The organism is uncultured Thiohalocapsa sp. (assembly GCF_913062725.1).
Lineage (GTDB): Bacteria > Pseudomonadota > Gammaproteobacteria > Chromatiales > Chromatiaceae > Thiohalocapsa.
Genome location: NZ_CAJXWY010000032.1, coordinates 1 through 46,930, shown reverse-complemented (window position 1 = coordinate 46,930; position 46,930 = coordinate 1). Strand labels below are relative to the sequence as shown.

At 68.9% G+C, this 46,930-nt stretch carries 41 protein-coding genes; 13 read left to right on the top strand and 28 right to left on the bottom strand.

Features of this window, described 5'->3' with window-relative positions; translation table 11 throughout:
- Both QZ588_RS10430 and QZ588_RS10425 read left to right on the top strand, forming a co-directional pair.
- Nucleotides 1-446, top strand: a 446-nt coding sequence (locus QZ588_RS10430; RefSeq protein WP_295542433.1) for a hypothetical protein, incomplete at its 5' end; no start/stop codon positions are given.
- Between the two features lie 67 nt (nt 447-513).
- Complete coding sequence (locus tag QZ588_RS10425) at nt 514-1,746, top strand: S1 RNA-binding domain-containing protein (protein WP_295542431.1); 1,233 nt, start codon at nt 514-516, stop codon at nt 1,744-1,746.
- Nucleotides 1,747-1,906: 160 nt separating this feature from the next.
- On the opposite strand, the gene QZ588_RS10420 is transcribed toward QZ588_RS10425, so the two are convergent.
- Nucleotides 1,907-2,971, bottom strand: coding sequence for a DUF2333 family protein (locus QZ588_RS10420; RefSeq protein ID WP_295542429.1), 1,065 nt, complete (start codon nt 2,969-2,971; stop codon nt 1,907-1,909).
- 556 nt (nt 2,972-3,527) lie between these two features.
- Here QZ588_RS10420 and QZ588_RS10415 point away from each other — a divergent pair.
- Nucleotides 3,528-4,481 (top strand): SLAC1 anion channel family protein, encoded by a 954-nt coding sequence (locus tag QZ588_RS10415; RefSeq protein WP_295542441.1) that lies wholly within the window; start codon nt 3,528-3,530, stop codon nt 4,479-4,481.
- Between the two features lie 97 nt (nt 4,482-4,578).
- A complete protein-coding gene (locus QZ588_RS10410) occupies nt 4,579-5,643 on the top strand; it encodes an OmpA family protein (protein ID WP_295542427.1) in 1,065 nt (354 codons plus the stop codon).
- Between the two features lie 65 nt (nt 5,644-5,708).
- On the opposite strand, the gene QZ588_RS10405 is transcribed toward QZ588_RS10410, so the two are convergent.
- From QZ588_RS10405 to QZ588_RS10370, 8 genes are all read right to left on the bottom strand, one after another.
- A complete protein-coding gene (locus QZ588_RS10405) occupies nt 5,709-6,491 on the bottom strand; it encodes an alpha/beta hydrolase (protein WP_295542425.1) in 783 nt (260 codons plus the stop codon).
- Between the two features lie 86 nt (nt 6,492-6,577).
- Nucleotides 6,578-7,993, bottom strand: a complete 1,416-nt coding sequence (locus QZ588_RS10400; RefSeq protein WP_295542423.1) for a DEAD/DEAH box helicase — start codon at nt 7,991-7,993, stop codon at nt 6,578-6,580.
- A 79-nt stretch (nt 7,994-8,072) separates the two neighbouring features.
- On the bottom strand, nt 8,073-8,300 hold the full coding sequence (locus QZ588_RS10395; protein WP_295542421.1) for a zinc-finger domain-containing protein: 228 nt from the start codon (nt 8,298-8,300) through the stop codon (nt 8,073-8,075).
- Between the two features lie 124 nt (nt 8,301-8,424).
- The gene (locus QZ588_RS10390; protein ID WP_295542419.1) at nt 8,425-9,345 is read right to left on the bottom strand and encodes a branched-chain amino acid transaminase; all 921 of its coding nucleotides are present in this window, start codon (nt 9,343-9,345) and stop codon (nt 8,425-8,427) included.
- A 136-nt stretch (nt 9,346-9,481) separates the two neighbouring features.
- Complete coding sequence (gene glnE / locus QZ588_RS10385) at nt 9,482-12,361, bottom strand: bifunctional [glutamate--ammonia ligase]-adenylyl-L-tyrosine phosphorylase/[glutamate--ammonia-ligase] adenylyltransferase (protein WP_295542417.1); 2,880 nt, start codon at nt 12,359-12,361, stop codon at nt 9,482-9,484.
- Complete coding sequence (locus QZ588_RS10380) at nt 12,354-13,292, bottom strand: D-hexose-6-phosphate mutarotase (RefSeq protein ID WP_295542416.1); 939 nt, start codon at nt 13,290-13,292, stop codon at nt 12,354-12,356. Before QZ588_RS10380 ends, glnE begins: the two co-directional genes overlap by 8 nt.
- A 79-nt stretch (nt 13,293-13,371) precedes the next feature.
- Nucleotides 13,372-13,638, bottom strand: a complete 267-nt coding sequence (locus tag QZ588_RS10375) for a hypothetical protein (RefSeq protein WP_295542414.1) — start codon at nt 13,636-13,638, stop codon at nt 13,372-13,374.
- Nucleotides 13,639-13,849: 211 nt separating this feature from the next.
- Complete coding sequence (locus QZ588_RS10370) at nt 13,850-15,040, bottom strand: TraB/GumN family protein (RefSeq protein ID WP_295542439.1); 1,191 nt, start codon at nt 15,038-15,040, stop codon at nt 13,850-13,852.
- A gap of 202 nt (nt 15,041-15,242) precedes the next feature.
- Here QZ588_RS10370 and QZ588_RS10365 point away from each other — a divergent pair, with 202 nt between their 5' ends.
- Together QZ588_RS10365 and QZ588_RS10360 are read left to right on the top strand one after the other, a co-directional pair.
- The gene (locus QZ588_RS10365; protein ID WP_295542412.1) at nt 15,243-16,364 is read left to right on the top strand and encodes an AI-2E family transporter; all 1,122 of its coding nucleotides are present in this window, start codon (nt 15,243-15,245) and stop codon (nt 16,362-16,364) included.
- Between the two features lie 39 nt (nt 16,365-16,403).
- The gene (locus tag QZ588_RS10360) at nt 16,404-16,772 is read left to right on the top strand and encodes a DUF3301 domain-containing protein (protein ID WP_295542410.1); all 369 of its coding nucleotides are present in this window, start codon (nt 16,404-16,406) and stop codon (nt 16,770-16,772) included.
- Between the two features lie 15 nt (nt 16,773-16,787).
- Here the strand turns inward: QZ588_RS10360 and QZ588_RS10355 are convergent, their stop codons facing one another.
- The 6 genes from QZ588_RS10355 to QZ588_RS10330 form a co-directional block, all read right to left on the bottom strand.
- Nucleotides 16,788-17,228, bottom strand: coding sequence for a ClpXP protease specificity-enhancing factor (locus tag QZ588_RS10355; RefSeq protein WP_295542408.1), 441 nt, complete (start codon nt 17,226-17,228; stop codon nt 16,788-16,790).
- A 61-nt stretch (nt 17,229-17,289) separates the two neighbouring features.
- A complete protein-coding gene (locus tag QZ588_RS10350) occupies nt 17,290-17,895 on the bottom strand; it encodes a glutathione S-transferase N-terminal domain-containing protein (RefSeq protein WP_295542437.1) in 606 nt (201 codons plus the stop codon).
- Nucleotides 17,896-18,421: 526 nt separating this feature from the next.
- Nucleotides 18,422-19,156, bottom strand: a complete 735-nt coding sequence (locus QZ588_RS10345; protein ID WP_295542407.1) for a cytochrome c1 — start codon at nt 19,154-19,156, stop codon at nt 18,422-18,424.
- The gene (locus QZ588_RS10340) at nt 19,153-20,424 is read right to left on the bottom strand and encodes a cytochrome b N-terminal domain-containing protein (protein WP_295542405.1); all 1,272 of its coding nucleotides are present in this window, start codon (nt 20,422-20,424) and stop codon (nt 19,153-19,155) included. The genes QZ588_RS10345 and QZ588_RS10340 overlap by 4 nt, the downstream gene beginning before the upstream one ends.
- Nucleotides 20,424-21,020, bottom strand: coding sequence for a ubiquinol-cytochrome c reductase iron-sulfur subunit (petA, locus tag QZ588_RS10335; protein WP_295542435.1), 597 nt, complete (start codon nt 21,018-21,020; stop codon nt 20,424-20,426). Before petA ends, QZ588_RS10340 begins: the two co-directional genes overlap by 1 nt.
- 336 nt (nt 21,021-21,356) lie before the next feature.
- Nucleotides 21,357-22,106: a Nif3-like dinuclear metal center hexameric protein gene (locus QZ588_RS10330; protein WP_295542403.1), complete on the bottom strand. Its 750-nt coding sequence runs from the start codon at nt 22,104-22,106 to the stop codon at nt 21,357-21,359.
- 102 nt (nt 22,107-22,208) lie between these two features.
- Between QZ588_RS10330 and QZ588_RS10325 the strand changes: the two genes are divergently transcribed.
- A complete protein-coding gene (locus tag QZ588_RS10325) occupies nt 22,209-23,348 on the top strand; it encodes a trypsin-like peptidase domain-containing protein (protein WP_295542402.1) in 1,140 nt (379 codons plus the stop codon).
- Between the two features lie 93 nt (nt 23,349-23,441).
- On the opposite strand, the gene QZ588_RS10320 is transcribed toward QZ588_RS10325, so the two are convergent.
- The 6 genes from QZ588_RS10320 to QZ588_RS10295 form a co-directional block, all read right to left on the bottom strand.
- Complete coding sequence (locus QZ588_RS10320; protein ID WP_295542400.1) at nt 23,442-25,334, bottom strand: BatD family protein; 1,893 nt, start codon at nt 25,332-25,334, stop codon at nt 23,442-23,444.
- 72 nt (nt 25,335-25,406) lie between these two features.
- Nucleotides 25,407-27,530, bottom strand: coding sequence for a VWA domain-containing protein (locus tag QZ588_RS10315; RefSeq protein ID WP_295542399.1), 2,124 nt, complete (start codon nt 27,528-27,530; stop codon nt 25,407-25,409).
- 66 nt (nt 27,531-27,596) lie between these two features.
- On the bottom strand, nt 27,597-28,574 hold the full coding sequence (locus tag QZ588_RS10310) for a VWA domain-containing protein (RefSeq protein ID WP_295542398.1): 978 nt from the start codon (nt 28,572-28,574) through the stop codon (nt 27,597-27,599).
- A gap of 48 nt (nt 28,575-28,622) precedes the next feature.
- Nucleotides 28,623-29,156, bottom strand: coding sequence for a DUF4381 domain-containing protein (locus QZ588_RS10305; RefSeq protein WP_295542396.1), 534 nt, complete (start codon nt 29,154-29,156; stop codon nt 28,623-28,625).
- A complete protein-coding gene (locus QZ588_RS10300) occupies nt 29,153-30,151 on the bottom strand; it encodes a DUF58 domain-containing protein (protein ID WP_295542394.1) in 999 nt (332 codons plus the stop codon). The genes QZ588_RS10305 and QZ588_RS10300 overlap by 4 nt, the downstream gene beginning before the upstream one ends.
- 121 nt (nt 30,152-30,272) lie before the next feature.
- Entirely contained in the window at nt 30,273-31,310 is a 1,038-nt protein-coding gene (locus QZ588_RS10295; protein WP_295542392.1) for an AAA family ATPase, read from the bottom strand.
- Nucleotides 31,311-32,044: 734 nt separating this feature from the next.
- Here QZ588_RS10295 and QZ588_RS10290 point away from each other — a divergent pair.
- The 4 genes from QZ588_RS10290 (at nt 32,045) to QZ588_RS10275 (ending at nt 37,281) form a co-directional block, all read left to right on the top strand.
- Nucleotides 32,045-32,911, top strand: coding sequence for a biliverdin-producing heme oxygenase (locus QZ588_RS10290; RefSeq protein WP_295542390.1), 867 nt, complete (start codon nt 32,045-32,047; stop codon nt 32,909-32,911).
- A gap of 40 nt (nt 32,912-32,951) precedes the next feature.
- Nucleotides 32,952-34,535: a GAF domain-containing protein gene (locus tag QZ588_RS10285; RefSeq protein ID WP_295542388.1), complete on the top strand. Its 1,584-nt coding sequence runs from the start codon at nt 32,952-32,954 to the stop codon at nt 34,533-34,535.
- 96 nt (nt 34,536-34,631) lie between these two features.
- A complete protein-coding gene (mtgA, locus tag QZ588_RS10280) occupies nt 34,632-35,438 on the top strand; it encodes a monofunctional biosynthetic peptidoglycan transglycosylase (RefSeq protein WP_295542387.1) in 807 nt (268 codons plus the stop codon).
- 358 nt (nt 35,439-35,796) lie between these two features.
- Nucleotides 35,797-37,281 carry an MFS transporter gene (locus tag QZ588_RS10275; protein WP_295542385.1) on the top strand — a complete coding sequence of 495 codons (1,485 nt, stop codon included), beginning with the start codon at nt 35,797-35,799 and terminating at the stop codon, nt 37,279-37,281.
- A 47-nt stretch (nt 37,282-37,328) separates the two neighbouring features.
- On the opposite strand, the gene recG is transcribed toward QZ588_RS10275, so the two are convergent.
- Nucleotides 37,329-39,443 carry an ATP-dependent DNA helicase RecG gene (gene recG / locus QZ588_RS10270; RefSeq protein WP_295542383.1) on the bottom strand — a complete coding sequence of 705 codons (2,115 nt, stop codon included), beginning with the start codon at nt 39,441-39,443 and terminating at the stop codon, nt 37,329-37,331.
- Between the two features lie 67 nt (nt 39,444-39,510).
- On the opposite strand from recG, the gene QZ588_RS10265 reads away from it, so the two are divergent.
- Nucleotides 39,511-39,933 (top strand): secondary thiamine-phosphate synthase enzyme YjbQ, encoded by a 423-nt coding sequence (locus QZ588_RS10265; RefSeq protein ID WP_295542381.1) that lies wholly within the window; start codon nt 39,511-39,513, stop codon nt 39,931-39,933.
- Nucleotides 39,934-39,984: 51 nt separating this feature from the next.
- Here QZ588_RS10265 and mltB read toward each other — a convergent pair whose 3' ends face one another.
- Entirely contained in the window at nt 39,985-41,094 is a 1,110-nt protein-coding gene (gene mltB, locus QZ588_RS10260; RefSeq protein ID WP_295542379.1) for a lytic murein transglycosylase B, read from the bottom strand.
- A gap of 261 nt (nt 41,095-41,355) precedes the next feature.
- On the opposite strand from mltB, the gene QZ588_RS10255 reads away from it, so the two are divergent.
- A complete protein-coding gene (locus QZ588_RS10255) occupies nt 41,356-42,177 on the top strand; it encodes a ComF family protein (protein WP_295542377.1) in 822 nt (273 codons plus the stop codon).
- Between the two features lie 472 nt (nt 42,178-42,649).
- Here the strand turns inward: QZ588_RS10255 and QZ588_RS10250 are convergent, their stop codons facing one another.
- From QZ588_RS10250 to rnhA, 5 genes are all read right to left on the bottom strand, one after another.
- Entirely contained in the window at nt 42,650-43,147 is a 498-nt protein-coding gene (locus QZ588_RS10250) for a hypothetical protein (protein ID WP_295542375.1), read from the bottom strand.
- A gap of 291 nt (nt 43,148-43,438) precedes the next feature.
- Nucleotides 43,439-44,347: a dTDP-4-dehydrorhamnose reductase gene (gene rfbD / locus QZ588_RS10245; RefSeq protein ID WP_295542372.1), complete on the bottom strand. Its 909-nt coding sequence runs from the start codon at nt 44,345-44,347 to the stop codon at nt 43,439-43,441.
- Between the two features lie 57 nt (nt 44,348-44,404).
- Entirely contained in the window at nt 44,405-44,878 is a 474-nt protein-coding gene (locus QZ588_RS10240) for a single-stranded DNA-binding protein (RefSeq protein WP_295542369.1), read from the bottom strand.
- A gap of 77 nt (nt 44,879-44,955) precedes the next feature.
- Nucleotides 44,956-46,350 (bottom strand): MFS transporter, encoded by a 1,395-nt coding sequence (locus tag QZ588_RS10235; RefSeq protein ID WP_295542367.1) that lies wholly within the window; start codon nt 46,348-46,350, stop codon nt 44,956-44,958.
- A gap of 151 nt (nt 46,351-46,501) precedes the next feature.
- Nucleotides 46,502-46,930: ribonuclease HI (gene rnhA, locus QZ588_RS10230; RefSeq protein ID WP_295542365.1), on the bottom strand; the 429-nt coding region annotated here is incomplete at its 5' end.

Below are 46,930 nucleotides of genomic sequence, written 5' to 3'. Positions count from 1 at the left end.
CCGAGCGCCGGCCCCGCCGTCTGACAGCGCAAGCCCCCATGTCCATCCCCCACGTCAGCGCTCCACCCAAGCCGGGTTCGGCGCAGCGTCGGCTCGTCACCGCCTGGGTGGCCGAGCAGACCGAGCGACTCCAACCCGCAGAAGCCCGCGCCCTGGACGCCGAGCGGCCCGACTGGCGCGCACAGGCGGCACAGCTCATCGCCGAGGGGCTACTGGCCTATGTGGTGCTGGAGATGGTGGCACCGGATATCGCCATCGCCCGGCGCAGCGGGGGCCACGCCGATGACACGGCGCTCGAGGCGGGCCCGCACACCGACGACGCCACCCTCGCCGAGCGCCTCGTCGCCCACCTCCAGGATTTCATCGACTACCGCGATGAGCTCACCGAGCGCGGCGGCCTGACCACGACCGATCCGTGTGCAAAAATCTTTGACCATCAACACTAGCGCCACCGCCGACCATCGACCGGCGCGCCATAGCGACCAGCCCGGCCCCCGAGACAGGCCAAGAGAGATGACAGACGAGAGCGAGTTCGAGGCCCTGTTACGGGAACTGGAAAAGACTGAGCAGGCGGTGGCCGAGCGCCCCAAGCCCGGCGAACGGGTCAAAGGCCAGGTCCTCGCCATCGACGAGGCACAGGTGTTCGTGGATCTCGGCGGCAAGGCCGAAGGCGTCATGGACATCGGCAACCTGAAAAACCAGGACGGTAGCATCAAGGTCGCCATCGGCGACGAACTGGAGGCCGTGGTCGCCGGCGTCGACGCCGAGACCGGTGCCATCACCCTCGGCGGCAAGCACGGCAAGCAGGCGCATGGCGCCGAGGAACTGGAGGCCGCCTATCAACAGGGTCTACCCGTCGAAGGCAGCGTCACCGGCACCACCAAAGGCGGCCTGGAGGTGCGCATCGCCGGACACCGTGCCTTCTGCCCGGCGTCCCAGGCGGACATCCGCTTCGTCGAAGACCTCTCGAGCATGGTGGGGCAGCAGCATGCGTTCCGCATCACCAAGCTCGAGAAGGGCAAACGCCTGAATCTGGTGGTCTCGCGACGCGCGCTGCTGGAGGCCGAGCGCGCCGCCCAGGCAGAAGCCCTGAAGGAGCAGCTGCAGGAGGGGGCCGTGCTCAACGGGACGGTGGTCGGCATCAAGGAGTTCGGCGCCTTCGTCGACTTGGGCGGCGCCGAGGGCATGGTTCACATCAGCGAAATGTCGCTCACGCGCATCCGCCACCCGGAAGACCTGCTGAGCCTCGGTCAGGAGGTGGAGGTGCAGGTCTTGCGCATCGAGAACACCGGCAACCCCAAGCGGCCGCAAAAGATCGCGCTGTCCATCCGCGCGCTGGCGAAAGACCCCTGGTCCGACGTCGCCGTCCGCTACGCGCCGGGCAGCCGGGTCGACGGCCGTGTCACCCGCACCCAGCCCTTCGGCGCCTTCGTGGAGCTGGAGCCCGGGCTCGAAGGCATGATCCACATCTCCGAGCTCGGCGCCGGGCGCCGCCTGAATCATCCGGACGAGGTGCTGAGCACGGGCCAGCCGGTGACGGCCACCGTGCTCAAGGTGGAGCCTGAGCGCAAGCGCATCGGTCTGTCGCTCGCCGCAGATGGCGGCGCACCGGACGATGAGCCCCCGCCCGAGCGCAGCGGCAGAGGCGGTGGCCGCCGCGGACGCCGCGACGATATCGCTGATCCGGACGACCGCTTGGGTACGTTCGGCGACCTGCTGAAGAAGCAGATGGGCCGGGACGACTGAGAGCGCAGCCCGAAACTCGGAAAACGTCCCGGCGCCGCCTCAGCACCGGGCATCGCTGCGTTCACCGGGTCTCCCCCGGAAGGCTCGTGTCGAGGATATCGGCCTTTTGGAGGGGCACCGCCTTCGGGGCAATCGTCGGCGTCGACACCGACGCATCCCATCAACCTTGCTCCAGCAGCAAACGCAGATCGATCACCGCCGCATTCACCCGCGCCACATAGGAGGCCGCCACCATGGAATGGTTGGCGAGCAGGCCGAACCCGCCCCCGTTCAGCACCACCGGGCTACGCATGGGCTTGATGGCCCCCTCCAGGTCGTGCACGATCCGCCACAGCTGCCTGCCGGCATTCTTGTCCGCCAGTACACTTGCGAAGTCCTGGTCGATACCGCGCATTACGTGCAGAAGCGCCCAGCTGTAACCGCGGGCACAGAAGAACACATCATCGATCCGGGCGGGGTCCGCGCTCGCACTTCCGGCCGGCACCAGCGCCGCGGTGGACGTCGGCGGCGAATCCTTTGTGATCCCGCTCATCGCAGGGTCCACCTGCGGGGTCGTGCCGGCGGCCGCTCCCAGACGCACCCCGAAGTTACCGAGGCGCTTCTCCACCAGCCCCAGGTAGTCGGCGAGGTTGTCTGCCCGCGGATAGAAGTGCGCCTGCCCCGTTGCCAACTCGTCGAAATACGTCCGGAGTGCGGCGATGCCCTCACCATAGGCATCCTCCGCCGCCGGCAGCACCCAAGCCTTGGGATCCATCGCGAGCTTCATGTCCGCACGCTTCACCGCCAGGTTTTCGACGGATTGGGTCTGGGCGCGGGAGAAGTCGTCCCGCAGTGCCTGCACGGCATCGCGCAGCGCCATTACGACGCCGCACTCCCAGCTCGGTACATTGTCCATGACGGCGCCCGGGGGCAGGCGATCGTTGTGGAGAAAGCCGCCGGGCTTGTGCAGCAGTGTGTCGCCGATACCGATGATGGCAGCCGTCGTCATCACCCCAGGCAGCATCTCGCCGCCGCCGGCCGTGGACAATTCCGCCTGTGCACGCGCGACGACGTCGAACATCGGCGGCTGCCGACCCCAATGGAGCATCAGTGCCACCAGCAACAGCAACACCGCCAGGGATGCCCCCAACGCCCAACGCCAGGCCCGAGACACGCCAGCCCGGCGCCGCTCACCGTGCACCGCGACACGCGGGATGGCCGGCGGCGGTGTCGAGAGATCGTTCATACTTGCCTCCAGATGGATGAGCCGGCGGCGCACGGATATGCGCGACCATCGCAGCGCCGGTTGCGACCCGTTAGGGCAAGTACATTAGCGTTTTCTAAATCTCATAGAATTGCGCATCGGCAATACCATGCTCAGCACATGGATAACGCCCGATCTCCTCCCGCGCAGCCACGACTGGCCGCTCGCAGGTATCGGCGCACACCACTGTTTGATCGCCCGCTTTAAGGCTGCGGAATGACGGCTGGCAGGGGTCTCGACGGCAGGGGTGCCGCCGGAAAACCGACGGAGTCGTCACCACGGCGTACGGCGCCGAGCATCGCTACTCAGCCGGCAAAAACCGAAAACGCTGCCGCGATTGGTATAACCTACGCCTTTGCTCCGAGATTTATCAATGCGATGTCGCCGGTACGCCGCCTAGACTGCTGCACATCCCCTGGCGCCGTTGGCAACCCGACTGCACAGACGGCGCCACGCCGACCTGATCATCGGAGATCGCATGTCAACGAACGCCACCAGCCCGGCGCCGGCCGCCGGCGCCGCACCCCCAAGCCTGGCGATGCCCGGCAGCCGCCTGGAGCACTTCCCCGCGGCCTTCTTCGCCATAATCATGGGTCTCGCCGGACTCACCATCGGCTGGGAGAAGGCGCAGTCGGTGCTGGGCCAGCAATTCCCCTTCGTGCCCTGGCTCATCGGCGTCGTGAGCCTGCTCTTCGCCGGCCTGGCCGCGGTCTACATCACAAAGACGCTGCGCCATCCAGCCGCCGTTCGCGCTGAGCTGCGCCATCCGGTGCGCATCAACTTCATGCCTACCATGGCCATCAGCTTGCTGCTGCTGGCCATCGTCTACCTGGAGGTCGCGCCCGCGGCGAGCCGCTGGTTGTGGATCATCGGCACCGCACTGCAGCTTGGCTTCACGCTGTTTGTGGTCAATGCCTGGATGCATCACGAGCACTTCCAGGTGCAGCACATGAACCCCGCCTGGTTCATCCCGGCGGTGGGCAATGTGCTGGTGCCGGTGGCGGGGGTGCCGCTCGGCTACGAGCCGATATCCTGGTTCTTTTTCAGCATCGGCATCCTGCTCTGGCCCGTGCTGCTGACCATCGTTTTCTACCGCGTGCTCTTCCATCAGCCCCTGCCGGAGCGGCTCATGCCTACCCTGTTCATCCTGGTGGCGCCACCGGCGGTGGGGTTCATTGCCTATGTTCGCCTGACCGGCGGCTTGGACGTGTTCGCGCAGATCCTCTATTTTTCGGCGCTCTTCTTCACCCTGCTGTTGGCCACACAGGTGATACGCTTCCTGCGCATCCGCTTCTATCTATCGTGGTGGGCCTACTCCTTCCCGCTGGCGGCCATCGCCATCGCCAGCATGCTGATGGCCGAGCAGACAGGCCAGCTCGGCTTCCTGTATCTCGGCTTCGGCCTGCTGACCATGCTGTCGGGCATCGTCGTGCTGCTGCTGGTACAGACCGCGCGCGCTGTCCACCAACGCGGCATCTGCCTGCCGGAGTGACGCGCACGCCGGCGGACTCGACGGTTGAGCCCGCGGACCCACCAACCGCGTCAGGTCAGTCAACGGCCAGCATCATGCAGCATCGAGACAGACAGCCATGAACCATCCGAGCCCGACGGGGCCCGTCATCAAGCCGAGCCAGGCGGTGCTCAGAAACAGCATCGCGCTCGGCGTGCTCGCCGCGCTTTTCGCCGGCGGCCTGTTCCTGCTCTACAGCCTCATCGGCGGCGACAGGGTGCCGCTGGCGCAGCAGCGCGCCTCCGTGGAGCGCAGCCCCTTGCAGCCCCAGCCCCAGCCCCAGCCCCAGTCCGAGCCCGAGCCCGAGCCCAAGTCCGAGCCCAAGTCCGAGATCGAGTCTGAGATCGAGTCTGAGCCCGCCACCGCATCGGCGCAAGCGGCGGCGCAGACAGATGCCGGTGCGCAGCCAACGACCGGGACGCCCGACGCACCGGCGCAGCAAGCAGCGGCCCCGGCGTCCGAGCCCGCCCCGACGAGACCGCCGGCACCAGCCGCCGACCTCGCACGCACAGCGGATGTGCAGGCGCTCCAAGCGCGTGTGGATAGCCTGACAGCCGAGCTTACGACGGCCCGCGGGCGCCTCGATGCCCTCACCGAGCGCGCCGCCGCATTTGCCGACACCGCTGCCCGTATCGAGACCCTCGAAGCGGACATCGCCGCGGCGCGAGCAGCGGCGGATGCCGCCGCCGCGCAGGCCGCCGAGGCCACCGAGGCCGCCCAACGCTTCGGTAGCCTGACGACGGACTACGCCCGGCTCGGCGCCCGCTTCACACCCGCGGGCGTGCTCGTCCGCCTGGACGAAACGGCACTCGCCTTCGCCCCCGGCACCGCCGAGCTGCCGGCGTCGGCGACGGCCGAGCTCGCGGCAATCGCGGCCTTCCTCAGGCGACATCCAACACAGCAGGGCCTGCTGCGCGGCCATACCGACGCCACCGGTGGCGCCGCCGCAAACCAGGCGCTATCCGAGGCTCGGGCGGCGGCGGTACGCGATGCCCTGGTGGACTTGGGCATCAGCGCCGAGCGCCTGCGCATCGAAGGCGTCGGCGCCGCCGAGCCCATCGCCGACAACGCCAGCGCCGAGGGCCGCCGGCGCAACCGGCGGGTGGATATCCTGCTCCAGGCACCGGTGGACAGCGCGGGCTGAACGGCTGCGGCCCGCGAACAACCAAAATCCCGGATGCGGCGGGTATCTCCCGGCGCCGTGACTCGCTATTGTGGGTAGAGCCAGGCGCGCAGGCCATCACGGCTGAAGGGCTGCCAGGCGTCGGCGGGCTGGGCCAGGCGATCGGCGATGGCGTAGAGGGTGAGCGGGTTGACCCCGAGGCCGAGATGGCTCGACTCCACCACAATGTTCTCGGCGAGGGGACCCGACGGGATGACGCTGTGCTGCCAGGGCACGATGCCGTCACTGCGGCTGTAGAGGCTGGTGGTGGGCACCGGCAACGGACCGTGCAGGTCATCGAGCCCGGGCGGCAGCCCCATGGCATCGCCGGTGAAGCGCTCGTAGCCGCGCCAAAGGTCGGCGGCGCGCGGCTCACCGGAGATCGGCGTCCCCAGAGTCAGCACCTGGCGCACTGCGCCGGGTAGCGCCAGCGACAATGCCCGCGCATAGAGGCCGCCCAGGCTCCAGCCCACCAGGCTCACCGGCCGGCCGTAACCGTCCGCCAGCTCGGTGAGGCGCCGGCGGCAGGCATCGAAGACCCCGGCGCGCGGACCCAGATTCACGCCCTGCCCCCAGGCGGAGACCGCATAGCCCCGGCCCGCCAAAAAACCGCGCAGCGGCAGCGTATTGAGATCACTGCCGAACATGAGCGGCAGCACCAGCACCGGATGGCCATCGCCCTTGGGGGCCGTGGCCAGCAACGGCTGCGCGGCCACATTGGCGCCGAGCTCCCAGGGTGCACGGGCCTCCAGTGCGAGGCGTATCGGTGCCGTGAGCTGCTGCAGCAGTTTCTCGGCCACGTGGTTGTTCGAGTCGAAGCTATGGGCCATGGGACAGCGTCCATTGATGTTGCATGCATGAGTCGACGACCGCGCGCTGCTCCGCGGCGCGTTGCCGCCGGGCGTGTGCAGCTGCCTCAGCGTTGGCGCTTCGGCGGCCCGAAGCCGGCCTCGACACCCTCCCCGGATGTGGCCGAAGGCTGGCGGCGCTTGCCGATGTTCTTGCGCTCGCGCAGGCGATCCTTGGGCTTTGCGGCGGACTTGCGCTGGTCCGGTCCGCGGCCGGGACGCTGACCGGCGCCCTTGCCCGCGGCACGCGCCCCCGGCGCCTTGGCCGCCGTCTTCCTGGATGGCTTGTTGGATGACTTGCGCCGCTTCGGTGCACCCTTGAAGCTCGCCTCCAGCCCGTCGAGCACGCGTTCCTCCACGGCGAGCCCCAGATAGCGCTCGATGCCCGCCATGCGGTTCCATTCCGGCGCGCTCACCAGCGACACCGTCAGTCCACGGCGTCCGGCACGGCCGGTGCGACCGCTGCGATGCAGATAATCATCGCCGCTGCGGGGTACATCCAGGTTCACCACCAGCTCCACGCCGGGCACGTCGAGCCCGCGGGCGGCGACGTCGCTCGCCACCAGCACCGCCACCGTACCGGCGCGGAACAAGCCCATGACCCGTCGGCGCTCGCGCTGGTCCAGCTCGCCGTGCAGCACGGCGCAGCGGATATCCGAGGCCGCGAGCTGCGCCACCGCCGCCTCGGCGCCGGCGCGCGTATTGGTGAACACCAGCGCACGCGCGTAGTCCGTCGCCGACAGCAGCTGGTGCAGCAGCCGCGCCTTGTGCGCCCGGTCGTCGGCGAGGATCGCCTGGTGGTCGATGTCGGGGTGGGCGTTGCGGTGATGGTCCAGTGTGATGGTGAGGGGATCCCGCAGCAGGTGCGCCGCCACTGCGGGCACCCCGCGGCGGTGCAGTGTCGCCGAGAAGAGCATGGACTGGCGCGCGGCGGGCGCCCGGGCGAGGATGGCAAACACGTCCTCGGCGAGCCCCAGGTCCAGCATACGGTCCGCCTCATCGAGCACCAGGAAGCCGAGATCGGTGAGGTCCGCCTCGCCCGTCTCCAGGTGCTCCAGGAAGCGCCCCGGCGTGGCCATGAGGATTTCCGGATTACGCCTCAGGGCGTTCACTTGGTGGCCGCGCGGGTCGCCGCCGACGATGGCGGCGGCCGTGAGCTGCGTGTAGCTGCCGATGCGGTGGAAATGATCCAGCACCTGATAGGCCAGCTCCCGGGTCGGCACCAGCACCAGCGCCCGGGTACCGGTGCGCGGCGCCGGCGATGCCAGCAGTCGCTGCATGACCGGCAGCAGGAAAGCCGCGGTCTTGCCGGAGCCGGTGGCGGCGGCCGCCATCAGATCGCGCCCCGAAAGCACCGTCGGAATCACCGCCGCCTGCACCGGGGTCGGTGCCGCGAAGCCGGCCTTGGCGATGCCGCGCAGCAGCGGCTCAGCCAGGTCGTAGGACGCGAAGTCGTGGGTCGGGGTGGCGTCGGCGGCGGTCATGGGTCAGGGTTTCGGGTGACGCGTTTCGGGGAAGCGTGTGGGTGCCGCCGGCAAGGACGTCTCCCAAGCTCGCCCCTGGTCAGTCGTCACTCAATCGGTACTGCGCCCCGCAGTACGGGCAGGTGGCCTCGTGGCTCGGGTCGTCCTCGATGGGCAGGTAGACACGCGGGTGCATGTTCCAGACCGGTGCATCCGGCATGGGGCAGGACAGCGGCAGATCCTTGCGTGTGACGACACGCACCGACGGCTCGGCGGCTGGCGGCGGGCTCGCGGGCTTGGCGGGACGCTCGCGTCGCGACTTCAGCATGGATGGGGCTCCTTGTGGGTATTATGGCGTGCGTGCGGGGCGACGGCGTATCCCCGGCATTCGTCGATTGCCGGCGCAGGCTTCAACCTGCGACAACCGATAATCCAGGTGTGACGGGTACCTCTCAGACCTGGGTCAGCCAGTGCAGGTGTTCGGGGCTTCTGCCATGCACCACGTCGAAGTACTTGGTCTGCAGCCGCTCGGTGATGGGGCCGCGGGTACCACTGCCGATGGCACGTCCGTCCACTTCGCGGATGGGTGTCACCTCGGCGGCGGTGCCGGTGAAGAAGGCCTCGTCGGCGATGTAGACCTCGTCCCGGGTGAGTCGCTTCTCGATCACCTGCAGGCCCATGTCCGCCGCCAGAGCCATGACCGTTTTGCGCGTGATACCGTCCAGGGCGGAGGTGAGGTCCGGCGTGTAGATGACCCCGTCGCGGACGACGAACACGTTCTCGCCGCTGCCCTCCATGACATAGCCTTCCGAGTCCAGCAGCAGCGCCTCGTCGTAGCCGTCGCGAATGGCTTCCTGCAAGGCCAGCATGGAATTCATGTAGTTGCCGTTGGCCTTGGCGCGGCACATGGTGATGTTCACATGGTGGCGGGTGAAGGACGACACCTTGATGCGGATGCCGTGCCTGATGTTCTCCTCGCCCAGGTAGCTGCCCCAGTGCCAGGCGGCGACGACGCAGTGCACCCGCAGGTTGTCCGCACGTAGCCCCATGCCCTCCGGGCCGTAGTACAGCATCGGCCGGATGTAGGCGGATTCGAGCCCATTCTCGCGCACCGCCGCCAGTTGGGCCGCAATCAGCGTCTCGACGTCGTAGGGCGGTTGCATGCCCAGGATATGCGCCGAGTTGAACAGTCGCTTGGTGTGATCCTGAAGCCGGAAAATGGCCGCACCGCGCTCGGTGGCATAAGCGCGTACGCCTTCGAAGACGCCCATGCCGTAGTGCAGCGTGTGCGTCAGCACGTGGGTGTTGGCATCGCGCCAGGGCACCAGCTCGCCGTCGTGCCAGATCACGCCGTCGCGGTCGGCCATGCTCATGATCGTTCTCCGTTGGGACAGGTTATACAGCGCTCGGGGCGCCATCAGGCCCGGCTGACGACGCTTGCCGGCATCGGCTGGCGAGGACCGTGCAGGGCGTCCGCCGGGGGCTCGCACCTCGACATGCTTGAGCGCTTCAGTCCATCAGCTGCTGCCAGAGCCGGGTGACGGCCTCGCGCTCGGCGGCGAGCTCGGCATCGGGCACCAGCCCGGGCGAATCCTGAAGGGCATTGCGATGGTAGGCGGCGCGCAAGGCCTTGTAGGCGTCGGTGAGGTCCTGCGCAGCGTGACCCGGCAGCAATGCGAGCCGGTCCAGGGTCTCGAGCAGCCGCACGTTGTCGGTCCAGACCGTGAGCTCCGGGTGCGCAGCGGCCCAGCGCAGTACCGCATATTGAACAATGAATTCGATATCGGCAATACCGCCGCGGCCCTGCTTGAGGTCGAAATCCCCCCGCCGGCTCTTGTCCAGCGCCGCGCGCATCTTCGCGCGCATGTCGCGGATGCGGGTGCGTACTTCCTCAGGCTCCCGCGGCAGTTGCAGGATATCGGCACGAACCTGCCGAAAGCGCTCGGCGAGCCTGGCGTCACCGGCCACCGGCCGGGCGCGCACCAGCGCCTGGTGCTCCCAGGTCCAGGCCTCTTCGCGCTGATAGTTGGCGAAGGAGGCCAGGGTGCGGGCGATCATGCCCTTGTCGCCATCGGGCCGCAGGCGGGTATCGATCTCGTAGAGCACGCCGGAGTATGTCGGCGTGGTCATGATATGGATGACGCGCTGCGCCAGCCGGACATAGAACTGACTGCCGCTGACGCTGCGCTGGTTCGCCGCCGTGGGCGCAGTGCTCTCTGTGGTCAGCGCCTCATCGTAGAGGAAGACCAGATCCAGATCCGAGTTGTAGCCAAGCTCGATGCCACCGAGCTTGCCGTAGCCCAGCACCAGCAGGCCGGGCTGGGTCAGCTCGGTGCCCGGCGGCAGCCCATAGCGCTTTGCGAGATCGCAAAAGGCGATGGCGAGGCTGCGCTCGGTGGCCACCTCGGCGATCTCCGTGAGGTAGTCGCTCACCACCATCAGCGGGATGAGGCCGCTGATGTCCGCCGCCGCGGTGCGCAGCTTGTTGCCCTGCACGAACTGGCGCAAACGCTCCATGCGCTGTTCCAGGTCGTCATCGCCGACGGTGCTGAGCAGATCATCCAGTTCTTGCTCCAGTTCTGCGCGGCGCAGCGGCTCGTAGAGCCGGCGCGGGTCCAGCAGCTCATCGAGCAGCAAGGGCTGTTTGGCGGTGCGCTCCGCAAACCAGGGACTCTTTGCGCTCAGCACCACCAGTTGACGCAGTACGTCCTGGTGCTCCGCGAGCAGCGCCAGATAAGCCGTCCGCCCCAGCACCGACTCCAGCACCCGCAGCACCCGCGGCAGGGCCAGATCCGGGTCGTCGCTCGCGGTGACGGCGGCGAGCAGGGCGGGTATGACATGATCCAGGTGCTCGGCGGCGCGGGCGCTCAGGCCACGGCGGGTGGCGGTGTCGCGGAAGCCGGCGATGGCCGCCGCGGCCGCCGCCGCATCCCGAAAGCCATGCTCGGCCAGGAGGCGTTCCATTGCGGCCGGGTCCGGGTGCCGGCTCCAGAGCGTGGCCAGGGGATGCTCGCCGCCGCCGGGCTCGGCGAAAATGGCCTCGAAGCAGCGCTGGACGCGCCCGCGGTGAGCATCCAGCGCCGCCAGGAAGGTGGACCAGTCGCCGTAGCCCATGCTGTGGGCGAGTCGTTGCCGGGCTTCGGGCTTTTCCGGCAGCACGTGCGTTTGGCGGTCCTGCCAGGCCTGGAGACGATTCTCGGTGAGCCGCAGGAACCGGTACGCCGAGGTCAGCACGTCCACGTCGCCGGCGCTGAGCAGATCCTTCTCGCCCAACAATTGCAGCACCGGCTGAATGGCCGGGACGCGCAGTTCCGGGTCACGCCCGCCGCGGATCAGCTGGAAGGACTGGCCGATGAACTCGATCTCGCGGATGCCCCCGGGGCCGAGCTTGATGTTGTGCTCCATGCCCTTGCGCTTGAGCTCGCGTGCGATCATCACCTTGAGCGAGCGCAGTGACTCGATGGCGCCGAAATCCAGATAGCGCCGGTAGACGAAGGGGCGCAGCATCGCCATCAGCTCCGCCGCCGGCCCCGGCGGCCCCGCCACGATCCGGGCCTTGGTCATGGCGTAGCGCTCCCATTCCCGGGCCTGGGCATGGTAGTAGCCCTCCATGGCGTCGAAGCTCATGGCCAGCGGGCCGGCGCTGCCGAAGGGCCGCAGCCTCGTGTCCACGCGAAACACGAAGCCGTCCGCGGTGACCTGATCCAGCGCCTGCACCAGGCGCTGACCGAGGCGGGTGAAGAACTGCTCGTTGGTGATGGTGCGGGGCCCACCGCGGGTCTCGCCGGTGTGCGGGAATGTGAAGATCAGGTCGATATCCGAGCTGAGGTTGAGCTCGCGGGCGCCGAGCTTGCCCATGCCCAGCACCAGCAGGCGCTGGCGATGGCCCTCGGCGTCCTCGGGCACGCCGAGCTCGGCCTCGGTCCAGGCCGTCAGCAGCGCCAGGGCGCGCTGGATGCAGGTATCCGCCAGTGCGGACAGGCTCTCCAGGGTCTCGTCGAGGCTCGCCCAGCCGGCGAGGTCGCGCCAGACAATGCGCAGCATCTGCCGGCGGCGAAAGCGCCGCAGACCCCGGGCCAGCCCCGGCTCGTCGGCGACGTCCGGAAACAGGGGCTCAAGCTCCTTGGCGAGCAGACGGTCGAGCTCATCGGGCTGCGGCGCGCGGCTCAGGGCGTCCTCGGCGATGAGCCGGGCCAGCGTCTCCGGGCTGCGGGCGGCGGTGAGGGCCGCAAAGTCGCTGGCGGCCCAAACCCGGGCCCGCGCAGTGTGAAAGGCGGCCTCATCGGGCACCGCCACGGCGTGCTCGCGCGCCCAGTCCAGCCACTGCTGCCAGTGGCCAGCCGCGGCGCTCTCGGTCGCGGCTGCGCTGTCGGCGGTTCCATTAGTCATGCAAGAGCCCGTAGCGGCTGGCGAGGCGGTGGCTGCCGCCGGCGGGGATGGCAACGGCGTCCGTGGCGGCATTGGTGGTCTCGACACAGACCATGTTCAGGTATTCGTCGTCGCCGAAGTCGCCCATTTGCTTGGCTTGCCCGATCCAGGGGTTCCAGACCACGGCGGAGCGGCTGCCTTCCCGGTCGATGCGAATCTGCCGCTGCAGCGACGGGTCATCGATGACCAGCCGATCAGTCGTGTCCAGATAGATGCGGTTGACCGGTCCGTCGAAATTGATGGGCCCGGATTGCCTGATGTGCGCGTTCGCGTGTCCGGGATCAGCGGCGCCCGGCGCACCGTGCGGGACTTTGTCGATGTATTCGTGTCCGGCGAGCCCGAGCACCTGCGCCCGGCGCACGTCGCCCACGCTGAAATAGCTGTGCAGCGCCTGGGTGACAGTGATGGGTGCCGCCCCGGTATTGCGGGTGATGAGCGCCACCGCCAGGGTATCGCCCACCGTCACCTCCACCTCGAGCGCGAACGGATGCGGCCAAAGCGCGCGGCTGGCGGCGTCGTCACGGCAGCCGAGGCGAACGCGCGTCGCACCGTCGACCATGGCCTCGGTGCCCAACAGCGTCCACTGCCGCGCCCGCACGAAGCCGTGGTCCGGGCGGCCTTCGGCCTGCGGGTCCGGCCCGAACCAGGGCCAGCACACCGGAATGCCACCCTTGATGGCTTGGCCTGGCTGGAAGTGGGCATGTCCACTGACGAACAACAGGTCATGCGCCGCCCGCGCCGGGCGATAGGAGAGCACCTGCCCGCCGTAGCTGCAGATTTCGGCGCGGGCGTGCTCGTTATCGATGGCGATCACCGGGAAGCCGCCTTTGCCGGCGCAGATGGAGAGCACACCGGCGATGCCGAATTCCTCATTCGCCTGGGCGATGTCCATTGCAACTCCTGCCCGACCGTGACGGCCGATGGGTGGTTGTGGGTTGGCGCTGGCCATGGCGGGCGACCGGCCGGCGATGCTAGGCCGGCAGTTCGCCGGAGGAGCGGCTGCTGTTGGACTGGAGCATGCGCGCGAAGCGCTCCGGGTCGTGCTTGACGATGTGGACGTACTCGTCGAGCAGGCCGGACCAGTTGTGCCCGCCGTGGCTGCGGATCTTATCGAGCGCCACCAGGAGCAGCTTGGCGGCGGCGCGCAGCTCACGATCGTCGCCGGCGCCGTAGTGGGCGGTGAGTGCTTCGAACAACTGCTCCACCCGCTCGGTGGGGGTCTGCGGTGTCGCGGGCATGGCGGGAGTCCTCCTGCGTGACCGATCGGGGCTGCAGTATAGCCGCCCGAGCCCTGCGTCGGCATCCACCCGTCTCGGGACATGCGCCGGGCTCGCCCTGGCGCCGGCCAGTCCCGCGGGCCCTGGACGTCGGCGACGGCGCGGGCTGGGCATTGGGGTCGTCTTGGGCAGCGATCACGCGTTCGAGACCGCCCGCCGCCACGAACACCACCTAGTTGGCGCCGACGAGGCGGCCGACGATGCGAAACCCGGCGACATAGGTGCCGACGGCGGAGCCCAGGCTCGCGAGAATGAACACCAAGAGCACGCGGGAGACACGGTTGCGCCACCAGCCGCGCAGGGTGGTGACATCGTCGCGCAGCGCGCCGAAGTCGCCGACGCTCGGGCGCCGCAACATCAGCTCGGCGGCGCCGGTGACCATGCCTGCGCCGATGGTGGGGTTCAGCGACGTGAGCGGCGCCGCGCAGAAGGCCACCAGGACCGTCAGGGGATGGGCGGCGGCGATCGCCGCCCCCAGCGCCGACAGCCCACCGTTGATCAGCACCCAGTCCCAGACCAGGTTCCAGCCGAGCGCCGGACTGCGGGTGAAGCCGTAGACGAAGACACCCAGGATCACGGCCACCACCACCCAGGGGAACGCCCGCCAGACGCGGGACGGCGGGGGCACACGGTTCAGTGCGGCGATGGTTGCGGCGGCGTCCGCGGCCAGTTCCCCGGGCTCGGTCAGCTGCGCGGCGACACCCTGGAGGTGGCCGGCGCCGAGCACCGCCAGCACGCGGCGATGGCCGCCGGCGGCGAGCTCCTGGCGCAGGCGCGCCGCCATGTAGCGATCACGCTCGCTGATGAGCGGCCCGAAGAGATCCGCGCGATCCGCGGCGAACTCGGCGAAGGTGGTCTCCAGCACATCGCCCTGCTTCAGGCGCTCGATCTCCTCCTCGCTCACCGACTCGCGCGAGAGCATGCCCGCCAGGAGGCCGGAGAAGAGGTTGATGCGCTTCCACCAGCCGAGATTGGCCGCAGCGCGGCGCAGGGTGACGCCGATATCGCGATCCACCAGCAGGACCGGCAGGCCACGCTCGTGCGCCAGCGTCATGGCGGCGCGCTGCTCGGCGCCGGGCTCGATGCCGAACTGATCCGCGAGCCGCTGCTGGTACGCAGCCAGCGCCAGGCTCGCCGCCACCACATAGACCCGCTGCTCGCGGACCACGGCGAACAAGTCCATGCGGTTCAACCGATCCGGATCGGTCAGCGACTCGAAGCGGCTCGGGCAGAGCTCCACGGCAACGGCGTCGAACCCTGGCGTGTCATCGCCGCCGGTGAGCAGCGCACGCACCTGCGCCACGCTGGCACGCGAGACATGCGCCGTGCCCAGCAGGTGCAGCTGGGCGCCGTTCACCTGCACGTGTCTGGTGGGCTCCGGCCCTGCCGCGGCCGGCGCTGCGGCGTCCTCGCGCTTGTGCTGTTGGCGATCCTGCAACTGATCCGGGTGGCTTGGCACGGCGACGATGGGCTATTCGAGGTGAAACGCGGCATGATAGCGTAATTGCTCTGATCGTCGGCGCCCCAGATGGCGTTGGCCGGCGCTGTGAGCGACACGCATATCTATGATGCAGCAAGATGGCTTTACCCCCGCCGCACGCTTTTTGCTGGTGGCCGGCGCCCTCGTGGTGGTGGTGGCGGGACTGAAGTCGGCGTCGAATCTGGTGACGCCCTTCCTGCTGGCGATATTCGTCGCAGTGCTGGTGATACCGCCGCTTCAGTACCTGCGCGGTCACGGCTTGCCCGGCTGGGTCGCGACGCTGCTGGTGGTGGCGTTGCTATTGGGGGCCGGCGGCGTGGTCGTGGGGTTGTTCAGCGGCTCGCTGAGCGATTTCAACGTCGCTCTGCCGCACTACCAGGAGCGGGTGAAGGGTCTGACCGGAGATCTCGACACCTGGCTCGACGGCATCGGCATCCACGTGTCACGACAAGCGCTCAACTCGATTGTCGACCCGGGCCGGATCTTCGGCATGGCCACCGATCTGATCCGCGGCCTCGGCGGCGTGCTCACCAACGCCTTCCTGATTCTGCTCACGGTGATCTTCATCCTGTTCGAGGCCAACAGTCTGCCGAGCAAGCTGCGCGCAGCCCTGCGTCAACCGGAGGCGTCGCTCACACATCTGCACGAGGTGATGCACACCATCAACCGGTACATGTTCCTCAAGTTCTGCACCAGCTTGCTGACCGGGGTGCTGCTGTGGATCTGGCTCGGCGTCCTCGGCGTCGATTTCCCCGCCATGTGGGGCATGCTCGCGTTCCTGCTCAACTTCGTGCCCACGATCGGCTCCATCATCGCCGGCGTGCCACCGGTGATGCTCGCCCTGATCCAGCTCGGCTTCCAGGAAGCGCTACTGGTGACCATCGGCTACATGTTGGTGAACATCGGCATCGGCAACTTCCTGGAGCCGCGCGTCATGGGCCAGGGCCTGGGGTTGTCGACGCTGGTGGTATTCCTGTCGCTCGTCTTCTGGGGCTGGGTGCTCGGGCCCGCGGGCATGTTCTTGTCGGTCCCCCTCACCATGGCGCTGAAAATCGCCTTGGGCGCCAACCCCCACACCTATCCCATCGCCGTGATGCTCGGCCCGGCCGAAGAGGCCAGAGCCCTCATGGCGGCGGATCACAGGCGCTCGCTGTCGCTGACGCTGCCTGAGCACGGCGACTCCGATGCGCCGGGCCGGCGCGCCTGAGCCGGCGGTCAGCGCGACGCAACACCTGGACGACAAGTCGTGAGTCTCACCATCGACAGCCTGCTCGGACTGCTGGTGATCCTGCTCACCGGTTGGCTGTGGCTCAATACCCTGCGCGCCCGGGAACTGGCATTGGTGCGGGCGCGACGCGCCTGCGAGCGCGCCGGCGTGCAGTTGCTGGATCAGGCGGTGGCGCTACGCGGCATGGGGCTCGTGTGGACTCCCCGGGGCTTGCGCCTGCGCAGGCGTTACGGCTTCGAGTTCAGCGCCGATGGTGTGGCGCGGCGCGCCGGCCAATTGATCCTGCTTGGCCTGAGCCTGGAGTCGCTGTGGTTACAGACCGACCCAACGGATACCGGACAGGTTCCGGACGAGCACGGCGCAGCACGTGGGCGCTGCGAGCCCTAGGCGACCTGCGCCACGTTACTTGACGACACGCAGATTCGGACGCGCGGGCTTTTTATTGTCCTCGTCACCGCCGGTGGCATCCCGCGTGCGAGCATCTGCGCCCTCGCCCTCGCCCTCGCCCGCATCAGCGTCCTGGGCCGGGGTCGGCTCTTCGTCCGGGAACAGCATACCCTGGCCATTCTCGCGCGCGAAGAGGCCGATCACAGCCTGTGGCGCCAGCTCGACGGCGAACGGCCGCCCGCCGAAGCGCGCGGAAAAACGGATCAGATCATTGCCGATCTGGAGACCATGCACCGCCTGCGGCGCGACGTTCAGCACGATGCGCCCGTTCTCGGCGAACTCCATGGGCACGACAGCGCTGGGGTGCTCGGCGTCGACCATCAAATGCGGCGTGCTGGCGTTATCGATAATCCACTCGTAGATGGCGCGAATGAGGTAGGGACGGTTGGAGGTCATGGCAGTCACCGGATTGACAGCACTGGCGATGTGTAGACAGCAGGGCTCGGAGCGCCCAAGGTCAGGCCAAGTCAGCGACCATTTCGCGCTCGGCCTCCGACAGGCTGCGTCGGAACGACGGCCACTCGAAGAGACGCGTGCTGTACTCCGTTACCGCGACGGCGCCGGCCGGCAGGTCTACGCCCAGCGCCGGCAGCCGCCACAACAGGGGCGCGATGCAGCAATCCACCAGCGAGAATTCCTCGCTCATGAAAAACGGGCTCGCGGCAAAGATGGGTGCCGACGTGGCGAGGCCGTCCCGCAGCGCCACACGTGCCGCCGCCGCAGCCTTGGCATCACCATGCACGATTTGACGCACCAGGGCATACCAGTCGCGGTCGACCCGGTACATCAGCAGGCGGGCATTCGCCCGACCCACCGGATCCACCGGCAGCAGTGGCGGATGCGGGAAACGCTCGTCCAAATACTCCATGATGATCTGGGATTCGTAGAGCGCCAAATCCCGGTCGACCAGCGTCGGCACGGTGGCGTAGGGATTCGCCTCGAGCACTTGGGCCGGCAGGTCCTGGGCGTCCACATCGACGACCTCGATGCTGATCTTTTTTTCCGCCAGCACCATGCGCACACGGTGGCAGTAGGGGCATTTGGGATCGGAGAAGAGCGTCATCACACTTCAACTCTCGGCAGCCGCCGGCAGGGCACATCGACACCGCCTGCCTGGTTGCCAGCGACCCAGGGGCGTGAGTCCTACGAACGCATGGTGCGCCGGCGCAGCGGCACGCGGACCGCCAGCGGCATCCAGATCTTTAGGATACACCGAAACGTCAGTATCCATTGTCTTGCGCGCCGCCTCGGCTCGCGGGGTTGGAGCCGCATCGGCGATGGTGACCGCGGCGGCATCGACGCGGTACCTCGGGGTTTTTGGGTTTTGCCGGCCGGGTGGCGGCTGGCGGAGGACGCCGTGCACCCGCTCACCTTGGGGCTCGGGATGGCGGACCGGCGCCCGAGGCCCCCGCCAGTCGTCGACCAGGCCGCAGAGGTCTGGCCCGGACAGCGATTCACGCCGGCGACGACACGACAACGCCCGCGAGCCCGGTGCAGTGACCGGAGAACGCGGGCGTTGTCCGCCGCCGTCAGCGGCGGTGTGTGGAGACCGAGACATCACCCGGTCCAGGTCATGTCCCGGCTGACGCTCAGTGCACGTCTTTCCAGAACTCCTTTTTCAGGTAGAAGGCCAGGATGAACATCAGGCCCAGGAACAGCAGCACATAGAGACCCAGGCTTCGGCGCTCGAGCTTGTAGGGCTCGCCCACATAGGTGAGGAAGTTGGTAATGTCCCTCACCATGGTGTCGTACTCTTCTGTCGTCAGTTCACCGGGCTCCACCAGTTCCACGTCGACGACCTGTGGCTCACCGCCGCCGTGATGCTCGGCGTAGACCGGCTTCTGTACGCCCTGCAGGTTAATGAGCGCGTGCGGCATGCCGACTTTGGGAAATATCAGATTGTTCACGCCGTAGGGTCGCGACGGGTCCACGTAGTAGCTCTTGAGATAGGTGTAGACCCAGTCCGGCTCACGCCAACGTGTCACGAGACTCAGATCCGGGATCTCGGTGCCGAACCACCGCTCACCGTCCGCGGGCTGCAGCGCGTTGGTCATCATGTCCGTCGGCTTGGCATCACCAAAAATGAGATTTTGGCGCAACTCGTCGTCGGGGATCCCCAGGTCCTCGGCCATGCGCTTGTAGCGCATGTACTTCAGCGAGTGACAGCCCTGACAGTAGTTGGCGTAGTACTTGGCACCGCGCTGCAGCGACGCCTTGTCCTTGAGGTCGATGTTGGCATCCTCGAGCTCCGGTCCGTGCCCGCCGGCGGCACCGGCGGTGAAGGGAAGCAGCAGCAGGATGCTGGCGATCAGTAGCGTTCTCATGTCGTCACCCTCTCCGGTACTGGCTTGGTCTTCTCGAGCTTGGTATAGATCGGCATCAGCAGGAAGAATGCGAAGTACACCACTGTGAAGATCTGGGAAAGCAGGGTGTACAAGTCCGTCGCCGGTTGCAGCCCGAGATAGGCCAGCACCACGAAGGAGACGACGAAGGCACCGAGGGCGATCTTCGAGAGCATGCCCTTGTAGCGGATGGAGCGCACGGGGCTGCGATCCAGCCACGGCATCAGGAACATGATCAGGATGGCGCCGAACATGACGACGACGCCTGGGAACTGTGATCCGCCGATGGGCGGCACCGCACGCAGCATGGCGTAGTAGGGTGTGAAGTACCACACGGGTGCAATGTGCTCCGGTGTCTTCAGCGGATCCGCCGGCTGGAAGTTTGGTGCCTCCAGGAACAGGCCACCGAGCTCCGGCGCGTAGAACACCACCGCCGAGAAGATGGCCGCGAACACCACGAGGCCGACGATATCCTTCACCGTATAGTACGGGTGGAAGGGGATGCCGTCCGCCGGTGCGTTGGCGCTCCACTTGTTGCCCTTCGGCCCCTTCTTGATCTCGACGCCATCGGGGTTGGTGGAGCCCACGGTGTGCAGCGCCACGATGTGCAGGAACACCAGGGCCGCCAGGATGAATGGGATCACGAAGTGAAACGCGAAGAACCGATTCAGCGTGGTGTCGGAGATCACATAGTCACCGCGTACCCAGGTCGATAGATCGTCCCCGACGGCGGGCACGGCGGCGAACAGGTTCACGATGACCTGTGCGCCCCAGTAGGACATCTGTCCCCAGGGCAGCAGGTAGCCGAAGAAGGCGGTGGCCATCATCGCCAGATAGATCACGACGCCGATGATCCACAGCAGCTCGCGGGGCTTCTGATAACTGCCCCACATCAGCCCGCGGAACATGTGCAGGTAGACGAGGATGAAGAAGAACGAGGCACCCGTGGAGTGCATGTAGCGGATCAGCCAACCCCAGTTGACGTCACGCATGATGTACTCCACCGACGCGAAGGCTTCTGCGGCAGAGGGCTTGTAGGACATGGCAAGCCACAGACCGGTGACGATCTGCAGCACCAGCACCACGAGGGCGAGCGATCCGAAGAAGGACCAAAAGCCCATGTTCTTGGGTGCATAGTATTGGGCGAGGTGGTCGTTCCAGACCGCCATCACAGGGAATCGCTTGTCAAGCCAGCCGAGGAAGCCCCCCGGGACCTGATCCGCAGCGGTAACCGTGGTATCGGAACTCATCAGGCCGCTCCTTCATCCTCGCCGACGAGGATGGTGTTCTCGTTGACGTATTGGTGTTTTGGGATTACCAGATTAGTCGGCGCCGGCACGCCTTTGTACACGCGACCCGCAAGATCGAACTTCGAGCCGTGGCAAGGGCAGAACCAGCCACCTTTCCACCCGGCACCGAGGTCGTCGGGTCCGAACTCCGGCCGATAGGTGGGTGAGCAGCCAAGATGGGTGCAGATGCCGATGGCGACGAAATATTCGGGCTTGATCGACCGCGTCGGGTTGGCGCAGTACGCCGGTTGTTGGGTCGCCAGCACCGAGTCCGGATCCACCAGCTTGGCATCCAGTGTCGGCAGCGCCTGGAGCATTTTCTCCGTGCGCCGGACGACCCAGATCGGCTGTCCGCGGTATTTGACGCGGAGCAGAGCGCCGGGTTCCAGCTTGCTCACGTCGGCCTGCACCGGAGCGCCGGCGGCCCGCGCCTTGGCACTCGGGTTCATCGAAGAGATGAAGGGCACGGCGATGAAGCCTGCGCCCACGGCACCGACGGCACTCGTCGCAGTGACGAGCACCCGTCTGCGCTTTTGATCCACGCCTTCTGCGTTCATTGTCTGGTCGACCCCCGCTGGGCCCGATGCCTGACGACCCGCCATCCAGAAACGTCGGGGCCGCGAAAACGTCGGGCGGTCAAAAGAAAATCAGAATATCGGAAAGCTCTTCTCGACGAATCGCACATTGTCCGTGATTGATCCGCACCGGGTCAAGGATTGCCCTAATTTGGTGTGGTTTCAGCGGCGCCGTCGGCGCCGGCGCGGCGCTCGTCTCCAAGAGACCCTCATTGCACGAAAAAGTGCGCCGGCCGACGACGACAAAGCGCAAAAACCACTAAATATTAGTGGATTATAGGACCCCAAAATCATCTGTGAGTGCCGACGGCGGCGGCGCTAGGCCGGATTATCGATGTCGATGAAGCGATGGGCGAGCCCGAAGTGGCCCGCGAGATGCTCGCCCAACGCCTGCACCCCGTAGCGCTCGCTGGCGTGATGGCCAACGGCGAGGTAGTCGAGCCCCAGTTCACGCGCCTGATGGACGGTGGGCTCGGAGACCTCTCCGCTCAGGTAGAGGTCCGCGCCCAGGGCCGCCGCCTGATCGATCAGGCGCTGCGCCGCCCCGGTACACCAGGCGACGCGCCGCACCGGCCGATCCACGACGGGCACGTGCAGCGGTGTGCGCCCGAGGCGCTCGGCCACGAGCGCCGCCAGCGCCGCACCCGGCTGTGGTGGCACCAGCAATCCGGTCCACAGCAGGCCGTCGGCGCTGGCCGGCGCCGGCTCCGTAAAGCCTAGCAGCGCCGCCAACTGGCGGTTATTGCCGAGCTGCGGATGCACGTCCAACGGCAGGTGATAGGCCAGGAGCGCCAGACCACCGTGCACCGCCGCCGCCACACGGCGACCGTGCATGCCCACCAGGCGCGGGTCTTCGCCCTTCCAGAACCAGCCGTGGTGGACCAGGAGTGCATCCGCATGCTCGGCGACGGCCGCCTCGATGAGCGCCAGGCTCGCGGTGACCCCGCTCACCAGCCGGCGCACCGGCCGCGCACCGGCGAGCTGTAGGCCGTTGGGGCAATAGTCGCTGATGGCGTTTGCCCCGAGCAGTTCATCGCAGTAACGGGCAATCTCGATACTATCCGTCATCGCTGGTGGCATCTCACGCTGTTGATGGACCCTGACCGCGGAAACACGTCGCTGAGCGCACCTTCATGCGCATCCAACCTGACGCGTGCTAGCTTAACGGCCATGACCCATCGGCTCAAAATGCTTGCGGTCGCGGCGGCGGGCTTCAGCGCCGGTGCGATGGCCGTCGTCGCCATTCTGGTGGTGACGCGGCCGGGCGGATCGACGGCGCAACCCGCACCCTTGTCAACGCCCACGACCATTTCCTATGCCGATGCCGTCGCCCTCGCGGCGCCGGCCGTGCTGCGCGTTTTCGGTCAGCGCTACGCCAACCCCGGAGCGGCGCCATCGGCGCAGACCGGTGCCGCACCCGGCCTGAGCCGTGGCTCCGCGGTGCTCCTGTCCGGGGATGGCCTGCTGGTGACCAGCGGCCATCTCGTGGCCGGCACCGATGCCATCGGCGTGCAAATGCCGGACCGCCGCATTCTGGATGCGCAGCTGCTGGGCATCGACGCCCCCACGGACCTCGCGGTGCTGCGCATCCATGAGGTGCCCGGTCCCGCCATCACCGTCGGTGACCCCGCGGCCCTGCGCCCCGGCGACGTCGTGCTCGCCATCGGCAACCCCTTCGGCCTCGACCAGACGGTGAGCTTCGGCATCGTCAGTGCCCTCGGCCGCTCTGCCCTCGGTCTCACGCAGATCGAGGACTTCATCCAAACCGACGCCGCCATCAACCCCGGCAATTCCGGCGGCGCCCTGATCGACGCCCGCGGCCGGCTGGTGGGCATCAATACCGCCATCATGTCCGACAGCGGCTACTCGGAGGGCGTCGCCTTCGCCATCCCCGCCGACCGTGTTCTTCGGGTGGTGGCGGCCATCACCGACGCGGGCGGCGCGGCGCACAGCTGGATCGGCATCGGCGCCCACACCCTGGATGCCGGGCTGGCGCGGCGCTTCGGCGTGCGCGCACCCCGGGGGGTGTTCGTCAGCCGCGTCTTTCCGAATAGCCCGGCGGCGGCGGCAGGCCTGCGCCCCGGGGACGTCATCGTCGCCGCCGCCGGCGAGCCGGTGATCACGTCGTCCGCCCTCCGCGAGGCGGTGATCGGGGCGGGGACCGGCGGGATGCTCCGGCTCTCGGTCTGGCGCGGCAGCGAGCAGTTGACCGCCGAGGTCCACACCGGCCCGCGACCAGCCTCGCAGGGGCGCGAGGCCGGAGCGGGCGCCGCCCGCGGCTGCCGCGATGGCGGCGGCGCGGGCTGCTGAGGCCCACCGCAGGCGCGGTGCGTGCGGGCATGACACCGCCGCTGACGACTCGGCGGCCCCGCCCGGGCGGGGGTCAGTGCCGCCGCCGGCCCATCAACACCGCCGCGGATAAAGCGGAGCCAGTGGCTCATCGGCGGCACCCGCAGCGTCGGCCGCCCGCCGGCCCCGCAGGACAGGCAGCACCGCCTCGGTGAGCCCGCCGCCGTCCCAGGCGCCCGCCTGCGGGCCATACAGGCGCGCCTCCAGCGCGCGCACAGCCGTCGCGGCCGCCTCACCCGTGGTGCTTTCGTCGTCCGCCGCCAGCCTGGCTGCGACGCCGTCCAGGCTCGTTGGTGCGTCTGCGCCCCAATGCACACGGGCCAGCCCCAGCAGCGCTTGGGCTGCGCGTGGTGCGTCTCCGGCGCCGGCCGCGGCACGCAGTGCCGCAGCCTGTCCCGGGCCACCACCTTCGACGGCGGCGGTCGCCCACGCCCCCCGGCCCCGGCGGCGGGCGCCGGCGGTCCGTCCACGCCACAGGCGCCCGGGCGCGGGCAGGTGCCGTCGCCACCGCCACCCCAAAAAGAGCATCCCCGCCAGCATCGCCGCCAGCAGCAGCCAGCCGACGGGACGGCGCGTGTCGGTCAGCCGGTTGGGCAGACCCGCAGCCGGCGATTCGGTGACGGCATCACCGCCGGCGCCAGCCGCGGCGACCGGGGCCGGTGAACTGTTGTCGGACGCCGTCGGCGCGGCTGGCCTGGCACCGGCGGATGCACCGCCGCCGGCGGGTCCTGCGACCTGAAAACGCCGCGCGGGCACCACCGCCTCGCGCTCCCGGCCCGCCTGCACGTCCCACCACCGCAGGCGAATGGCGGGGAACTCGATGTCGCCGCCCGCCGTGGGCATGACGGTGACCTGCTGCCGGCTGACACCAAAGAGCTGCTCGCCGTCGGTGCGGGTCTCGGCCTCGACATTATCGGCGTAGATGCGCACGGCATCCGGCGCCGGGACCTCGATCGCCGGGATCTGCGAGCCCGCGAGCCCGGCGGCGGTCACGGTGAGCGTGCGCGTAACGGGCTCACCACGGGCGAGGGCCGGGGGATCGCGCGCCCAGGAGTCGTCAAGGGCCAGATCCTGCGCGGGCAGCCACCAGGCGCCGCCGAACGCCTCCGGCTGCGGCTGCACGTCCAGGGTGACGGCGCCGGAGCGGGCCCGCACCGGCTCGCCGCGCTCGAACAATCCAGAGCCGAAATGCTCGAACACCGGGTCGCGGAACATCTGCGCAAGGCGGTCGTCACCCGCGAAAGGGCCGCCATCGGCACCGCGCAGCTCGCCTTCGAAGCTCACCGCCGGTATGCGGAGCTCGCCGCTGCGCTCCGGGCTGAGACTGAAACGCCGCTCGATGACCTCGTAGCGGCGCCCATTGCGCGTGGTGCGATACTGCACATCCTCACCGAGGCGCTCCAGCACCGCGCCATCCGCGCGCGGCTGACTGAGCTCGCCGGTGCGCAGGGGCAGCGTGCTGTAAAGCCGTACGGTGAGCGGCACCTGCTGCTGGACGTAAACGGGCTCGTCGTCGCCGCCGACGTCGATCTCCAGAAACAGGTCGTCGCCGGGCACGCCCGACGGCCCCTGGGGCAGCTCGGTGACGGTGAGCCGCAGGGCCGACGTGTGCTCGCTCCCCACGGTGATGGGCGGCACCTCGATGGTGCCCAGGCGCCGCGGCCGCAGCTGCACCTGCCAGGTGCGCATGGCGCTCTGGCGGCCGTTGACGATCTGGATGCGGCTGCCGCTGCTGGTGCCGAGCACCTCGAAATCCGCATCCAGTGCGCTCAAATCCGGCTGACCGCCGCGCAGCCCGTCGGTCTCGACGATCAGGCTGACGGTGTCCCCTTCCTGCACCGTGCTGCGATCGAAGCGCGCGCTCACGTCCGCACGCAGGGCGCCGGAGCACACCAGCAACGCCGCCATCACGACCATGAGCCACGGCTGCTTAACAGTTGCGCGCATCATCGATGCTCCAAGAAGGCTTTTGGTTGCGAGACGCGAGCCCGCGTCCAACCGTGGCGCCGCGGGTGCCCCTCACCAGGGATCCTCCGCCATCCGGCCGCGGCTGTCGCCGGCGCGCATCCGGTACTGGTACAGGAACTTGCGCCGCAGCAGGCCCGCAGGATCATCGGGAATCCGCCGCAGCCATTGGTCCGCGGCCTGACGGGATTCCAGCGCCGCCGGATCCGGCGATGCCTCGCCACCCGCCGCCTCCCGTTGACCGTCGGCCGCCGCCTCGCCAGCACTGGCGCCCGCCGCGTCGCCGGTACCGTCATCACCGCCGGACTGCGCCCGGGCGGCATCGGCGGCGGCCCGGTAATCCGCCGCCGCCTGGGCGTCGCTGGCACGGCGGCGTTCGGCTTCGGCTTCGGCCGGCGCCGATGCCTGGTCGCCGTCGCCGGCGGGCTGCGCAGCACCGCTCTGCGCCCCGGCCGCGCGCTCGGGCTCGTCATTCCCCCCGGCACCGCCGTCGCCGCCGGTGTCACGCTGCGGCTGGTCCGCCCCTGCCGCCTCATCGCCGGTATCGGGCTGCGTGGCCGCATGCTCACGCGCCTCGCCTTCGGGCGCATCGCCGCCGCCGGCGGCGTCTGTCTGCTGTTCCCCGGGGCCGCCATCGCCGCCGGCGCCGGACCGGGCCTCGGCATCCTCGCCATCGCCGGACTCGCCGCCGGACTGCTGGCCGCTGTCGCCCTGTCGGCTCTGGTCTTGCTGCTGCCCCTGGTCTTGGTCGGAGCGCTGTTGCTGGGATTGCTGCTGCTCGCGCCGCTCGAGGGCCTCCTGGACCCGCTCCCGGTTGTAAGCGGCATCCGCCATATCCGGGACGCGGGCGAGGGCCTGGTCGTAGGCCTCGAGCGCCGCTTCCAGGCGCCCGGCCCGGGCCAGGGCATTACCGCGGTTGTAGTGGGCCCCGGCGTCGTCGGCGGCGCCGAACTGCTCGGCGGCGGCGCCGAAGTCGCCGAGGCGGTATTGGGCCACACCACTGCGGGCCGGGTCATCCGCCAGGCGGGCCGCACGCTCATAGTCGCCCCGGGCGAGCGCACCCGCCGCCTGCTGATCGGGCCGCTGCCAGAGGCCGCGCCAGCGCGCACCCAGACTCGGCGACGCTGCGGCGGCGCCGGCGGCATCTGTCTGGGCGAGCGCGGGCGCCGGTGTCATCAGTGCAAGATTGCAGGCCAGCAATGCCGGCATCATCAGCCAACCGCGGCGGAACCCGAGCGCCGCCAGCGGCACCAGTGTCAGGGCGACCCAGGGGCCGAGCTCCTTCCAGACGTCGGCCTGCATGGGGTCTTCGTCCTCCCGCACCCGTGCGCTGGTGTCGCCGGCCAGGGCGTCGCGCAAATCCGCATCGTCCACGGTGATGCGCGCATAGTCACCGCCGCCATGATTGGCCAGGGAGCGCAACTGGGCCTCTTGCAGCTCGGCGATGACGGCGCCGCGGGCGGTACGCACGCCGGGCACGGCGGCGCCCTCGGGCGTGCCGACGCCGATCACCACCAGCCGGTGGCCGGCGGCGCGCAGGTCAGCCGCCGCCGAGCGCGCCCGGGCGCCACCGGCGTCGTCGGTGAGCAGTACCACCTCGCCGTCGCGCACCCCCGCCTGCCGCAGCAGACTGAGCGCCTCCTGAATGCCCCGATCCACGCGGCTGCCCGCCGCCGGCATGATGTCCGGTGACAGCGCCGGCAGCATGTTGCGAATGGTCTCGGCGTCGTCGGTGAGCGGTGCGACGGGGAAGGCGTCGCCGGCGAAGACCACCAGCGCGACCTGCCCATTGCGGCTGCGACGCAGGATATCCTCCACTTTGAAGCGGGCGCGCTCCAGACGGTTCGGCGCCAGATCCTCGGCGAGCATGGACTGGGAGAGATCCAGCACCACCACCCGCGCCGCCGCATCCCGGAAGGCCGGCACCTGGACGCGCTCGAAGGTGGGGTTGGCCAACGCGACGACGGCCACCAGCCAGCCCAGCGCCAGCAGCGCCAGGGGCCAGCGCCGGGGCCTGCCGTCGGCGGCGACCGTGAGCGCCGCCAGCAGGTGCGGCTCCATCACCCGCCGCCAGGCACCGCCGCCGCCCTGGACGCGGCCGAGGCTGACCAGGAGCAGCGCTAGCGGCAGCAGCGCCAGGAACCAGGCGGGTTGCAGAAAATGGAACTCAGCCGGCATGGCGTCCCCTGTCGGTCCGTATCGGCCCATGGGCGTGCCGGAACCCAACCGCAGCCGCCCGTTGCATTACACCAACCTCGCCAGCAGCCCGGCGCGGCCTGCCGCCACCACCGCACTCAGCACCAGCGCCGCGGCCAGCGGCCAGGCATACAGCTCATCCACCGGCCGAAAGGTGGCCTGGTCGGAAGCCACCGGCTCCAGCTCATCGAGCAGCGCATAGATGGCCTGCAGCTCATCGACATCACGGGCACGGAAATAGCGCCCGCCGGTGGTCTCGGCGATGGCCTTGAGCGTGCCCTCGTCCAACGGATTGCGGCCCAGCGTGAGACCATAGCCGCTGCGCGGATCACCGCCGACACCGATGGTGTGGATGCGCACATCGGCACCGGCCGCCAGCTCGGCGGCCTTGAGCGGTCGGATGGTGCCGGCGGTGTTGGCGCCGTCGGTGAGCAGAATGAGCACGCGCTCCTCGGTGTCGGCATCGCGCAGGCGCTTGACCGCCAGGCCGATGGCATCGCCGATGGCCGTCTCCCGCCCGGCCAGGCCCACGGCGGCCTCGAACAACAGGGTGCGGGCGGTGTCGCGGTCGAAGGTGAGCGGCGTCTGTACATAGGCCTGCTGACCGAACAGGATCAGCCCGACGCGGTCGCCCTCGCGGCGGTCCATGAAGTCGCCGGCGACGGCCTTCACCGCCGTCAGGCGGTCGACGATGCGCCCGCCGATGACCATGTCCTCTTCGCGCATGGAGCCGGAGATATCCACGGCGAGCATCAGGTCCCGGCCGGCAAGCGGCAGGGCCACCGGCTCGCCGATCCACTGTGGCCGCGCCGCCGCCAGTACTAGCAAAGCCCACGCCAACAGCCCGAGCAGCGCCGGCCAGCGCGACAGCGCCAGGCCCGGACGCTCACCCGTCGCCAGGGCGGCATAGAAGGGCACCCGCAGCGCGCCGGCGCCAGTCGCCGGCGCCCGCGGCAACAGCCGGCGCACCAGCCACGGCAGGGGCAGCAGGGCCAGTGCCCAGAGATGTGTCAGCTCAAGATCCATATCCGGTAACCGGGTCTGGCGATGGGGTCTGGCGATCGGTTTCTGAGGCTAGAGGTTCTGGCGCAGCCAGCGGCGCGCCAGGGCCAACAGCGCCGGCGCATCGCAGTCCTGCCGCGGTGCATACACACCCTCGGCGAGCACCCGCCCGGCGCCGGCGGTGAAGCCGCCACCACCGCCGGTGCGGTCCAGAAAGGCGAGCCAGTCCTCACCGGTGAGTGCTGCGACCTCTGCGTGCGGAAAGCGGCTCAGCGCCGCCCGCTTCAACAACGCCGAGACGCCGGCGATGAGTGCGGGGCTGCAATCGCCGCCGTGCAGGCCCTCGAGCTCGGCGATGATCCGCTCACGCCGGCGCCGGCGCCGCCAGACCCGTCGCAGGCGCCAGAAGCCGGGTAGCAGCGCCGCCAGCAGCAGCGCCGCCAGCAGCCACCAGCCCGGCGCCGGCGGCCAGGCCGGGGGCGCCGCGGGCTCGTGGATGTCGCGCAGATGCAGCTGCTGTGGCGCACCCAGGGCCGGGTGTGCGGGCGGCAGTGCGGCCGACGTCGGCGGCGCGCCGGTCGGATCACCACCTGCGGCCGTGCTCATGCCGCACCTGCGCTCGGCGTCAGCGCGCTGGGCGACGGGCCGGACTGGGAACTGGACTGGGCTCGCGTGCGCAGCAGCTCCATGAGCACGCGTACCGGGTCCGCGTCCGTCAGGCAGGACACCAGCGGCACGCCATTGCCCGCCATCAGCGCCCTCACCGCCGCCTGGTGTGCATCGAAATGGCTGCGCCAACGCTTGCGCTCGCGCACATCGACGGCATCGAACACACCGCGCCTGCGGCCGTCACTGATGGCGTAGCGGCCCGGCGGCGGCGGCGCCAGCTCCAGGGCATCGAGCAACTGCACCGCGAGCAGATCGTTGTGGCGCGCGAGGTGGCTCAGGTGGCGGCCGGTGTCAGCGTCCATGCGATAGAAATCCGAGAGCAGGAACACCAGGCTGCCGGGCCGGGCGACACGGCGCAGGCGCACCAGGGCGTCCCCCAGGCCGTGGTGCTCGGCGGGCATGGCCGCCACCGGTTGAATGCGCCGCGCGGGATCACCGGCGTCCACCAGCGCGCGGATCAGCCGCATCTGACCACGCCGCCCGCCGCGGGGCGCGAGCTCGGTATGGCCGCCGTTGAACAGCAGGGCGCCGACACGATCGCCGCGGCCGACGGCGGACCAGCCGATGAGTGCCGCCAGGCGCGCCGCCTGCACCGATTTGAACACCCCGCGACTCGCAAAGAACATGCTCGGACCAAAGTCCACCAGCACCACCACGGGGCGCTCGCGCTCCTCGTCGAAGACCTTGATGTGCGGATGGCCGGCGCGGGCGGTGATGCGCCAGTCCATGGTGCGGATGTCGTCCCCTGCCTGGTAGTGCCGCGACTCGCGATAGTCCATGCCACGGCCGCGAAAGCGTGAGCGGTGCACGCCGGCGAGGGCCGCACGAGAGGTGGCGACACGCTTGAGCTGCAAGCGCTCCGCCCGTGCCCGCAGGCCGATCAGATCCTCAGCGCTGACACGAATGGCCGGATGGTCAATGGGCTGGGACATGGCGCGCCTTCAGAGTCAGTACAGTGTCGAGCAGCCATCGCGACGGCGCAAGACCGGCGCCGCACGCCTGCCGCCGCCGCGCAACCGCCGGAGCATCCTGACAGTATCCAAACCCCACCCCTCACACCGCCGGCACATGGCGGATCAACGCACCGACGAAGGCGTCGGTATCCACGCCCTCGGCCTCCGCCGCGTAGCTCAGCAGCACGCGATGGCGCAGCACGTCGAAGGCGACGGCGTGCACGTCCTCCGGCGTCACGTACTCGGCCCCCCGCAGCCAGGCGCGCGCCCGGGCGCAGCGGTCCAGGGCAATGGTGGCCCGGGGGCTGGCGCCGTAATCCACCAGTCGCGCCAGATCGGCGTCGTAGGGGGCTGGATCGCGGGTGGCGAGCACCAGCTGAATCAGGTACTCCTCCAGCTGGCCGGCCATATGCAAGTCCATCACCGCTTCCCGGGCGGCGCGGATCTGCCCATGGCCGATCTGCGGCTCGTGTGCAGCCTCCGGGCTGTCGAGATCGCCGCGCGCCTGCGCCCGCGCGATGTCCAGAATCCTGCGCTCCGAGGCCGGATCCGGGTAGCTCACGCGCACATGCATCAGAAACCGATCCAGCTGCGCCTCGGGCAGCGGATAGGTGCCCTCCTGCTCGATGGGGTTCTGCGTGGCCATCACCAGGAAGGGCCAGGGCAGCTGATAGGTGCGCCCGCCGACGGTGATCTGGCGCTCGCCCATGGCCTCCAGCAGCGCCGACTGCACCTTGGCGGGGGCGCGGTTCACCTCGTCGGCGAGCACCAGATTGTGGAACAGGGGGCCGGGCTGGAAGTGGAAGCTGGCGGTTTCGGCGCGGTAGACATCGGTGCCGGTGAGGTCTCCGGGCAGCAGATCCGGCGTGAACTGCACGCGCTGGAAGTTGCCCTCGATGCGCGCGGCGAGCTCCTTCACGGCGGTGGTCTTGGCCAGGCCCGGGGCGCCCTCCACCAGCAGATGCCCGTCGGCCAGCAGCGCGATGAGCAGGCGCTCGATCAGCGCATCCTGGCCGACGATGCGCGCACGCAGATCCGCGCGCAGCCGGCCGAAGGCGGCCTGCTCCGGGCTTGTCGCCGTGCGCTCCCGGACCTCCGACGCGGCTGCCGCGGCCGTCTCTGGGCTTGGTTGGGACATGCGAACTTTCCTCAGCAGTGTGTTGCGCTTTGCGCACCGTCGGCGCGGCGCGTCGATACCCGACATCGATCAACCGTCCGCCGCAAGCCGCAGCCCGCCGGGCGGCGGCCACCGGCCCGGCGGCAGGGAGGCTGTCGCGGCGCTGACGGGGGCGTCTGCCCACTGTGCCTCGGCCACCACCGAGCCCGCTAAGCCCGAAGACCCGTAAACCGCGCCGTTGTGAGGGTGCCACGGACCGCATTAATCCTGGGCTGCCGTAGCGTTACCAGGCTGTAATCAACGAACCCGGCACCCGCTCGCCAGACCTGCGCCTAAGCCGGCGCCACCGGAGGCGTCGACGAGCGGCGCCGGCGCAGTGGCGCGATCGCGGCGCCTTGATGCCCTGCCGGGCCGCCCAAGCCAGACGTTTCGCGTGGGCGACAGATGTATGATCGCGTCGTCGGGCCCGGCCGAGTCTTGACTGTCTGCGCGTGGCATTGGCTCGGACGTGGGCGAGTTGGGCCGGGACCGAGGCACTGCGATTCGCGGGCACCGCCAATGAGCAATAGCTGCGCGCCCAAAGCATCCATATCAACCCGGAAGACGTCGCCACCGGTTATGTCCGTCTCAAGCAACCGCCGCCTCGTGCAGTGGACCGAATCCAGCCGGGCAGCCGGCCGCGCTGAGGTACTCCTCCGGCGGCGGGGGCCGTTCTTCCTCGACGCCACCGATGGGCTGCAGCCCGCCCGGCGCCGATGACCGCGGCCACCCGACAGACGGGCGACGAGCGGGTAACGGATCAGGTCCGCGGGACACCCGGGCTGATGCGCCGACTGCGCGAGCACACCGCGGCCATTCACGCCGCCACCGAAGCCCTGCCGCTCATGCAGACCGTGCTCGGCCCACAGCCGAGCAACGCCGGCTATGGGCACTATCTGCTGACCCTGCACGGCGTCTACGCAGCCCTGGAGCCCGCCCTCTACGCCGCCGTGCCACCACCCCTCCTCACTGCCCTGGGCATCGCCCCAAAACTGCCGGCCCTGCAACAGGACTTACGGGCGCTGCGGGGCTCGGCGGCCGCCGAGCCGCCGCCGGCCGAAGACTTGCGCAGCGAGATCGACCGGCGCTTGAGCGCCGCCGGCACCCAACGCACGGCGATGGCCCTGGGCGGGCTTTATGTGCTGGAGGGCGCGACCCTCGGTGGGCAGGTCATCGCCAGACGCCTGCGCAGCCACTGGCCCGCCGCATGCGCCGCCAGGTCGTGCGGCGACTCCACCGACGGCGGCACCGGCAACGGGCAGCACGTCGCGCTCAGTCCACCCGCGGGCGGCCCACAGGCCGCGCAGGCGGCGGCTGTGCCCCTCCCCACTGCCTTCCTCGAGTTCCGCAGTCACCGCCGGACCGGTGACTGGCGATGCTTCGGTCGCGCGCTGGAGACCTGGGCGGTACAGTTGCCGCACAGCGTGCCCGCGGTGCTGAACGGCGCCCTGAGCACCTTCGAGGTCATGCACGCCGCCTTTGCCAGGGCCGGGGCCAACGCAACCCATGGCCAAACGCGCGGTTCTCCGGGCTGCCCGAGCGACGTCTCGGACTTGCCCCCGACCGAGCGGACCAGCACCTGACGACAAACCAACCGCCAACAACGAGCCAAGCCGAACGCGGATGACCGATCTGGACCCTGGTTTCATCGAGGCCTGCGAGCGCGAGGCGCTGAACCGCATCGGGGCCATCCAGCCCTATGGCGCGCTGCTCGGCGGATGCATTGGCGACGGCGGTATTCGGTGCGCCAGCGCGGATCTCGAGGCCTGGCTCGGCGTGCCGCCCGAGCACGCCCTCGGCCTGCCACTGCGGCAGTTGCTGGACCGGACGCGCGCCGCCGGCGCCGAGGCGGGGCTGCGCCCCGAAGCGGCAGCAGCGCTGGAGCAGGCGCTCGCCAGCGCGCCGCCGCCGCGCACCGGACATGCCGAGAAGCTCGTGCTGGCGGACTTGACCGGCGGCCCGCGTGGCCCGTTGGACGCGATGCTCTCTCGCACCGCCGAGCATTGGCTGTTGGAACTGGAACCGGCCCTGCCGAGCGCGCAACAGCAGCACGCCCTGCGGCCGGTGCCCCACGCCCTCTACCGCATGCCCCACACGGCGCAGGAGTGGGAGGCACACTGTCGGCTCCTGGCGGAGCAAATGCAGCACTTGAGCGGGTTCGGGCGTGTGATGGTCTATCGTTTTCTGCCCGACGGCTGTGGCGAGGTCATCGCCGAGGCCGCCGAGCCCGGTCTCGCCCCCTATCTTGGCCTGCGCTACCCCGCCTCGGACATCCCGCAAATTGCCAGAGACCTCTATCTCGCCAACCGGCACCGTCAAATCCCGGACGTGAATGCTGCACCTGAGCCCATCGTCGCCGCCTCTGGCTTCACGTCGGACCTGACCCAGTCGGACCTGCGCGCCGTCTCGCCGGTGCACATCGAATACCTCCACAACATGGAGGTGACCGCGTCCCTGTCCTTTTCGGTGGTGCTGAACGAGTCGCTCTGGGGACTCATCGCCTGCCATCATCACGAGCCGCGCGCGTTAGCCTTGCAACTGCGCGAGCGCTGCGCCGATCTCGTGCAGGTCTTCGCCCTCGGCGTCTCCGGTTACCAGACCAGCCGCAGGCTCGCCGCGGTCAGCGACAGTGATCGGGACATCGCCCGGCTGGCGGCGGGCATCGCCGCCTTCGAGACCGGCGCCGACCGCGACTTCCACGTCGCCCACGCCCTGCTCAAGCTGGTCCGGGCCGACGGCGCCGTGCTCGCGGACGCCCGGGGCGGCGAGCTCGCCAGCTACGGCAGCACGCCCTCACCAGCGCAGGTGCAGGCGCTTTTGACCTGGCTGGAGGGTACGCATCCTGAGCCCATCTTCGCGACCAACGCCCTACCCATCCTGTATTCACCGGCGGCCGCCTATCAGCGCACCGCCAGCGGCCTGCTGGCGGTGCGCGTCGGCGCCTACCGCGACGGCGAGCGCTTCGAGCGATACTTTCTCTGGTTTCGCCCCGAGCAGCCGCAGGTGGTCCACTGGGCGGGCGATCCGCGCAAGAGCAAGCTCTTCGACAGTCAGAGCACCACGCGCTCGCCCCGCAGCTCCTTCGCCGCCTGGCTGGAGACCAAAACCGGCCATGCCGAGCCCTGGAGCGATACGGTGCTGCTGAGCGCCAAGAAGTTTCGTGGCCTGTTGCTGCGACATCTGAACACGGACCTGCTGCGGGACTGACACCGCCGCCCGCGCGACGCCCCGGGGCCCCGCCCGGCGGCGTCTGATCCGGGACCGCCAGCCGCCCGACGGGGCGTCCATGCCAAGCCTGAGCCCGTGAGCAAGACCCGACGTACCAAGCGCCGCGCGAGCCGCCACCGGCGCCCCGGCATGCTCATCAAGGCGGTCGGCATCGTCTTGGGGGCGGGCGTCCTGCTGTCTGTGCTGTTGGTGGCGCCGCTGCGCTGGGTCGATCCGCCGACATCGGCGTTCATGGTGCGCCACTGGATCAGCGCCACCGGGTCGGGGGCGCCCAGACCGCGCCTGTTTCACGAATGGGTGGACGCCGACGTCATCCCGCCGGTGATGGCGCTCGCGGCGGTGGCCGCCGAAGACCAACGCTTTCCGGAGCACGTCGGCTTCGACCTGGTCCAGCTGCGCCAGGCCTGGGCCGAATACCGCTCCGGCGGACGCCTGCGCGGCGCCAGCACCATCAGCCAGCAGACGGCGAAAAACCTCTTCCTGTGGCCGGGCCGCGACCCGTTGCGCAAGGCGTTGGAAGCCTGGCTGACGCTGGTGATCGAGGCGCTGTGGCCGAAGGAGCGTATCCTGGAGGTGTATCTCAACATCGCCCAGTTCGGCCCGAGCACCTTCGGCGTCGGCGCCGCAGCCTGGCGCTTCTTCGAGCGCCCGGCGGCGGCGCTGACTGCCACGCAGGCCGCCAGCCTCGCGGCGGTGCTGCCCAACCCGGAGCGCTATCGGGCGGCGGCACCGACTGCCTACGTCGAGCGCCGCAGCCGCTGGATCCGTCGGCAGATGCGCCAGTTGGGCGGCATCGCCTATCTGGACGGTGTTTGGCCGCTGCGCGCCTCAACGCCCGCCCAAGCCAATGCATCCGCGCGAGGCGGCCGGGCTCCGCCCTGAGCACCGTCACCATCCATGCGGCCTGGGCGCCACCCGGGCCGAAGTACGCTGCGGGCTTGGCATGGCGTATCCACACAGCCCGGCAACCCGTTGCGCCGACCCGGATGCTCCCGCAGCACCTCACCTGCGGTGTTGGGACATCTCCTATACCGAAAACGGCAGGACAATCGTTTGTGCCATTCAGCGTGATTGCTCTCGCCTTTCACGATAACGATATGGCTCGGCCTTGTCATTAAAAGGTCAAGGAACCGTCATGCCGTGTTCAAGCGTGTCAATTACGGTGACGGCGGCTTCGGAGCTGCGGCCTCCGCGGTCTTCTCGCATCTGTAAACCGACACGCCGCTCGAGGACGTATTTCATGGCAGTGAACACAGGGCCAACACCGCCCCGCAGTGTCCAAAACTACATCGATGAGACGCCCGTCTGGCGGGATGGCACGGAGACCAACTTCGTGCCGCTCACCAGCATGCAAAAGCGCATCTGGCTATTGGCAACAGCCGGCAAGTTCTTCGAGGGTATGGTCGTCTTCATGACGGGTGTCGCACTGCCTCTGATGGTGGTGGAATTCACCCTCACCCCTTCCCAGAAAGGCATCATTGGCGCAGCAGTCCTCGCCGGTATCCTCATCGGTGCAACGGCACTCGGCGGCCTCTCCGATCGCTTCGGTCGCAAGCGCATGTTCATCACCGAGCTGATCATTTTCGTGGGCTTCCTGGTCGCCTTGGTCTTCAGCCCGTCCTGGCTCTGGACAGCGATCTTCCTACTGGGCATGGGGGCCGCATTGGGCTGTGACTATCCCACGGCCCATCTCGTGATCTCGGAAAGCATTCCCAGCAAGGACCGGGGTAAGATGGTACTGGGTGCGTTCGGCTTCCAGGCCGTGGGTGCCTTGGTGGGTACGGCGGTCGGCTATCTCATTCTCGCCAACATCCCGGAGGTCACCGCCTGGCGGTGGATGTATGCATCAGCCATCATCCCCGCGATCCTGGTAATCATCGGCCGCTTCTATATCAGTGACAGCGCCCAGTGGCTACTCTCGAGAGGCGAGAAAGCGCAGGCGGAGCACGAAATCCAGCGGCTCCTCGCACGCGAGCCGCAGTATCCTCAGGGCATTGAATTAGCGGAGACGGCCACCGCGTCGGACGAGCGGCGCCGCGCCACGGGATTCGGCGCACTCTTCTCCAGAGCCAATCGCCGCGCCACAGTCTTTGCGTCATTGCCCTGGTTCCTGCAGGATCTTGGCACCTATGGGATCGGCATCTTCACGCCCACCATCCTCGCCGCAACCGTCGGTCATAAAACCGACAGCCCTCACAACATTGCCGACATCATCAGCAATGACATCATCGCCGCCAAGGGTGCGGCGATACTCGATCTATTGTTGATTATCGGCATCCTGGCGGCCGTCTTTCTCGCCGATCGCATCGGCCGGGTGCGCCTGCAGGTGATCGGCTTCATCGGCTGCGCCGCGGGTCTGGCCCTGGCGGCCTTGTCGCTCAATACCAGCGGCGCCACCCAGATGTTCCTGCTCTTCGGCGGCTTTATGCTCTTCAACTTCATGACCAACCTCGGCCCCAACGCGCAGACCTACCTGATCGCCGGTGAAGTTTTCCCCACCGCCATCCGTGGCAAGGGCGCCGGATTCGCTGCCTCCTTCGCCAAGATCGGCGCTGTGACCACCGCCTTCCTATTTCCGGTATTGCTGGCCGATATCGGCACTCAGAACCTGTTGATGATCCTGATCGGCACCTCCATCGCCGGGGCTCTGATTACCTGGCTGTTTCGCATCGAGACCGCCGGACTGAATCTCGAGGACGTGGGCCGGGAGCCGTCGCGGGATTGATAGGACGAAGGACCGGGCGCCCGCAATGGGGCTGACACACCGGACGCTCAAATGTGCCCGTAGGTTTCGCGGTCGCCGAGCCAGCGGTGGATGAGTGCGGTGATGCGCTCGCCACCGGCGGGCGAGCGGTCCGCCAGCAGCTGATCGGCGCCCTGCTGGGCCGCACGTACCAGATCCTTGTCGCGCAGGGGATCGGCGAGCCGGAACGCCGCCATCCCCGCCTGCCGGGTGCCGAGCACCTCGCCGGCGCCGCGCATGCGCAGGTCCGCATCGGCGATGGCAAAGCCGCTGGTCTCGCGGCGCAGGATCGCCAGGCGCTCCCGCGCCGCCGCGGTGAGGGGCGCGTGGTAGAGCAGCAGGCAGAAGCTCTCCACGTCGCCGCGGCCGACGCGCCCGCGCAGCTGGTGGAGTTGCGCAAGGCCGAGGCGCTCCGGATTCTCGATGATCATCAGGCTGGCGTTGGGCACGTCCACGCCCACCTCGATGACGGTGGTGGCCACCAGCAGGTCCAGCTCGCCGGCGGCGAAGGCGGCCATGACCGGTTCGCGCTCGCCGGCCTTCACGCGCCCGTGCACCAGGCCGATGCGCAGGTCCTGCAGGCGCTCGCGCAGATCCGCGGCGGCATCCTCCGCGGCCTGGGCCTGCAGGGCCTCGGACTCTTCCACCAGGGTGCAGACCCAATAGGCCTGGCGACCGGCGCCGCAGGCGCTGCGCACGCGCTCGATGACTTCGTCGCGGCGGCTGTCCGGCACCGCCACGGTCTTGATGGGGGTGCGCCCCGGCGGTAGCTCGTCGATGACGGATAAATCCAGATCCGCGTACACCGCCATGGCGAGGGAGCGCGGGATGGGCGTGGCGGTCATGATGAGCTGGTGTGGCAGGCGGCCGCCGTCCGCCCCCTTTTCGCGCAGGGCCATGCGCTGATGCACGCCGAAGCGGTGCTGCTCGTCGATGATCACCAGCCCCAGCGCCGCGAAGGCGACGTCCTGCTGGAACAGCGCATGGGTGCCGACGATGACCTGGCTCTCGCCGGCGGCAATCCGCGCGAGTGCGGCCGAGCGCTCGGCGCCCTTGTGCCGGCCGGAGAGCCAGGCGATCTCGATGCCGAGGGGCTCGAGCCACGCCGCCAGGCTCTTGCGGTGCTGCTCGGCGAGGAGCTCGGTGGGCGCCATCAGCGCCGCCTGCCGACCGCATTCCACCGCCCGCAAGGCCGCCAGGGCGGCCACCACGGTCTTGCCGGCGCCCACATCCCCCTGCAGCAGCCGCATCATCGGCCGGGCGCCGGCGAGATCCCGCTGAATCTCCTGCAACACACGACGTTGTGCGCCGGTGAGCGGGAAGGGCAACGCCGCCAGGAGGCGGCCGCACAGCGTCCCGCCGTCGCCGAGGGCCGCCGCCATCAGATGGCGCCGCTGCGCACGCAGCCGCCGCAGGGCCAATTGGTGGGCCAGCATTTCGTCGAAGGCGAGTCGCAGACATGCGGGATGACGGCGCTCCACCAGCGCCTGCACCGGCGCGTCCGCCGGCGGACGGTGGACGATCTCAATGGCCCTGTGCAGCGCCGGCAGGCCCAGGGGGTCGGCGATGGCCGCCGGCACCAGATCCGACAGCGCCCGGGGATGCGCGGCGAGCAGCGCCAGCGCCTGATCCGTGAGGCCGCGCCAGGTGATCTGCTGCAGGCCCTCGGTGGAGGGATAAATGGGCGTGAGTGGCACGTCCACCGCCGCGCCATCGCCGACGGCGCCCGGCGTATCGTCGACCCGGTACTGGACCTCGGGATGCACCATCTCCAGCGTCTGCGGCCCCTGGCGCACCTCGCCGAAGCAGCGCAGGCGCTTGCCCATGCCCATCCCCTCGATCTGCACCCGGGAGAAATGGAAAAACCGCAGCATCAGTCCGCCGCCCGCCTCGTCCCGCAGCCAGACCTTGAGCGAGCGGCGCCGGCCGTGGCTGATCTGGGCGTCGACCACCACGCCCTCCACCAGCACCTCGTCGCCGTCGTGAAGGGTCGCCAGCGGGCGCAGCCGGGAACGGTCCTGGTAGCGGGCGGGCAGATGGAACAGCAGATCCGCCACCGTCTGGATACGCAGCTTGCGCAGACGCTCGGCGAGCTTGGGACCGACCCGCTTGAGACCCGTGACCGGGATCTGATCCAATGCCATCGGGGCATCCGGGGCCGGCGTGTCGGCGGTGGTGCGAAGGTTGGGGCGATGTGACGGAGGCGCGGCCATGCAGACGAGTCAACAGCAGTTCGAGGTGGCCACGCGCGGGCGTGGCACGACCAACATTACCGCCCAAGTCCAGGCGGTGGTGCGAGACAGCGAGATCCGCACCGGACTCTGTCACGTCTTCGTGCGACACACCAGCGCCTCGCTGATTGTGTGCGAGAACGCCGATCCGACGGTGCGCCGGGATTTGGAGGTATTCCTGGCACGCCTGGTGCCGGACGGCGATCCGCTGTTCCGCCATACCGCCGAAGGCGCCGACGACATGCCCGCCCATGTGCGTGCCATCCTCACCAACATGGATCTCACCCTGCCCGTGGCGAACGGATGCTGCGCCCTCGGCACCTGGCAGGGGGTGTTCCTGTACGAGCACCGCACCGATCCCCAGCGCCGGCAAATCGTGGTGACGGTGCAGGGCAAGACCTGAGGGGACTCCACCCCACTGCACCCCGCAACCACCGCTGCAGATCGCGGATCGTCAGCCAGCGGACCGGGGCGCGGCGTCGGCACCGGGCTCGGCCACATAGCGCGCGCTGCCGCCGCGCCGGGCCCGCAGCGCCTGCGCCAGCTGGTGCACCGTCATGGCGTAATAGGTGCTTTTGTTGTAGCGGGTGATGGTCTGGAAGTTGTCCAGGCCAATCCAGTACTCGTAGCCACCCGAGGCGTCGAGCCGCAACAGGCTCACCTGCTTGTCATCCGGCAGTGACAGAGACGGGTGTACGCCGCGAGCGGCGAGATCGCGCACCCGGTAACGGCTCTTGAAGCCGACGTCCATGGATTGCGGCAGGCCCGTCCCGCCGGTGGCGGGCACCGTTACCGGCTCCCCGCTGCGCCAGCCGTGGCGCTTGAAATAGTGTGCGACGCTGCCGATGGCGTCCTCTTTGTTCCAGAGGTCGCGGCGGCCATTGCCGTCGAAATCCACCGCGTATTTCAGGTAACTCGACGGCATGAACTGACCGTAGCCCATGGCGCCGGCGAAGGAGCCCACCGGCTGGAACGGATCGAAGCCCTCCTGACTGGCCATGACCAGGTAGTTCTCCAGCTCGCCGGTGAAATACTCGCCACGGCGCGGATAGTCGAAGGCGAGCGTGGCCAGCGCATCGATGATGCGATGCTTGCCCATGTAGCCGCCCCATTTGGTCTCGATGCCGATGATGGCGACGATGTACTCCGGCGGCACGCCATACTGGCGCGATGCCCGCTCCAGCTCCGCCGCGTGCTGGCTCCAGAAGTCCGTGCCGCGGCTCAGCATGGCGGGCGTGATGTGGCGGGCGCGATAACGGCTCCAGGCGCCGTTGGGACCGGGCGCCGGACGCCACTGGCGGTTCATGTACTCGATGATCCAATCGTCCGGGCGCACCCGGGAGAAGATGCCCACCAGCTCGGCACGGGTGTAGCCGTTGGCCTGCATACGATCGATGAAGCGCTCCACCTCGGCGCGCCCCGCATAGGGCCCGCTGGTGAGCCGCGGCGTGCTGCTGACGGCGACGGGTCGCTCGCCCGCGGTTGGGCGGGCGCTCGCGAGCCTGGCCTCGGGTGGGTCGATACTGGGGCTGGAGCCACAGCCGGCGAGCGGCGTGAGCAACAAGAGTGTGATGATCCAGAACGGCGAGCAACGCATTGATATCCCCCGGAGGCCGGCTGTTGGCGCCGGCTTATGTCGTTGATCAGCGTGTGAGATATTAGCCGGAAAGCGCGCGGCTGTCGCGCGGCGGCGGCGCACGGTGGCGCGTCCGGTCGGGCGGCGACGGCGACCCCGATTCCGGTGCTTGCCACCGGCGGCGATCCGGCCGCAAGATGCGACATCGACCCATGCGTGCACCACCACAGGGGCCGCCGCACAGCCGCCATGCCAGACACTGTCCCGAGCACTGATCCGGGTCCTGATGTTGGCCCTGACGACGACGCTGTCCGGTGCCGGCGGCGACCACCGGCGGGGGCATTCGGGCGCTGGCGCCGGGTGGCGGCGGACCTGATTTTTCCGCCCACCTGTATCCTCTGTGGCGCGCCGGGCGACGACGGCCACGACCTCTGCGCCGGCTGCGCCGCCGAGCTGCCAGTGCTCGGCCGTGCTTGCGTGCGCTGTGCGCTGCCGCTGCCGGTGGTGGCCGGTCACGGGGACGCTCATGCACACGACGATGACGGGCCCCTGTGCGGCGATTGCCGGCGCAAGCCCCCGGCGTTCACGCGGGCGCATGCGGCCTTTCGCTACGAGCCGCCGCTGCCCACGCTGGTGGCGGGCTTCAAATTCAACGGACGTCTGAATACGCTGAGACTGATGGGCGAGCTGCTGGCCACATCCCTGCATGATGCCGCCGTGACTCGGCCAGCCTGCATCATCCCGGTGCCATTGCACATGCAACGGCTGCGCGAGCGGGGCTATGATCAGGCGCTGGAGCTTGCGCGTGTGGTCGGCCGGGCGCTGGACCTGCCCGTCGTCGCCGCCTGCGAGCGCACACGTGCGACGCCGCCGCAAACCGCCCTCGAACGTCAGGCGCGGCAGCACAATCTGCTCGGCGCCTTTCGCGCCGCTGCGGACTTGACCGGCGCCCATGTGGCCGTGCTGGACGACGTGATCACCACCGCCAGCACCGTCGGCGAGGTGGCCCGGACGCTGCGTCGGGCGGGGGCGCGCCGGGTGGATATCTGGTGTCTCGCCCGAACGCCGTGACGCCCGCCGCGTCGAGACCACCGGCGAGCCGCCCCATCAATGCGCTGCGAGCACCCGACAATCATCCACCGCACCCCCCGAGGGCGCCCCTGTGACCATACCGCCGAGCACGAGTGATGAAATTCCCGCAACTCCCAGTCGGTCGCTATTTCCATTGGCAGGGCGAGCGCTACTGCAAGACGGGGCCCGTCACTGCCCATGCGAGCGATGGCAGTCGCACACTCATCCCGCGCAGCGCCCGCATCGAGCCGGCGGACCCCGCCACCGAGACCAATGCCAACGCAAACCCCGGCACGGGCATTGCGCACGCCGACGTTGAGGCAGCGCTCGCCGCTTTCACCGGCAGCCTGCGTGAATACGCCGCGAGCCTGGAGGGGCCGCAACGCTCGGCACTCGACGCACACATCGATGCGGCGGAACAGGCATTCCGCCGAGCGCTGAGCCCACCGGGCATTGCCGACTCACAGGCGCTTCAGCGCGCCGGCGGTGCCGCGCGATCCTCCGCCCAGTCCACCACCCAGCGGGCGCCTTCACGCCGCAGGCGCACGTGCATGTAATCGGCCAGGTTCCAGACTCCGGACGCACCGAAGGCCGCCGGCGTCGGGAACCATACCAGGGCGTGGCTGGCCGCCAGTTCCACCACCTGGACCTGCTCCGGCACCCAAGTGGCGAGATCGCCATCGCCGCCAAGGACATGGGCGGTCATGGCCGCGGCGAGGTCGGGACTGAACCCCTGTCGGAAGTGGGAGTACACGGCATCCCGGCTGCGGAATGCATCGGGATGCTGCCAGTAGGCAGCCTCCAGACCGAAGGCGAAGCGCACCGCATCGACGACCGCCTGGGCAGGCGCCGCAGCCGGTCGTGAGGCCTCGGCGACGGCGGCCTGCCCCGACGCGGTGGCGACGACCACCCACAAGCACAGCATCGCCAGCAGGCTTGTGATCCATCCATGGCGGGCGACGGGGGACATGCGCGGGGGCATCACTCGGCAGCGGCACGCCCTGCGATGACAGGCCGGGGACGTTGCTCCAGTCTAGCGGATGTCCGAGTGGACGATGGCGACGCTCACCGCCGCGATGGTACCGGTGGTCGGTGTACTGGCGTCTCGGCGAGGCCCTGCGGCGGCTTGGTGACCATCATTGGACAGCAGTTGCCCAACGCCTGTCGGAAACGCACTTAGCGCTCTGACCATGCGACACGGTTCTACGCGAGGATCGGAACACGCCGGATTACCCGTGTCAGCCGACGCATCAGCGCTCGCCTAATGCGGCGGTTGCTGGGGCAGATCTTCGAGACAAAGGGCCAGCGACTGGCGCCAATCCGGCAGTGCCAGGCCGAAGGTGGCACGGAACTTCGTGGTATCCAGCACCGAATAGGGCGGACGACGAGCGGGTGCCGGATATTCGCTGGTGGAGATCGGGGTCAGCGTGCAATCGTTGCAGGTCGCCTCGCGGATGGCGCTCGCGAAACCGTACCAGGAGACGGCTCCGCCACCGGTGACGTGATAGAGGCCGCGCACCTGCCTGATATCCACGGCGCCGTTGAAGACGCCATGCATCACTTGGGCAGTCACTTCCGCCAGCATACGACTCCAGGTGGGCGTGCCCACTTGATCGTCGACGATGCGAAGCTCAGTGCGCTCGCGAAACAGGTTGAGCATGGTCAGCAGGAAGTTTCGGCCGCGCACACCGTAGACCCAGGCCGTGCGCAGCACCAGGGCGTCGGCGGCGGACTCCAGCAGTGCCAGCTCGCCGGCGCGCTTGGTCTCGCCGTAGACGCTCATGGGCGCCGGCTCGTCGTCCTCGCGATAGGGATGATCGGTGTCACCGGAGAAGACGAAATCGGTGGAATAGTGCACCACCGGGATGTCGGCGCCGACGCAGAGCTCGGCGAGCACATGCACCGCATCGGCATTGATGGCGCGGGCGAGCTCGGGCTCGCTCTCGGCCTTGTCGACGGCGGTGTAGGCGGCGGCGTTCACCACCGCATCCGGCTGCACATCGTTGAACACCCGGCGAATCGACGCCGCGTCGGTCAAATCGATGGCGGGACCGGCCTGTCCGTGCATCGAGGCGGCGATGACCTGGCCGACCGGCGCCAGCGTGCGGCGCAGTTCCCAGCCGACCTGGCCGTCGGAGCCGATGAGGAGAACACGGGGGAGGTCGGACATCTGCTACAAATCGAGGGCGCGTGAAAGCTGCTCAAAAGGTGGTGGAACGACACCTGCTCAAAACGGAATGTCGTCATCGAAGCCGGAATCGCCGGGAAAGCCACCCTCGGACGCACCGCCGCCGGTGGCAGGCTCCGGTGCGCGCTCCTGCTGTGGTGCAGTGCCATAACTTTGCCCCTGAGCGCTGTCACCACCACCGCGGCTGTCGAGCATCTGCATCTGATCGGCGATGATCTCGGTGCTCCAACGGTCCTGACCTTGCTGGTCCTGCCATTTGCGGGTGCGCAGCTTGCCCTCGATGTAGACCTTGGAACCCTTGCGCAAGTATTGCCCGGCGATCTCTCCCAGGCGCGCGAAGAGCGTTACTCGGTGCCATTCCGTACGCTCCTGCGGTTCCCCCGTCGTCTTGTCCTTCCAGCTTTCACTGGTCGCGATGCGAATATTCGTGACCGCGCTACCGGTTGCGGTGTAGCGGACCTCCGGGTCGGCACCCAGATTGCCCACGAGAATCACTTTGTTGACGCCGCGCATGAAACTTCCCCCGCCCCGTTGGAGCTACGTGCTCGAGCCCCGCGTGCCAGATACCGGTGACCAGCTCAATCCGCAGCCTACTGGTGGGCACCGGCAACAGCGCTCAATCTTGCCCAATCGATTCGCCGATTGTCCACTTTCAGATGGGCGACGCCTTCGTCCACGGCGATCACGGCCTCTTCGACCCCGGGCACCGCCAGCAGGCGCTCACGCAGATTCGGCAGCGCCGTCGCCGGCAACTCGCCCAGCGGCAGCAGATGGGTCACCAGCTGCCCGGGCGGGCGCAGTGTCCAGGCCACCGTGAGCCACACCAGCGCCGCGCCGGCGCCCACCAGGTACACCGCCTCGGGTCCAAAGCGCTCGTGCGCCAGTCCGCCGAGCAGCCCGCCGAGGAATGCGCCCGTGAACTGGGCACTGGCGAACACCCCCATCGCCGTACCCTTGGCGCCGGCGCCGGCGGCCTTGGACACCAGCGACGGCAGCACCGCCTCGAGCAGGTTGAACACCGTGAACATCACGGTGAGCAGGCCCGCCAGCAGCCAGAGGCTCGCCGGCGCCACCGCGAAGCCGAGCAGGGCAACGGCCAAAGCGGCCGCCGAGCCCACCAGCACGGCGCGCACCCGGCCCGCGCGCTCGGCGACGACGATGAAGGGCACCATGAGCACGATGGCCGCAAGCACCACGGGCAAATACATCTGCCAATGCTGCGCCGCCGCCAGCCCGGCGTCTGCCAGCGACAGGGGCAGCACCACGAACAGGCTCACCATGGTGAGGTGCAGCAGGAAAATCCCCCCATCCAGCCGCAGCAGGGTGCGATCTGCAACCACGCCGCCCAACTGATCCAGCACCGGCTCGGCGTCCCGATGCGTCGCCGAGCGCGCGGGCGAGGGCACCACGCGGGCCAGTAGCACCATGCCCAGCAATGCGAAGACAGCTGTGAGCCAGAAGATGCCGGAGACACCGATGAGCTCCCCCATCACGGGGCCCAGCACCAGCGCGGCAGCGAAGGACAGCGCCACGCTGATACCGATGGCGGCCATGGCGCGGGTACGCACCGTCTCGCGCGTCAAGTCCGCGCTCAGCGCAATCACGGCCGCCGCCACCGCGCCGCTGCCCTGGAGCGCCCGGCCGACAATCACCCAGTGAATGGAATCGGCGAGGGCAGCGATAACACTGCCAAGCGCGAAAAGGATCAGCCCGGCGTAGATGACGGGCTTGCGGCCGATGTGGTCCGACAGCAGACCGAAGGGGATCTGCAGCAACGCCTGGGTGAGCCCGTAGGCGCCGATGGCGAGCCCCACCAATAGCGGCGTTGCGCCGGTGAGGTCGTGCGCGTAGAGCGCGAACACCGGCAAAATCATGAACAGCCCTAACATCCGCAGCGCAAAGATGGCCGCGAGACCGCCGGCGGCCCGTCGCTCCAGGGCGTTCAGCGGCGGCAGCTCGGCGCGATTGGATGCGGTTTTGGACAAGCGATACACCTCAGATTGGCGAAAGACGATCGGCGGCGCGCGCCGGGCGGGCATCCGTGCCGGGCCCGACCCGAAGCCCGAGTACTTCGCTATGGTATCAGCTCCGCCGCCGGATGCCGGACGGCGTGCGGCGGTGGCGATCGCACCGACCTCAGCGACGCGCCCTTTGCCGCCGCGGGATCCCGTCGTTGGCGAGGCGGTCGGCGCGCTCGTTCTCCGGATGTCCGCTGTGGCCCTTGATCCAGCGCCAGCCGACCTTGTGCCGGCTTAGGGCCGCGTCCAGACGCGTCCAGAGATCCTGATTCTTGACCGGCTTGCGCTCGCGCGTCTGCCAGCCGTTGCGCTTCCAGCGCGGCATCCAGCGCTCCACACCGTCCTGCACATAGCGTGAGTCGACATGCACGATCACCGCAGACGGGCGCGTCAACGCCTCCAGGGCTTGAATCACGGCCATCAACTCCATGCGATTGTTGGTGGTATCCGCCTCGCCGCCGCACAGCTCTTTCTCGTGCGCACCCCAACGCAACAGCACGCCCCAGCCGCCGGGTCCCGGATTGCCCTTGCAGGCGCCATCGGTGTA

Excerpts from the sequence above, each read along its gene's own strand:
- glnE (WP_295542417.1), bottom strand. The coding sequence starts at position 12,361 with ATGACTAATGGAACCGCCGACAGCGCAGCCGCGACCGAGAGCGCCGCG.
- QZ588_RS10265 (WP_295542381.1), top strand. The coding sequence starts at position 39,511 with ATGCAGACGAGTCAACAGCAGTTCGAGGTGGCCACGCGCGGGCGTGGC.
- QZ588_RS10310 (WP_295542398.1), bottom strand. The coding sequence starts at position 28,574 with ATGGATCTTGAGCTGACACATCTCTGGGCACTGGCCCTGCTGCCCCTG.
- QZ588_RS10295 (WP_295542392.1), bottom strand. The coding sequence starts at position 31,310 with ATGTCCCAACCAAGCCCAGAGACGGCCGCGGCAGCCGCGTCGGAGGTC.
- QZ588_RS10340 (WP_295542405.1), bottom strand. The coding sequence starts at position 20,424 with ATGAGTTCCGATACCACGGTTACCGCTGCGGATCAGGTCCCGGGGGGC.
- QZ588_RS10275 (WP_295542385.1), top strand. The coding sequence starts at position 35,797 with ATGGCAGTGAACACAGGGCCAACACCGCCCCGCAGTGTCCAAAACTAC.
- QZ588_RS10420 (WP_295542429.1), bottom strand. The coding sequence starts at position 2,971 with ATGAACGATCTCTCGACACCGCCGCCGGCCATCCCGCGTGTCGCGGTG.
- QZ588_RS10240 (WP_295542369.1), bottom strand. The coding sequence starts at position 44,878 with ATGCGCGGCGTCAACAAAGTGATTCTCGTGGGCAATCTGGGTGCCGAC.
- QZ588_RS10320 (WP_295542400.1), bottom strand. The coding sequence starts at position 25,334 with ATGCGCGCAACTGTTAAGCAGCCGTGGCTCATGGTCGTGATGGCGGCG.
- QZ588_RS10390 (WP_295542419.1), bottom strand. The coding sequence starts at position 9,345 with ATGAGCATGGCCGACCGCGACGGCGTGATCTGGCACGACGGCGAGCTG.
- QZ588_RS10375 (WP_295542414.1), bottom strand. The coding sequence starts at position 13,638 with ATGCCCGCGACACCGCAGACCCCCACCGAGCGGGTGGAGCAGTTGTTC.
- QZ588_RS10315 (WP_295542399.1), bottom strand. The coding sequence starts at position 27,530 with ATGCCGGCTGAGTTCCATTTTCTGCAACCCGCCTGGTTCCTGGCGCTG.
- QZ588_RS10255 (WP_295542377.1), top strand. The coding sequence starts at position 41,356 with ATGCCAGACACTGTCCCGAGCACTGATCCGGGTCCTGATGTTGGCCCT.
- QZ588_RS10250 (WP_295542375.1), bottom strand. The coding sequence starts at position 43,147 with ATGTCCCCCGTCGCCCGCCATGGATGGATCACAAGCCTGCTGGCGATG.
- QZ588_RS10395 (WP_295542421.1), bottom strand. The coding sequence starts at position 8,300 with ATGCTGAAGTCGCGACGCGAGCGTCCCGCCAAGCCCGCGAGCCCGCCG.
- QZ588_RS10365 (WP_295542412.1), top strand. The coding sequence starts at position 15,243 with ATGATGCAGCAAGATGGCTTTACCCCCGCCGCACGCTTTTTGCTGGTG.
- QZ588_RS10410 (WP_295542427.1), top strand. The coding sequence starts at position 4,579 with ATGAACCATCCGAGCCCGACGGGGCCCGTCATCAAGCCGAGCCAGGCG.
- QZ588_RS10350 (WP_295542437.1), bottom strand. The coding sequence starts at position 17,895 with ATGACGCTCTTCTCCGATCCCAAATGCCCCTACTGCCACCGTGTGCGC.
- QZ588_RS10400 (WP_295542423.1), bottom strand. The coding sequence starts at position 7,993 with ATGACCGCCGCCGACGCCACCCCGACCCACGACTTCGCGTCCTACGAC.
- QZ588_RS10380 (WP_295542416.1), bottom strand. The coding sequence starts at position 13,292 with ATGGACATCGCCCAGGCGAATGAGGAATTCGGCATCGCCGGTGTGCTC.
- rfbD (WP_295542372.1), bottom strand. The coding sequence starts at position 44,347 with ATGTCCGACCTCCCCCGTGTTCTCCTCATCGGCTCCGACGGCCAGGTC.
- QZ588_RS10355 (WP_295542408.1), bottom strand. The coding sequence starts at position 17,228 with ATGACCTCCAACCGTCCCTACCTCATTCGCGCCATCTACGAGTGGATT.
- QZ588_RS10330 (WP_295542403.1), bottom strand. The coding sequence starts at position 22,106 with ATGACGGATAGTATCGAGATTGCCCGTTACTGCGATGAACTGCTCGGG.
- QZ588_RS10405 (WP_295542425.1), bottom strand. The coding sequence starts at position 6,491 with ATGGCCCATAGCTTCGACTCGAACAACCACGTGGCCGAGAAACTGCTG.
- QZ588_RS10300 (WP_295542394.1), bottom strand. The coding sequence starts at position 30,151 with ATGTCCCAGCCCATTGACCATCCGGCCATTCGTGTCAGCGCTGAGGAT.
- QZ588_RS10325 (WP_295542402.1), top strand. The coding sequence starts at position 22,209 with ATGACCCATCGGCTCAAAATGCTTGCGGTCGCGGCGGCGGGCTTCAGC.
- QZ588_RS10415 (WP_295542441.1), top strand. The coding sequence starts at position 3,528 with ATGCCCGGCAGCCGCCTGGAGCACTTCCCCGCGGCCTTCTTCGCCATA.
- recG (WP_295542383.1), bottom strand. The coding sequence starts at position 39,443 with ATGGCATTGGATCAGATCCCGGTCACGGGTCTCAAGCGGGTCGGTCCC.
- QZ588_RS10345 (WP_295542407.1), bottom strand. The coding sequence starts at position 19,156 with ATGAGAACGCTACTGATCGCCAGCATCCTGCTGCTGCTTCCCTTCACC.
- QZ588_RS10285 (WP_295542388.1), top strand. The coding sequence starts at position 32,952 with ATGACCGATCTGGACCCTGGTTTCATCGAGGCCTGCGAGCGCGAGGCG.
- QZ588_RS10425 (WP_295542431.1), top strand. The coding sequence starts at position 514 with ATGACAGACGAGAGCGAGTTCGAGGCCCTGTTACGGGAACTGGAAAAG.
- QZ588_RS10290 (WP_295542390.1), top strand. The coding sequence starts at position 32,045 with ATGACCGCGGCCACCCGACAGACGGGCGACGAGCGGGTAACGGATCAG.
- QZ588_RS10305 (WP_295542396.1), bottom strand. The coding sequence starts at position 29,156 with ATGAGCACGGCCGCAGGTGGTGATCCGACCGGCGCGCCGCCGACGTCG.
- petA (WP_295542435.1), bottom strand. The coding sequence starts at position 21,020 with ATGAACGCAGAAGGCGTGGATCAAAAGCGCAGACGGGTGCTCGTCACT.